At 59.1% G+C, this 55,641-nt stretch carries 57 protein-coding genes and 1 pseudogene (1 of these 58 only partly in view); 19 read left to right on the top strand and 39 right to left on the bottom strand.

The genetic code is table 11. The annotated features are described in order from the left end of the window. Positions 1–302: 302 nt before the first annotated feature. Positions 303–455: a hypothetical protein gene (locus AC3B6F_RS02440; protein WP_194257252.1), complete on the bottom strand. Its 153-nt coding sequence runs from the start codon at positions 453–455 to the stop codon at positions 303–305. Between the two features lie 264 nt (positions 456–719). Between AC3B6F_RS02440 and AC3B6F_RS02435 the strand changes: the two genes are divergently transcribed. Together AC3B6F_RS02435 and AC3B6F_RS02430 are read left to right on the top strand one after the other, a co-directional pair. After that, complete coding sequence (locus tag AC3B6F_RS02435) at positions 720–1,376, top strand: hypothetical protein (RefSeq protein ID WP_489823276.1); 657 nt, start codon at positions 720–722, stop codon at positions 1,374–1,376. Between the two features lie 92 nt (positions 1,377–1,468). Further along, the gene (locus AC3B6F_RS02430) at positions 1,469–1,690 is read left to right on the top strand and encodes a hypothetical protein (RefSeq protein ID WP_489823275.1); all 222 of its coding nucleotides are present in this window, start codon (positions 1,469–1,471) and stop codon (positions 1,688–1,690) included. Positions 1,691–1,851: 161 nt separating this feature from the next. Here the strand turns inward: AC3B6F_RS02430 and AC3B6F_RS02425 are convergent, their stop codons facing one another. The 3 genes from AC3B6F_RS02425 to AC3B6F_RS02415 all read right to left on the bottom strand — a co-directional run bounded on the left by AC3B6F_RS02425 (position 1,852) and on the right by AC3B6F_RS02415 (position 4,274). Beyond that, positions 1,852–2,499, bottom strand: coding sequence for a hypothetical protein (locus AC3B6F_RS02425; protein WP_346006568.1), 648 nt, complete (start codon positions 2,497–2,499; stop codon positions 1,852–1,854). Then, complete coding sequence (locus AC3B6F_RS02420; protein WP_346006569.1) at positions 2,496–3,278, bottom strand: hypothetical protein; 783 nt, start codon at positions 3,276–3,278, stop codon at positions 2,496–2,498. The genes AC3B6F_RS02425 and AC3B6F_RS02420 overlap by 4 nt, the downstream gene beginning before the upstream one ends. 87 nt (positions 3,279–3,365) lie before the next feature. Next, positions 3,366–4,274 (bottom strand): hypothetical protein, encoded by a 909-nt coding sequence (locus AC3B6F_RS02415; protein WP_489823274.1) that lies wholly within the window; start codon positions 4,272–4,274, stop codon positions 3,366–3,368. A gap of 313 nt (positions 4,275–4,587) precedes the next feature. Here AC3B6F_RS02415 and AC3B6F_RS02410 point away from each other — a divergent pair, with 313 nt between their 5' ends. Beyond that, positions 4,588–4,824, top strand: a complete 237-nt coding sequence (locus AC3B6F_RS02410; protein WP_489823273.1) for a hypothetical protein — start codon at positions 4,588–4,590, stop codon at positions 4,822–4,824. Beyond that, complete coding sequence (locus AC3B6F_RS02405) at positions 4,814–5,197, top strand: type II toxin-antitoxin system PemK/MazF family toxin (RefSeq protein WP_489823272.1); 384 nt, start codon at positions 4,814–4,816, stop codon at positions 5,195–5,197. The genes AC3B6F_RS02410 and AC3B6F_RS02405 overlap by 11 nt, the downstream gene beginning before the upstream one ends. A 131-nt stretch (positions 5,198–5,328) precedes the next feature. On the opposite strand, the gene AC3B6F_RS02400 is transcribed toward AC3B6F_RS02405, so the two are convergent. Continuing rightward, positions 5,329–5,838 (bottom strand): IS630 family transposase, encoded by a 510-nt coding sequence (locus AC3B6F_RS02400; RefSeq protein ID WP_489823318.1) that lies wholly within the window; start codon positions 5,836–5,838, stop codon positions 5,329–5,331. 2 nt (positions 5,839–5,840) lie between these two features. Between AC3B6F_RS02400 and AC3B6F_RS02395 the strand changes: the two genes are divergently transcribed. Then, positions 5,841–6,923, top strand: coding sequence for an IS5 family transposase (locus AC3B6F_RS02395; protein WP_489823317.1), 1,083 nt, complete (start codon positions 5,841–5,843; stop codon positions 6,921–6,923). A 90-nt stretch (positions 6,924–7,013) separates the two neighbouring features. Here AC3B6F_RS02395 and AC3B6F_RS02390 read toward each other — a convergent pair. Beyond that, positions 7,014–8,029 (bottom strand): IS630 family transposase gene (locus AC3B6F_RS02390; protein ID WP_489823271.1). Its coding sequence is split into 2 segments (ribosomal slippage): positions 7,014–7,690 and positions 7,690–8,029, totalling 1,017 coding nucleotides; the frame shifts between segments, so codons are not numbered across the junction. Between the two features lie 83 nt (positions 8,030–8,112). Between AC3B6F_RS02390 and AC3B6F_RS02385 the strand changes: the two are divergent. Continuing rightward, positions 8,113–8,304, top strand: a pseudogene (locus AC3B6F_RS02385) (IS5/IS1182 family transposase); the annotation flags it as partial. Between the two features lie 275 nt (positions 8,305–8,579). Here the strand turns inward: AC3B6F_RS02385 and AC3B6F_RS02380 are convergent. Beyond that, the gene (locus AC3B6F_RS02380) at positions 8,580–8,942 is read right to left on the bottom strand and encodes an HdeA/HdeB family chaperone (protein WP_489823270.1); all 363 of its coding nucleotides are present in this window, start codon (positions 8,940–8,942) and stop codon (positions 8,580–8,582) included. A 330-nt stretch (positions 8,943–9,272) separates the two neighbouring features. Here AC3B6F_RS02380 and AC3B6F_RS02375 point away from each other — a divergent pair, with 330 nt between their 5' ends. Together AC3B6F_RS02375 and mobF are read left to right on the top strand one after the other, a co-directional pair. Next, positions 9,273–9,551: a hypothetical protein gene (locus AC3B6F_RS02375; RefSeq protein ID WP_489823269.1), complete on the top strand. Its 279-nt coding sequence runs from the start codon at positions 9,273–9,275 to the stop codon at positions 9,549–9,551. Beyond that, entirely contained in the window at positions 9,548–12,751 is a 3,204-nt protein-coding gene (gene mobF, locus AC3B6F_RS02370) for a MobF family relaxase (protein ID WP_489823268.1), read from the top strand. The genes AC3B6F_RS02375 and mobF overlap by 4 nt, the downstream gene beginning before the upstream one ends. A gap of 41 nt (positions 12,752–12,792) precedes the next feature. Here the strand turns inward: mobF and AC3B6F_RS02365 are convergent, their stop codons facing one another. From AC3B6F_RS02365 to AC3B6F_RS02220, 30 genes are all read right to left on the bottom strand, one after another. Then, on the bottom strand, positions 12,793–15,042 hold the full coding sequence (locus AC3B6F_RS02365) for a type IV secretory system conjugative DNA transfer family protein (protein WP_489823267.1): 2,250 nt from the start codon (positions 15,040–15,042) through the stop codon (positions 12,793–12,795). Positions 15,043–15,044: 2 nt separating this feature from the next. Further along, positions 15,045–15,425, bottom strand: a complete 381-nt coding sequence (locus AC3B6F_RS02360; RefSeq protein ID WP_489823266.1) for a hypothetical protein — start codon at positions 15,423–15,425, stop codon at positions 15,045–15,047. A gap of 59 nt (positions 15,426–15,484) precedes the next feature. After that, positions 15,485–15,856: a hypothetical protein gene (locus tag AC3B6F_RS02355; RefSeq protein WP_489823265.1), complete on the bottom strand. Its 372-nt coding sequence runs from the start codon at positions 15,854–15,856 to the stop codon at positions 15,485–15,487. Continuing rightward, positions 15,853–16,101, bottom strand: coding sequence for an IcmT/TraK family protein (gene icmT / locus AC3B6F_RS02350; RefSeq protein ID WP_489823264.1), 249 nt, complete (start codon positions 16,099–16,101; stop codon positions 15,853–15,855). The genes AC3B6F_RS02355 and icmT overlap by 4 nt, the downstream gene beginning before the upstream one ends. Further along, entirely contained in the window at positions 16,101–17,210 is a 1,110-nt protein-coding gene (locus tag AC3B6F_RS02345; RefSeq protein ID WP_489823263.1) for a type IV pilus twitching motility protein PilT, read from the bottom strand. Before AC3B6F_RS02345 ends, icmT begins: the two co-directional genes overlap by 1 nt. A gap of 2 nt (positions 17,211–17,212) precedes the next feature. Continuing rightward, positions 17,213–17,575, bottom strand: a complete 363-nt coding sequence (locus tag AC3B6F_RS02340) for a hypothetical protein (RefSeq protein ID WP_458202278.1) — start codon at positions 17,573–17,575, stop codon at positions 17,213–17,215. Next, positions 17,572–18,705 (bottom strand): secretion/conjugation apparatus DotM-related subunit, encoded by a 1,134-nt coding sequence (locus tag AC3B6F_RS02335; RefSeq protein ID WP_489823262.1) that lies wholly within the window; start codon positions 18,703–18,705, stop codon positions 17,572–17,574. Before AC3B6F_RS02335 ends, AC3B6F_RS02340 begins: the two co-directional genes overlap by 4 nt. After that, the gene (locus AC3B6F_RS02330) at positions 18,705–19,640 is read right to left on the bottom strand and encodes a type IV secretion system DotC family protein (RefSeq protein ID WP_489823261.1); all 936 of its coding nucleotides are present in this window, start codon (positions 19,638–19,640) and stop codon (positions 18,705–18,707) included. Before AC3B6F_RS02330 ends, AC3B6F_RS02335 begins: the two co-directional genes overlap by 1 nt. Beyond that, entirely contained in the window at positions 19,633–20,070 is a 438-nt protein-coding gene (locus AC3B6F_RS02325; protein ID WP_064275478.1) for a DotD/TraH family lipoprotein, read from the bottom strand. Before AC3B6F_RS02325 ends, AC3B6F_RS02330 begins: the two co-directional genes overlap by 8 nt. Before the next feature lie 5 nt (positions 20,071–20,075). Beyond that, positions 20,076–20,783 carry a transglycosylase SLT domain-containing protein gene (locus AC3B6F_RS02320; RefSeq protein ID WP_489823260.1) on the bottom strand — a complete coding sequence of 236 codons (708 nt, stop codon included), beginning with the start codon at positions 20,781–20,783 and terminating at the stop codon, positions 20,076–20,078. Further along, positions 20,780–21,385, bottom strand: coding sequence for a DUF1796 family putative cysteine peptidase (locus tag AC3B6F_RS02315; protein ID WP_489823259.1), 606 nt, complete (start codon positions 21,383–21,385; stop codon positions 20,780–20,782). Before AC3B6F_RS02315 ends, AC3B6F_RS02320 begins: the two co-directional genes overlap by 4 nt. A 186-nt stretch (positions 21,386–21,571) precedes the next feature. Then, on the bottom strand, positions 21,572–23,086 hold the full coding sequence (gene pilV, locus AC3B6F_RS02310) for a shufflon system plasmid conjugative transfer pilus tip adhesin PilV (protein WP_489823258.1): 1,515 nt from the start codon (positions 23,084–23,086) through the stop codon (positions 21,572–21,574). Continuing rightward, entirely contained in the window at positions 23,083–23,559 is a 477-nt protein-coding gene (gene pilM / locus AC3B6F_RS02305; protein WP_211591033.1) for a type IV pilus biogenesis protein PilM, read from the bottom strand. The genes pilV and pilM overlap by 4 nt, the downstream gene beginning before the upstream one ends. Before the next feature lie 6 nt (positions 23,560–23,565). After that, positions 23,566–24,072, bottom strand: coding sequence for a type 4 pilus major pilin (locus AC3B6F_RS02300; RefSeq protein ID WP_211591034.1), 507 nt, complete (start codon positions 24,070–24,072; stop codon positions 23,566–23,568). Between the two features lie 76 nt (positions 24,073–24,148). Beyond that, positions 24,149–25,273, bottom strand: a complete 1,125-nt coding sequence (locus AC3B6F_RS02295; protein ID WP_211591035.1) for a type II secretion system F family protein — start codon at positions 25,271–25,273, stop codon at positions 24,149–24,151. Then, positions 25,270–26,913, bottom strand: a complete 1,644-nt coding sequence (locus tag AC3B6F_RS02290) for a GspE/PulE family protein (protein ID WP_489823257.1) — start codon at positions 26,911–26,913, stop codon at positions 25,270–25,272. Before AC3B6F_RS02290 ends, AC3B6F_RS02295 begins: the two co-directional genes overlap by 4 nt. A 70-nt stretch (positions 26,914–26,983) precedes the next feature. Continuing rightward, on the bottom strand, positions 26,984–28,180 hold the full coding sequence (gene pilO2, locus AC3B6F_RS02285; protein WP_489823256.1) for a type 4b pilus protein PilO2: 1,197 nt from the start codon (positions 28,178–28,180) through the stop codon (positions 26,984–26,986). Positions 28,181–28,187: 7 nt separating this feature from the next. After that, positions 28,188–28,802: a type IV pilus biogenesis protein PilP gene (gene pilP / locus AC3B6F_RS02280; RefSeq protein WP_489823255.1), complete on the bottom strand. Its 615-nt coding sequence runs from the start codon at positions 28,800–28,802 to the stop codon at positions 28,188–28,190. Further along, a complete protein-coding gene (locus AC3B6F_RS02275) occupies positions 28,799–30,487 on the bottom strand; it encodes a pilus assembly protein PilN (protein ID WP_489823254.1) in 1,689 nt (562 codons plus the stop codon). Before AC3B6F_RS02275 ends, pilP begins: the two co-directional genes overlap by 4 nt. Then, positions 30,484–31,398 (bottom strand): toxin co-regulated pilus biosynthesis Q family protein, encoded by a 915-nt coding sequence (locus AC3B6F_RS02270; protein ID WP_489823253.1) that lies wholly within the window; start codon positions 31,396–31,398, stop codon positions 30,484–30,486. The genes AC3B6F_RS02275 and AC3B6F_RS02270 overlap by 4 nt, the downstream gene beginning before the upstream one ends. Next, complete coding sequence (locus AC3B6F_RS02265; protein ID WP_249196162.1) at positions 31,395–32,348, bottom strand: TrbG/VirB9 family P-type conjugative transfer protein; 954 nt, start codon at positions 32,346–32,348, stop codon at positions 31,395–31,397. The genes AC3B6F_RS02270 and AC3B6F_RS02265 overlap by 4 nt, the downstream gene beginning before the upstream one ends. Positions 32,349–32,362: 14 nt before the next feature. Further along, complete coding sequence (locus AC3B6F_RS02260) at positions 32,363–35,521, bottom strand: type IV secretion protein DotO (protein WP_489823252.1); 3,159 nt, start codon at positions 35,519–35,521, stop codon at positions 32,363–32,365. Next, positions 35,521–36,063 (bottom strand): hypothetical protein, encoded by a 543-nt coding sequence (locus tag AC3B6F_RS02255; RefSeq protein ID WP_082780044.1) that lies wholly within the window; start codon positions 36,061–36,063, stop codon positions 35,521–35,523. Before AC3B6F_RS02255 ends, AC3B6F_RS02260 begins: the two co-directional genes overlap by 1 nt. A gap of 1 nt (position 36,064) precedes the next feature. Beyond that, positions 36,065–36,466 carry a hypothetical protein gene (locus tag AC3B6F_RS02250; RefSeq protein ID WP_062106757.1) on the bottom strand — a complete coding sequence of 134 codons (402 nt, stop codon included), beginning with the start codon at positions 36,464–36,466 and terminating at the stop codon, positions 36,065–36,067. 53 nt (positions 36,467–36,519) lie between these two features. Continuing rightward, positions 36,520–37,065, bottom strand: coding sequence for a hypothetical protein (locus AC3B6F_RS02245; RefSeq protein ID WP_062106755.1), 546 nt, complete (start codon positions 37,063–37,065; stop codon positions 36,520–36,522). Between the two features lies 1 nt (position 37,066). Next, positions 37,067–38,293 carry a hypothetical protein gene (locus tag AC3B6F_RS02240; RefSeq protein WP_489823251.1) on the bottom strand — a complete coding sequence of 409 codons (1,227 nt, stop codon included), beginning with the start codon at positions 38,291–38,293 and terminating at the stop codon, positions 37,067–37,069. Positions 38,294–38,350: 57 nt separating this feature from the next. Then, on the bottom strand, positions 38,351–39,598 hold the full coding sequence (locus AC3B6F_RS02235; RefSeq protein WP_338085341.1) for a DotG/IcmE/VirB10 family type IV secretion system protein: 1,248 nt from the start codon (positions 39,596–39,598) through the stop codon (positions 38,351–38,353). Further along, entirely contained in the window at positions 39,595–40,521 is a 927-nt protein-coding gene (locus AC3B6F_RS02230; protein ID WP_099287112.1) for a DotH/IcmK family type IV secretion protein, read from the bottom strand. Before AC3B6F_RS02230 ends, AC3B6F_RS02235 begins: the two co-directional genes overlap by 4 nt. After that, on the bottom strand, positions 40,522–41,169 hold the full coding sequence (locus AC3B6F_RS02225) for a DotI/IcmL family type IV secretion protein (protein WP_099287111.1): 648 nt from the start codon (positions 41,167–41,169) through the stop codon (positions 40,522–40,524). Then, positions 41,169–41,927: a hypothetical protein gene (locus AC3B6F_RS02220; protein ID WP_099287110.1), complete on the bottom strand. Its 759-nt coding sequence runs from the start codon at positions 41,925–41,927 to the stop codon at positions 41,169–41,171. The genes AC3B6F_RS02225 and AC3B6F_RS02220 overlap by 1 nt, the downstream gene beginning before the upstream one ends. Positions 41,928–42,424: 497 nt before the next feature. Between AC3B6F_RS02220 and AC3B6F_RS02215 the strand changes: the two genes are divergently transcribed. From AC3B6F_RS02215 to AC3B6F_RS02190, 6 genes are read left to right on the top strand one after another with little or no spacing between them, the layout of a single operon-like run. Further along, the gene (locus tag AC3B6F_RS02215) at positions 42,425–42,997 is read left to right on the top strand and encodes a hypothetical protein (RefSeq protein ID WP_249196165.1); all 573 of its coding nucleotides are present in this window, start codon (positions 42,425–42,427) and stop codon (positions 42,995–42,997) included. Further along, complete coding sequence (locus AC3B6F_RS02210) at positions 42,994–44,169, top strand: hypothetical protein (RefSeq protein WP_062454362.1); 1,176 nt, start codon at positions 42,994–42,996, stop codon at positions 44,167–44,169. The genes AC3B6F_RS02215 and AC3B6F_RS02210 overlap by 4 nt, the downstream gene beginning before the upstream one ends. Positions 44,170–44,190: 21 nt before the next feature. Continuing rightward, a complete protein-coding gene (locus AC3B6F_RS02205) occupies positions 44,191–45,876 on the top strand; it encodes a hypothetical protein (protein WP_489823250.1) in 1,686 nt (561 codons plus the stop codon). 59 nt (positions 45,877–45,935) lie between these two features. Then, positions 45,936–48,191 carry a DotA/TraY family protein gene (locus tag AC3B6F_RS02200; protein ID WP_489823249.1) on the top strand — a complete coding sequence of 752 codons (2,256 nt, stop codon included), beginning with the start codon at positions 45,936–45,938 and terminating at the stop codon, positions 48,189–48,191. A 12-nt stretch (positions 48,192–48,203) separates the two neighbouring features. Next, positions 48,204–48,527 carry a hypothetical protein gene (locus AC3B6F_RS02195; protein WP_489823248.1) on the top strand — a complete coding sequence of 108 codons (324 nt, stop codon included), beginning with the start codon at positions 48,204–48,206 and terminating at the stop codon, positions 48,525–48,527. 32 nt (positions 48,528–48,559) lie between these two features. Further along, the gene (locus tag AC3B6F_RS02190; RefSeq protein ID WP_489823247.1) at positions 48,560–48,832 is read left to right on the top strand and encodes a hypothetical protein; all 273 of its coding nucleotides are present in this window, start codon (positions 48,560–48,562) and stop codon (positions 48,830–48,832) included. 19 nt (positions 48,833–48,851) lie between these two features. On the opposite strand, the gene AC3B6F_RS02185 is transcribed toward AC3B6F_RS02190, so the two are convergent. Both AC3B6F_RS02185 and AC3B6F_RS02180 read right to left on the bottom strand, forming a co-directional pair. Further along, positions 48,852–49,304, bottom strand: a complete 453-nt coding sequence (locus tag AC3B6F_RS02185) for a hypothetical protein (RefSeq protein WP_249196169.1) — start codon at positions 49,302–49,304, stop codon at positions 48,852–48,854. Next, entirely contained in the window at positions 49,301–50,236 is a 936-nt protein-coding gene (locus tag AC3B6F_RS02180; RefSeq protein ID WP_489823246.1) for a thioredoxin domain-containing protein, read from the bottom strand. The genes AC3B6F_RS02185 and AC3B6F_RS02180 overlap by 4 nt, the downstream gene beginning before the upstream one ends. A 135-nt stretch (positions 50,237–50,371) precedes the next feature. On the opposite strand from AC3B6F_RS02180, the gene AC3B6F_RS02175 reads away from it, so the two are divergent. The 5 genes from AC3B6F_RS02175 to AC3B6F_RS02155 form a co-directional block, all read left to right on the top strand. Next, positions 50,372–50,845, top strand: coding sequence for a hypothetical protein (locus AC3B6F_RS02175; protein WP_489823245.1), 474 nt, complete (start codon positions 50,372–50,374; stop codon positions 50,843–50,845). Further along, the gene (locus AC3B6F_RS02170; RefSeq protein ID WP_489823244.1) at positions 50,842–51,558 is read left to right on the top strand and encodes a transglycosylase SLT domain-containing protein; all 717 of its coding nucleotides are present in this window, start codon (positions 50,842–50,844) and stop codon (positions 51,556–51,558) included. Before AC3B6F_RS02175 ends, AC3B6F_RS02170 begins: the two co-directional genes overlap by 4 nt. A 379-nt stretch (positions 51,559–51,937) precedes the next feature. After that, positions 51,938–53,302: a replication initiation protein RepC gene (gene repC / locus AC3B6F_RS02165; protein WP_489823243.1), complete on the top strand. Its 1,365-nt coding sequence runs from the start codon at positions 51,938–51,940 to the stop codon at positions 53,300–53,302. A gap of 1 nt (position 53,303) precedes the next feature. Next, positions 53,304–54,665: an O-antigen ligase family protein gene (locus tag AC3B6F_RS02160; protein ID WP_489823242.1), complete on the top strand. Its 1,362-nt coding sequence runs from the start codon at positions 53,304–53,306 to the stop codon at positions 54,663–54,665. Between the two features lie 236 nt (positions 54,666–54,901). After that, positions 54,902–55,641: the 5' portion of a hypothetical protein gene (locus tag AC3B6F_RS02155; protein WP_489823241.1), read on the top strand. 106 nt of this gene lie beyond the right edge of the window; the window shows 740 of its 846 coding nt (coding positions 1–740); the start codon lies at positions 54,902–54,904; its stop codon lies beyond the right edge, outside the window.

The following is a 55,641-nucleotide window of genomic DNA, read 5'->3' as shown; positions in this document are numbered from 1 at the left end:
CTATCTCACTAGGCTCCTGCGTCGCCAAGTTCGACCGAGCCACAGGGTCCAGCCGCCCTCAACCGGGCGTCTGGACCCTGCGTCTCGGCCCTTCCGGGTAACGGTTCACCCGCATTCTTTCCTCTGAACGTATGGTCCCGGACTGGGTGCCCGGTTCGTGAGACGGCTCCTCGTCCCTCCCGAACGGTCCTGAAGGACCGCCCGGGAGGGCCGTTCCACGACAGCGTCCTCGCATCCAGCATTCAGTCTGACAGTCGCCGTGCCAGTCCGTAAAGCCTCTCCGCGACCCTCGGCGGCAGGTGTCAGGCCCGCATCTGCTGCAGGGCCGCACGCGACCCCGCATCAGCCGCAGACCAGCCACCCTTGCTCAGGACGCTCCGGGCTTGACGGCCTGTCCCGTCGACCGTCTTGGCCGATGGCAGGATGGGCTCAGGAAAACGCCACTGTCGTTCCACTCTCGTCGCCGTCAGTGTGCTCGCCGCACGGGCAGGATGGGTCTAGGAAAACGACAGGTATTCATAAAGTAATCAAGAAATCTTTTTACTTGCCGCACAAAAATAAATAGCGCTTTATGGCGGTTTTCCGCGCTTTTTCTCTTGTCGCGAAAGGGCGAAAAGGCTATCTTTTACTTGTCGAGAGGGATTGACCCTCAAGACAAAGCGCCCCGAACGGTGTCCTACCACCGAACGGGACTTCGCTAGACTAGAAAGGTAATTTTCATGTCCGACGCATCCAACACCATGTCCCAGAACGCTTCTCAGGGCAACTATTCCCCCGCCGCTGTCCGTCGCTTCAGTGAAGCACAGCGCCGCACCAAGGCTCTTGCCTCTCCGGGTCTCGCAGACATTCTCCGTCTCGTTCCTTCTGACGATCAGATTGCAAAAATCGTGCCCGCGTTCGGTGTCGAGGCCGGTGACGCCGACGAACTGACCGGGGCAGGGTCCAACATGGTGCGCGAGCAATACGACCTGATGTTTCCCATCCTCGTGACCCGCATCCGGGGCGAGGAGAATTTCAACGGCCTGCGGATGCACCTCGACCGCGTGGTGGATGGTCTGATCCGTTCCGCCTACGGCGCCGCAAACTTCTATGAGAACCGCCGTATGATTGCCATTGACGCGGCTGACAGCTTCAAGAACGCCGACCGTGACGAAGACCGCATGGGCGTGGACGGTGGCGAAAACCGCGTGGACGGCTTGCGTCGCATCGCCGCCGAAAACGGCGCGAAGGCTTATGCGCTGGCCTGCGTCGCTTCCGGCGCATGTGCCGCCTATGAAGAACTCATGGGTCAGGCTTGGAAGCCCTACACCCGTGACAATGGCCGCAGCCTCTCCCGTGACGTCGCCGCCGTTCAGGCCGACGCTATGGGCTTCTAAGTTAAGCCCGCCGCGCCCACAGGGCGCGGCCTCTTCCTGTCCCTCTGCACATCGAAGAGCGACCGGCCCCGCCCGGTCGTGGAGCCTGTCCCATGTCTCACCCACCCGCCGAATATGTCCCGGACGTTAGCGCTAAGAGCCTTCCTCTCAGGAGGCTGAAGCACCTTGCGCGTGGCTTTGCCATCGCGGACGCCCTCATGACTTTTTTGGAAAATACCCGCTTTGATTCTAGCATCGAGAAGGCCGCAGAGGATGCGCGCGCCGCAGGTGCCACCCCCGAGGAGATCCGGGCCGCCTCGAACGGCCTCGCCTGATCGGCCTCGGCCAGGTCCACACACGCAAAAGGCGGTTCCCCTGGGAGCCGCCTTTTTTGTTGTTCGGTCAGACCGCGCCAAAATGGACACAACCGCGCAAGCGCGGTTGTGAAGTATATTGCGTCAGGGCTTCGCCCTGGCCCGGGTGTGCAAGAGTTCGCTCAGGACTTCGGCAGGATCGGCGGCGGGACAATCTGACACCATGACGCGCCCTTCGTGTCGAACGCTTGATGTTCCTCGCAATAACGGCCTACACGCGCAGCATAGCCGTCATATGTGTAACCGGATGCAAAGCCGAGCCCTATCAGCATCGCCCCAGCCAGTGTCATCCGCACATAGGCGCGCCATCGCGCTTCCTTGTAGAACTGGCGCTCATGCGTCGGAATTTCCGTCCGCAGCTGGTCGAAAACTTCCTTGCGCAGCTCCGAGGTCACGCCAGAGACGATCCGCCCGAGGGTAGCCTGCAATTCGCGGTCTCGAAACAGTTCCTGTTTCTCGACATTCCGCGCCGCGACTTCCCCCAGCTTTTCGACCTGCTGACGGCTTTCGATGAACTGGTCCCGCAGGGTAGTCTGTTCCTGCTTCGCCATCTCGATGATGTCGCGGGCTTCTCCTCTGAAATCCTGCATTTCAGCCGCACACGACAGAGCGAGCCGCGCGAAGGCGTCCATGGTGGCACGGGTGGCGGAAACCCATTTCCCGAACGGCGAATACTGGTCCATCCCTTCCAGTCGGGCCGCCTCTTCCATCAGGCGGCCCGCGTCCTGCAACGCGTGCAGGGTGGAAAGAGGTGTTTCAGCGTCACTCATGGGAGCCAGCCTTCGACTTTTTCAGCAATGATGTTGCTTTGAATCAGGTCAAACCAGCGTTTGACCTGTGCGCGACGCAACACGTCAAACGGTGTTCCGCAAGGACGTGGCGCACTTTCCATGACCTGTTGAAAAGACAGCCCACTTTCAATAATGGCGGGCAGGACGCTTAGTCTCGGAATTCTCAGAAAGCGGACTTCGCAATCTTGCATCTGCTCGAAAAGTGGCTCCTCAATTAGGCGAGCAAAAGCTCGGTCCGGGTCGTGTCCCACGGGCACAGTCCAGTCGTTAAATACCAGCAAAGCTCGCTTCGGGCGGAAGAGTTCGCTTTCCCAAAGGCGTTTGATGTAATCGACATCTCCGGGCTGGGGCCCGCACATGAACAGGCCGGTGACTTCGAGACCAATACTCTCCGCCAGAGCGATAATTCCTTCCTCTTTCGCCCAGAGTTCAAGTGTCCGATCCCCGCCACCGACATCGACAAGAAGAGACTTTTTTTGCTCGGCAGCCGTTCCAAATGCCTCTGAGAACCACTCGCGTAACACCCCAGCATCCTCGTTCTTGGGGCGCGTGAGACCATAACGCTCATAGATTGATTTGAACGCAGAGAGCCCGGGATTGCGTGCGTCCCCGTCCGCAAGAAGAGGCGGGCGCCCCTGCATGATGGCAATTTCCGCAAGCGCCGCCTCAGCCGTAGATCCTCCCAGATTACCGCGGCCTGCTTTGACTGTCGCAGAAGGGTTACGGGGTAACTTGGAAGGGATAGGCTTTTCACTCATGACAGGTCCTTACTTTCAATGCCTTCTCCTTCTCAGAGAGGAGAGACCTTCAGTGTAAGGACGCCGTTTGTGAGTGCGAACAGGGGGCTAGTACAGCGTCTTCATCTGATCACGTGCACGCATCAACAATCCTCTCAGGATCAGTGATCGATCTTCATGTGGGACTGCCTCCACCATCGGGATGCACGCCTTCGCCCACTCGCGCTCACTTTCAAAAAACGAGCGTCGAGGCAGTCCCGGCAATGCTTCATAGTCGATGCGACCATCAGGCTGACGCCCTGTCGCATCGAGGGGCATGAGGGCGTCGAGCGGCAAATACTCCGGCATTCCATCAGGCCGAGGACCAACATAAGGCGGCGGAAGCGGCTTGTCCCTGTCTGCACCATAGCGGGGGGCCTGTGTGAGCATCGTCACATGCTTGGCGATCTGGCCGATTTTAACACGCGGCTGGGTGGCGGTCTCTAAGGAGGCAGGCTGGGACTGCGCGGTCTCGACGACCTCGGCAGGTGCCGTCGGCTGAATGCTGGCCTGATCTGGGGCCACCTTGGGTCTGCGCTGTGCCTCATACCCTGCGATCCGCTCACGGCGCTCCCTGTTAAGGCGCTCTTCGTTATCGGCCTCGGCCATGAGAGCAAGGATCTCTTCATCCGAGGGGCCGGTCGGTGCCCGTTCAGTCGAAACGACTGCGGGGGATGCGGATCCATCGCGTAACCGTCGATCGGCCTCTGCCTTCGCCGCAGTGATGCGCTCTTTGACGCGATACCATTCGACTCTCAAACCATTAGGTGTAGGAGCGCGGCCTTGCTGGGTTCGCAGACCGTCGCGAGCGAGGTGCTCTGCAAGGGTCGACCACTTCAAGGATCGCCGTCCGGTGGCTTTGAGCAACGTCTCGAAATTCTCTGTCAGCCACATCACCACATCAGAGCGTGTCTGGCGTCTGGCGCAGGTCTCCAGATAGCTGCCCGCTGTCTGACCTGAAAACACTGCTGCGCTCATGGACCTCACTCCTGCCCCGTCCTCGCCTGTCTAACACCCTTGGTTTCTCGTAGCAAGGCCGATGCCTAACCGAAGCCTACCCGCAGCACTGACGTAGCATTAGTGTAGCATTAAAGAAGAGGGTTTTTCTTTTTCCATACACAAATGCAAACTTTCAGTTTGCGCTTCGCGCCACCCTGCGGGTGTTGCATCCGGTGGGGCCGGAGCGGCCCGAGGCCGAAGTCCTCTCGGCGCATTCTGCCCTGCCAAGTATGTTGTTTTGCACTACGGAATTGCGCTACGTTAATGACGTTCTGAACGTATGGAGTTCGTCATGGCATCCCCCCTTTCGATCCGTCTGGACGAGCGGCTACGCACTGACCTGGAGCAGGAAGCAATGGCACGCGGTATCCCTCTGAGCCAGCTCATTCGTGATCTGCTGGAGACAGGGGCAAAGAGTGCGCGCCGAGACCGGATCCGCAGGGACAGTGCGCGTGTTGCACGCTACGTCGCTGCGACGCCTTCCGCCCAGGCGCTTTTTGAAGAGGCCGGCGGAACCCATGGCTCCTGATCGGCCGGTCGCCATGGCAGCGATCTTTTCGCCTGGTGAAATTGTGCTGGCGGACTGGCGCGGAGATGCGCTGCCGAAGGAGCCCAATAAGCGACGGCCGGCGGTTGTTGTCGAAGACGATCTCTTTCCGCCTGAGTGGCCGAATGTGATGCTCGTGCCGCTGACTGACGATGAGGACCTCGTCATTCCGGATCTGGCGGTACGGATTGACCCAACATCCGAGAACGGTTGTTCTAAACCTTGTTGGGCGATTAGTGCTTTGTTGACCACAACGTCTAAGCATCGATTGAATGTCACAGGTAGCAAGATTCAGCCCCACCAGCTTATTGCGATCAGGCGTCAGATCGCACTACTGGTTGGAGTAAGTGGCTAACTTCACTAGCTGTCAGCTAGGCAGGGAGTTTACACGCTTTGCACAGGAAAATTTTATAGATCAGAGGCAGCCAATAACTCGGCCACCTTTGTTTTCTCAACGCGGAGTTTGGGTGCTAGAGCGTTTTCCTCTCAATCTGGTTCATATCCGGCGGCGGTAAAGAAGTTTGCGCATTCTGTAGGAGTGATCTGATCGATCAATGTGCCGATCCTGTCCCACAAGGCGTCGCGTGTGCGTTCTGCGGCTTTACGGAGATGGGCCTTGAGTTTGGAGAAGGCCTTCTCGATGGGATTGAAGTCCGGGCTGTAGGGCGGGAGATAGCGCACAGTCGCACCTGCTGCTTTGATGGCGGCCTGAACGCCGAAACCTTTGTGAGAGCCGAGATTGTCCATGATAACAATGTCGCCTGGCCGCAGATCGGGTACCAGCACGCGATCGACATAGGTCTGGAAGCTGCGGCCATTGATCGGACCATCCAGGACCATGGGCGCCACGATGCCGGTCAGTCGCAACCCAGCGATGAACGTCGTGGTTTTCCAGTGACCATGTGGCACGGCGGAACGCAACCTGGAGGGTTCGAAAAACCCTCTGGTTTTGAGGGTGCCTTTGTGATTCCATTTCCCCCGAGTTGATTGGGGAATGGATCATGAAGCAGGCTGGTTTCTTTGATGTTGAAGAGAGGCTTGCCCGGCTGAGCGGGCTGGGTGATCAGCTTGAAGCGTTTTCCCGGACTGTGGATTTTGAGGTGTTCCGCCCTGATCTGGGGCAGGCTTTAGCCTATTCAGACGGGAGTAAAGGCGGACGACCGCCATTTGATCCGGTGCTGATGTTCAAAAATCTGGTGATCCAGACGCTCAACAATCTGTCTGATGAGCGGACAGAATATCTGATCAACGACCGCCTCTCCTTTATGCGTTTCCTTGGCTTGGGGCTGTCGGACCGTGTGCCTGATGCCAAAACGGTCTGGCTGTTTCGCGAGCGTCTGACGCAGGTGGGAGCGATTGAGGGTCTGTTCAATCGCTTTGATACAACCCTGCGCAGCGCTGGTTATCTGCCGATGTCAGGCCAGATCCTGGATGCCACACTGGTGGCTGCTCCAAAGCAACGCAATACGAACGTCGAGAAAGCCGATCTCCGGGCAGGACGTATTCCTGAAGACTGGCAGGACAAACCCGCAAAGCTGTCGCACAAGGATCGTCATGCGCGCTGGACACTGAAGTTCACGAAGGCAAAACGGCGGGATGACGGAACAATCCCCGCAACGGATCTCGCTATCCCGTTCTTTGGCTATAAATCGCACATTTCTATCGATCGGAAATACCGGTTCATCCGGAAATGGAAGACGACGGACGCCGCCGCCAGTGATGGTGCGCGATTGAGAGAGGGGCTGCTGGATGAAACCAATACGGCCTCAAGCGTCTGGGCAGACACTGCTTATCGCTCCAAAGCCAACGAAGACTTCATGGAAAAGCAGGGCTTTGTCTCCAAGGTTCATCGCAAAAAGCCGCAGCTCAAGCCCATGTCCCGCCATATTCAGCGGTCCAATGCAGGGAAATCAGTGATCCGCTCGCGCGTCGAGCATGTCTTTGCTGACCAGAAATCGCAGACCGGGTTGTTCGTCCGAACCGTGGGTATTACCCGGGCCACCATGCGGATCGGTCTGGCCAATATCGTCTACAACATGCGCCGCCTCATCTTCCTGGAGCGGATCAGCGCGAGCGCGTAGCCGTCCAGCGGGGGACAGCCCCCAATCCGCTCAAAGCGCAGACCGGATGCCATCGCAAAAACCGTTAATCAAAGCGTCAAAACCCAGAAATTACCGGCCAAGCACATCAAGCAACGGTTCTTCGATCCCTCCATCTAGAGCGTTTTCCTTTCGATCTGGTTCATATCCGGCGGCGGTAAAGAAGTTTGCGCATTCTGTAGGAGTGATCTGATCGATCAATGTGCCGATCCTGTCCCACAAGGCGTCGCGTGTGCGTTCTGCGGCTTTACGGAGATGGGCCTTGAGTTTGGAGAAGGCCTTCTCGATGGGATTGAAGTCCGGGCTGTAGGGCGGGAGATAGCGCACAGTCGCACCTGCTGCTTCGATGGCGGCCTGAACGCCGGGACCTTTGTGAGAGCCGAGATTGTCCATGATAACAATGTCGCCTGGCCGCAGATCGGATACCAGCACGCGATCGACATAGGTCTGGAAGCTGCGGCCATTGATCGGACCATCCAGGACCATGGGCGCCACGATGCCGGTCAGTCGCAACCCAGCGATGAACGTCGTGGTTTTCCAGTGACCATGTGGCACGGCGGAACGCAACCTCTGGCCACGTCGACACCGCCCGTAGCATCTTGCCATATTCGTGGAAGCCCAGGTTTCATCAATGAAGACCAGCCGCGCCGGATCGAGATCGGGCTGGGCATCGAACCACTCCTGCCGTCGTGTCAGGCTGGGCATGTCCGGTCGGTCCTGTTCCGCCGCGTGAGCGGTCTTTTTTTTCATGTGATCTTATGACGCGCGAAGAAACGCCACAGCGTGCCGATTGCAAAGTGATGGCCGTTCTCAGCCAGTCGGGCGCGGATCTCGGCCAGGGTCAGATCGTCCTTCTGGGCGATCAGCGCATGAATACACTCTGCCTGCGCCTCAATCCGGTGAGACAGACGATCCCCGCCACGGGGGCTGGCAGCAGGACTGCCGGTCGTAGCGGCAAGAGCGCACCAGCGAACCGCACTTGCCGGACTGACGCCAAACCGTTCAGCCGCCTGACGCCGCGACAGACCATTCGAAACGGCCGCAACAACACGTTCGCGGAGATCCAGAGACAATGTGCGTGATGACATCCACAGCCGGCCTCCATCCCGGCTGTCATCTTGAATCAGATCACAGCCACTTTGGGAATCCCAACCGATTCATTCAGAACAGAAAACGCTCTAATGCAGGAAAGTCGGTGATCCGATCCCGCGTCGAGCACGTCTTTGCCGATCAGAAATCGCAAATGGGTCTATTCATCCGAACTGTCGGTATCACCCGGGTCACCATGAGGATCGGTCTGGCCAATATCGTCTACAACATGCGCCGCTTCCTCTTCCTGGAGCAGATAAACGCCGCCGCGTAGCCATCCAGAGGGTAACACCCACCGATCCGCTCAAAACGCAGATCAAAACCGACCCAAAGAACCGTCAATCAAAGCGCCAAAACCCAGAAATTACTCGCCAAGCACATCAATCAACGGTTCTTCGATCCCTCCACATGGTGTTTGGAGGATCTTGCTGTAAGTCTGCAACCTCTGGTGGATTTGGGGATGACTGGCAGCATATGGTCGGGTGGTATTGCCCTGCCTTCTTTTAATTTACAGTAGCATATTAAAAACCACATTCAAACGAGATTTAATCATTTAGGAAATGGTAATTTAGCTACCTTTAGCAAAGTAGATAATATTGCCACTGAGCCTGACATAATTACTTTGTCGGGGTTTTTTCGGCAAAAGCTATCGAGCATACTCTGTTGTGAACTTGAATCAAATAGACTGCTGTTCAAATTTATATAGTATCCCTGTTGTCTCGCAGTATACACGTTATACGATGACAAATATCCCTGAACCCACGAAAACGCCATAAATTTAATATCCTGATCGCTATCAAGATATCTTTGGCAGCTCATGGAGCCTAATCCAGAAACGGCCATTTCGTCACCGGATGCATAGGAATTAAATGGAACTAATATTAACACAAGTAAAAAAACTATATTTTTCATGTTTATTTATCGCCTATTATTCTTTTTTTGGTCCATATAATAAATACAATTTATATCTACCTATATAAGATATCTACCCAGTTATTTCCATGCTGTTCGAATGCTTCGGACTTTGCGCACAAAAAGACGTGTGCTCCTATCACTCGTCTTGGCAAAAGACAAAACCTTAACCGGCTATCACAAAGGCATTGGCGCAAGTTTAGTCACGACAGTCGGCTTCTGTTGCCGCCATGCGCCCGCTGTTGAGCATGTTGTCCGCAAACGTGTTTGGCTCGCGAGCACTCACAACGCCCTCCAGCAAAATGTCTCCTTTGCCTACGGAGACGATGCATGCCAGATGAAAACCTATTTGACCTCCCGCAACCGGTAGATCGCGAAGCGCCGTTTCAGCTCCTCGTTTTGCAACGGCTGGATCAGATCGGGGAGACGCTCGCCCAAATCCACCAGATGGTCAGCCCTCCAGAGAAAGCAGAAGAAGGCGAATGCCTGGTCGAGGTCGTCGCGCGCATGGCCCAGGCCATGGAACAGCAGGGTGCCGCCCTTGAGACAATCTCGGCGCAGCTTGGCCGGCTTGAAGCTTCCACCTTCTCTGCGCCGGCTGGAAGATGATCACTTACCGGAAGATTTCTGCGGCAGGTGCCGGCAAGCTGATCGTCGCTTATCTGAGAGAGAATCAGTCCGAGCCGGAGAAGGATGCCCGCTTTGAACGGGAACGGAGTGATCCGACCCGTGATACAGGTGGCAGGCTGACAACCTACTATACCGGCCGTGATGGGCGGGGAATGTGGTCGCCAGATATGGGCCCCCGGATCGCTGATGCGCTAGGCATTGACGTCATGAAGGTGCCGACAGACCAGGCGCTGGCCAATCTGTTTGAAGCGAAGCGCGCTGACACGGGTGAGAAATGGGCCAACACAGGCCGGAAGCGTGAGCACTCGGCCATCGACTTCACAGCGTCACCCGATAAATCAGTGACGCTTGCCGCTGAATTTGCGTCGACGGATGCCGAGCGGGCGCTCATCTGGAGCGCAATTCACAAGGCCAACGACAAGGCCATGGCGTTTATTGCCAAAGAGGTTGGCGTGGCGCGCAGAGGGTCAGGAAAGACAGCCACGCTGGAACGGGGGGAAGTCGCGTGGGTATCGTTCCGGCACTACACGGCACGACCGGTCATGAAGATTCAGGATGGCGCAAAAGGCCCCACGGCGGCGGTGGAGGTTCCGGTGCCGGGGGATCCACAGGCGCATATTCACAATCTGCTTTTGAATGCCGTAGCGACCGAAAGCGGCCATTTGGGTTCGCTGGACAGTGCTCGCATTACCAGTGCGACGTCTTTCATGTTCGGGGCGTATTTCCAGGCGGAACTTGCAAGCGAACTTCGCAAGCTCGGTATCGCGGTGCATGTCGACGAGAGCGGCCGCGCAATCGCGATTGATAGTGTGCCACGAGAAGCCTGTGAGCTTTTTTCAAAGCGCCATTCCCAGGCGGAGAAAATGGGAAAAGCCTATGCCAAACGGCAGGGCCTGGACTGGAACGATCTGTCGGCCGAGCGGAAGTTTTCAATCCTTCACAACGCAAATCTCGCTTACCGCTCAAAGAAGTACAATGGCAGCAACGACAGGGAGTTCTGGTTTGAGCAGGCTCACGACATCGGGTGGTATCACGATACTGTCCTGACCAATGAGAAGGTCCAGCCATTAGGGCGCGCTGAGCGCTACGAACTGGCTTATGCGATTGCGGCGAAGAAATTGGCTGAGGAGTTTCGGACAGCTGCTGTTCTCGACCGGGACACGTTCCGGACCCATGCCGCACGGGGTCTCATTGCGGCTGGCATTGAAGGCACGCAGGACGTCGAGCGGATCGCCGATCTGATCCAGGAGCGTGGTATTGAGATTGACGGCCAACAGGTCCGCTTTCTGGAGCGCGAGCAGGACGGCCGCCTCCGGGTCGCGACAAGTGCCCAGATCGCCCTCGAAAAGGACATGGCCCGTCTTGCCGGCCTGTCGGCGCGAACGCGGGACGGTGCGCTCAGTGACGAGCAGATCGCCGCAGCGGTCGCCCGGTCTGGTCTCGACTTCACGCGCGAGCCGGCCCACGGCGCCGCGCAGCTTGCGGCCATCAATGCGCTTGGTCAGGCGGGCGGTCTGGGCTTTCTGATCGGTGTCGCCGGCTCCGGCAAAACGACACTTCTGAAGCCTCTGGTCGACGCCTGGCAGGAGGATGGTCGCACCGTCATTGGCGCGGCCATTGCCTGGCGTCAGGCCGATGCGCTGAAGGATGCGGGCATTTCCCAAACCTACGCGATGACTCCCCTTCTGGACGGCCTGGCGCAGGGAAAAATCGAGCTCGATCGCCAGTCGGTTCTTGTCCTTGATGAAGTCAGTCAGGTCTCTCCACGTCAGCTGCTTGAGATCCTCCAGCTTCAGCAGGAAAAGGGGTTTGCCCTTAGAGTGGTGGGCGACCGGGAACAGGCCCAGGCGATCGAGGCCGGTGACGCGGTGGAACTGCTGTTGCGGGTTATGCCTAAAGAAGCGCGTCCGGAACTGTTGAGCACGATCCGTCAGAAGTCCGCGCGGGGTCGGCAGATCGCCAATATGTTTCGTAGTCCCGGCCGGGATCTGAGCCAGACGGAGGACGAGCAGAAGAAGGCCGACATTGCCCGGGCGCGTGAAGCCATCGACATGAAGCGCAAGGACGGCACGATCCGACTTGTGGGGGGCGACCATGACCAGGTCGTCGAGCAGATCGCTGACCTGTATCTTCGACGCCGCGACATGCTGACGCAGGCCGGATCGCAACGGGGCATCACCATGTCGGCGCCGACGAACGAAGACGTCATGGATCTCAGCCGTGCCGTCCGCGACCGGCTGCGCAAGCGTGGCGAGATCGGGCAGGCGGAGATCGTCAAGGCCGCCATCGATCAGCGTGGCGTCACCTATGAGCTGCCTCTCGCTGTTGGCGACCGGGTTCGGTTGTTTGCGAAAACCAGCGTCCGGATGGAGACCGCGCATGGGCGCCGCTGGCGTGATCTGGGTTCGAATGGCGACTTCACGACCGTCAAAGGCTGGTCCGATGAGGGGCTGGTGTTACAGAATGCGAAGGGACGGGAAGGGCTGGTGCCTTGGACCCGGCTGGCCGACCCGAAGACCGGACGCGTTCGACTGGGCTTTGGTCACGCCATGACGGTCGATGCAGCACAGGGTGTGACGTCCGACGAGCATATCAACGCCATGCCGCGTGGATCTTCGGCCATGACCGGCTTTACCTCCTATGTTGCCGAAAGCCGTCATGTTCATCGCTGCTGGACGGCCGTGTCGGAAGGGTCTCTCCGGGAGGCCGAGACGTTTTCGCGGGCTCTGGGTGACATCCGGCCGGTGACGGTCAACGATCTGTATGACCGTCTGGCGTCGGATATGGGGCGTCATCCCTACAAGTCGCTGGCCGTCGATCTGGCAAAAGCCCGTCTTGCGCACGAAGAAGCCAATACGCGCTGGATCCGGCAGAACCACGTCAATGAGCGGACCCGGCAGAAGGGGCAGTCACCGGGCGGTCAGGTTCGACGGCAGGTTGAGGAAGCCCCGATCCGGGATGTGCCGCGCGCGCAGTGGGATGATGTCAGTCGCAAGCTGCGCAAGGCCGGCTATGCCGCGCAGGATGCCCTGAATGCGGCGCGGCGGGTTGAAGATCTGCAGGAACGTCGGAGGATACAACAGGCCGAAGAGCGGCTGCAGCAAGCTCGCGCGGCCGCACAGGCAGAAGAGCGGGAGCGCGATCGCACGCGGGTTCGTGGCACAGGACGGGGGATGTAGGTTTGAAGAAGGAGGCGGCACGGGACATGCCGCCTCAGGTACTATGCGAGTTCTTTGCCACGCGCATAGAGATTCAGGGCGTGCGTGACTGCCTCGACGGCCGCCCGCTCATCCAGTCCAAGCGCCGTCTCAAACGTCACCAGCTCGGTCAGGAGTGCTCGGTCAAGATCCGGATGAAGTGATTCCGTCGTGCGGGGCAACTGAGCGGATGGAGGAACGAGGGTCTCAAACAGCTTCGCAAAAGGTTTGTCCTCTGCTGAAGTCTCGTCAGGAAAAAGCAGGTTCAGGAGTTCCTGGGCGTCCTGCAGGGGCGTGCTTTCCGTATTGAGAACGACGCCGAGCCGCTGATACAGATCTCCCAGAACTCCGGTCAACGGCCGGAGATCGCCCTTTTCGATCCGATCGCGCCCTTCCTGAAGACGCCGAGCGACGTCATCTGCTTCCGTAGTCAGTTCCTCGGAGACAGGAGCTTCAAGAGCGGGAGCCGCTGAAACTGTGGGGAACACCCTGTTCACGCCCTCTGGCTTGATGCCTGCATAGAACAGTCGCGTGTAGATGCGCTTTCCTCGGAAGAGAATGATGGCCTGGCCCTGTCGGAGGTTCTGCACATCGCTCCAGGAGATCCGCTTGACGTCGCGGATGTCTGCGCGCTGCTGGTCCGCATAGACGCCCAGAGGGTTGGAACTGTCGAAGCCGGGGAGGACGCTGACAGGCATCGTTCCACCTGACTGTTCGATCCACTCCCGGGTTGGACCGGAGTCTTCGATATTTTCAAAGATCTTCAGCTTGGGATTGCCGAGAAGCGGAACGGTCAAATCCTTACCGAGCGTGGCGTAGAGGGTGCCCACTTCCTGAAACGAGATCAGCAGGGAAATGTTCAGCTCGCGACCCAACGCCATCATGGCGTCAATCCCGCGTGTCGCGAACTGACCGACTTCGTCCAGAACCAGAGGATAGGGCACCGTTGAGGACGACGCGCGATTTACGACGCGGTCCTCATAGTCGCCCTCAATCGAGGTGCCGAGTGCCGCCGCAAGCGCGTAACGAAGCGCCGTGATGACGGCCTTGCCCAGGGCGGCGTTCGTGTCCGGGTGGTTTTCGAGCGAGGGGAGAAGAACGACCAGGATGCGCCGATTGAAGATGACGTCCCGGAAGTCCACATCACCGATATTGCACCGGAAGATATGCCCCAGCGTGGAACTCATCTGGGTAAAGGTTTTGCCGAAGCCACCCACCACATAGGAATGCTGCTCGCGAACCTTATCCTGGTCTCCCACGCTTTTGGTGTTCGAAAAGCCACCCGTCTCCGTCACGTAGTCGCGGACCGGGTTCAGCAGGGTTCGGTCAAATTCTGGCGGAAGCTCGACTGTTCGCGTCTCGGCTGCATCCGCATCATAGTAGGTGAAGATCTGATCCTGGTAGAGATCGCGCAGTTTCACGATGTCAGAGAACATCGTGCGGATCGTCTCGGACATGATCGGAATGCCAAGGTTGTCCCGGACCCAGACGAAGACATAGGACATGCCGCGAATAAGCGCTTCGGCCCTGTCGCGGAAATGCGCGGAGTTACCCCCTCCGCCTTTCTTGTCTTCAGGCAGAAAGAGCGTGAGCAGAAGCTCGGTCATGCCCTCCGCGTTGACAGAGGAAAAGGGGTTCCAGGTGTTGGTCTTTCTGTCGCCGGCTGACACCATCATATTGATGAAGCGCAGGTCCGCCTCTCGGCCCCACCGTCTCGCCATGGCTGCAACGGAGAAGGCGAGGTTGTTCGAGGCTTTGCCGTCGACAATCGTAAACCCGCCGCCCTGTGCCAGGGCATTGCACAGAAGACTATAAATGAACTGCGTTTTGCCGGACCCGGTTGAGCCGGGCAGAATGGCATGCATAGTCATATCATTGCCGGACAGCCAGACCTGTTGGGCCGTAACTTCATCCCAGCCTATCAGCCAGTCTCCAGAAGGTTTGCCGGGGATTTCGACGCCAGGTCGTTTTGGGTCCGGCTGAGGATTGCCGTAGTCCTTTCCCTTCGCGTTGGCCGGCAAGCGAAGAGGCAACGTCACCGGCCGCGTCAGAACATAGCCGGCATAGGCGACGGCCAACGGGACGATGGCGGTTGTCAGCGCGGGAACAGTCACGGCCACGCCGGCTATTGCAACGAGCCCGATGGACGAGAACCCGGATCGCAGGATTTCGGCGATCTGGTGAGGAACGCTTCGGGTGTCGCGGAATGCCAGCCCACCCTTTTGTTCGTGAAAATCCTGCGGACCGTCTATGCGGCGTCTGATCGTCGCCATGATTATTCGAGCCCGAACGCTGTGTTGGGTACCGGGGCGGCTTCAGGCGCGGCGGGGATGGAACGGCGTGCCGCGGATTCAGGGGCGCGGAGTAGCGGCATCTGCAAGGTGTCGGCTGTATGGGGACCACTGCTTTTCGCGGGCGACCACAGCCGGTGGCCAACGGCGGCACCGACAACAATCAGACAGACGCCAGCGATCATCGGGAGGGGGATGCGTCTGGCTCTTTGTGGTTGCCGTTCAGTGGCGATCTCTTCTGCCGGGAGGGGGCGCGGACTGTCAGCCCCCTCTGAAAGCGTGTCGTGGTCGAGAACGATGATGGTCCGTTCCCCTTCACGACGAATAGAAACAGACTGTGTCTCAGGTGGAACGGAAATGATCATCGCGGACCTCAGCAAGTTAGACGCCTGTGCAGTATCTGACAGGCGTTTGTGAGTGCGGATCAGCCCGTGACCGTTTGTGTGTAGGTCGTCAGAGCTTCGAGGGTGATGCGGCCTTCAGCATCGGCAATGGTTCTGAGCACAGCGTTGAGCGCCAGAAGAGCGATCGAGAGCGGGACATGGTAGAGCCCGGTCAGTGTGTAACCCGTCACACTTAGTGTGTCTGGCTCAAGCTTGAGGCCGAAGCCGGCTCCTTTTGTTTCAGATCTCCAGAACTCCTCAGCGAGCCGGAGCAATACCGGCAGAAGCACGTTTGTCTGGGCAACACGCCACGCCGGCAGAGCACCCACACCTGGGATGCCCGTCTCGAAGCGGTATCCCTGCGTCTCAATCAGGGTCGTGCAGCACCGTACCAGGTCATCAATATCGCTCATGCGTAATCACGCTTTTTCCAGGAGGGAAGACGAGGGCGAACCGGGCCACACAAAATGACCCGGAGCATGCGCACGGCCACGGGAAGCGTCAGGCCGAGCCATGCCAGCACGCTGAAGAACAGAGCCCCCATTATGGCGAGGATAAACGTCCACTCGCGCATGTGAGCGATCCACAGAGCAAATGGTGCAAGCGCACGGGCGTCGATAATGAGAAGGCGGACAGGGTCCGCGGTGAAGCGCCACATCAGTTTTCTTCCTTCATGGCAGCGGCGGCAACGGCTTCTGTGATTCTGCCCTGCTTCACAGCCGCAGCGATGGATTGAGCGAAAGTCTGTCCGTGCTCTTCGACAGCGGCCTGCGTGATGTTCGGCCAGCGATCCCGCGGGGCATCCAGCAGGCGGGTTCGAATGGCGCGGGTCACGGGCAGGAACTCCCGAATGGGTGTCCTCTTGCCGTCGGTCGACTTCAGCAGCCTCTGGTTCACCAGAAGACGGAGGTTCTCGACGAACGAAATTGTCAGGCTGTCCCGCTGATCAGCGGGGCAGAGCGCCTGAACACGGCGGACAGTGGAAGAGCAGCTGTTCGTATGAAGAGAGCTTAGGAGGCGATGGCCAGAGATCCCGGCCTGGATCGACGCTTCCATGGTCTGAGGATCACGGCACTCGCCCACGACGATGTCGGTTGGCTCGCGACGCATGGACGCGCGGACAAATTCGGAAAAACTCCTGAGGTTCCGGGGAATCTCGAGTTGCGTGACCGCTGAGTTGCGACGTTCGACGCGATCATAGAGGATCTCAAGGGGGGCTGACGCTTCGATCAGGTTGCAGTGGATATCCGGATCTTCAAGTCGGGTCCGGTTGATGCCGCCAATCAGCGTTGATTTCCCCGAGCCCGTGGCGCCGCAGATCAGGAAAATGCCCTGTTCTCCATGGAGCGCGTCCAGCAGTTGAGGCTCTACGTTCTGGTCCTCCAGCGGGCGGGGGATGTCAACCAGGGGCCGGAAGGTCAGCGAAATGCCTGCATCCGCCCCGACCTGCGAGCTGACGGCATTCAGGCGAAAGGGATATCGCCTTTTTTTGCGATCAGGCCAGATTGTATGCCCGACATCGATCGGGTCGCCGTTTTTGAGGTTGGTGACTCCCGTCGCTGACCGGAAGATATAGTTGACCGCATCCTCGACTTCCCCCGGCAGACTGCCATCACGCGTGACCTGATGGTTTTCGCCATGGAGGCGCACCATCACGGGGGTATCTGTCTGGATTTCGATCCGGGAGCACTCGGCCTCTGAACACCAGATCAGGAACTGGTCCAGCGTATTTCCCCGCAAAGGCTCCCCGTCGTGTGGCCATAGCATGCTCACCGTGCCTTGTTCCCAAGACGGTTCAGTGTTTCAAACTCATGGATCACTCTCTGGTGGGTCCGGACGAGATCCTTGGGAAAGCTCTCGCGGTCTTCTCCGGGCGACACCCCACCCAGCAGCGCGTCCATGTAACGCGAAATTGGTTCAAGAAGGGACACAGGAGCCGTGGAAACGTCGTACCCGTAAAAGGTCTTGCGAGACGCTGCATGTTCGAGCTGAACAAGCGTCAGTGTCATCGCACGATCGAGCTGAAGGGCTGGTACGGCATAATGCTCTGCCACCCAGTCCCGGAGGGTGTAAGCCGCAATGCGCGCACGGATGAAATCAGGCATGAGGCTAAAAATTACGGAATCAGTCATGGTCTGCCGAAAGTCTTGAGAAGGCTGGAGATCTGGGGGGGCGTCAGAGGGCGTCCGGCAAGGCACTCTGCTTTCCAGTGTGCCAGTGCTGCCGCCGCTTCCGGGCAGGCGGCAATTGCCATGACATACGGTGGGAGTCCGTCACGCGGATAGGACGCTGCGGAGAGAACGAGCCAGAGGTCGCGGTCCAAGAACTGGATGGCTGCGAAAAGTCCTGGGTTGACGACGCCGGCCTTGAGGCGTGCCTCCTGGAGAAGCGACAGGAGTGCTGGTCTTGTAAATGCATGTTGCTCAGTGATTTTCAGCGTGGAGCGGAAGCTCTCCTTCTTCAGCTGCTTATCAAGGGTAGCCACAAAGGATTTGGACACTTTCGCGAAGTTTGATGGCGCTCCGTCCTTCAAAGTGCCTTTTAGCTGCACAGAGAGGTTTTCCAGGACACTCTGTGCCTCATCTTTCCGGCGCTGGATGAAGAACGAGAAGGCGACGAACAAGCATTTTTCAGCGACCGACGCCTCCAGGGGCCCGCGCCAGGGACGGCCAAGTTGCGCCTCCAGCGCCTGAAGAGTTGTCTCATGGAGCTGGGCAGCTGAGTTGCCTCGCACGTATCGTGCGCGCCATTCTTCAAGATTCAGCGCAGGATCGAGAGGCGCCAATGGCGCTTCAGGAGGTGAGGGGCGCACCAGCTTCAACCCTTTGCCAAGCCACGCTGCGCCCAAGGGATGGATCTCCGCGAGTGCTTTCTGCATGCCCTCGAGACCGAACCGTTTGCGGTGACGTTCCAGCGGCGCGCGGGTCAGACAGAGGGCGGCGAGAATGACAAGCAGAACAAGAGCGGGCCATCGGAGCACTGACCCTGTCAGCGTGCAGAGTTCCCAAAGTGTCGATGCAGAGACACGCTCAGGAACGGCGTCCCCAAGATTGACAAGAACCGCATCATAACGGTGCGTGAACAGTCCAATCAGCCTCAGCTCATAGCCCTGCACGAAGAGGACGGCTTCGACGATCTGGGTATGGAACTTCAACCAGAGCAGGAACGAAAACAGAGCAATTCCGACGCAGACGCCGATCAGCAGGCTGGCAATGCGCTCGGGATCGTGGGATCGCGTGTTGGGAGCCGGGTTAACGGGCATTACTGGCCTCCTTCTGCAACGTGCCAGTGCGCGCGGTTCGCATCGAGACCAGGCTGACTGCGGATGCGAAGCTCCCGGTCATCGAGACGCATCAGATCTGCGCCGCCCTGGACGTCGCGGTGCAGCTGGGAAACCTCCGGGGCTGCCACCTTTCCCGCCCTTAACAGAACCCTGTAACGGGCCATGCCCATGACATCGCGTTCCATGCGCGACAGATCATCGAGAAAGATCTCGACTGCCTGCCGTTGTCCGGCTGCCCAGCCATAAGCCACCCCTGATCTCCACACCTCAACTTCATGCGGTGTGCGTGGCCGGACCGCGTCGGCTGGCGGGGAAGGGGAGGAGACAGTGCGTACAAGCCATGTGCGCCATTGTGGTACTGCCGTCACAAGCTGCGCGCGGCGCGTAATCTGATAAATCGTGCCTGTTTCACGGGCTGTCTGGCCACTTGGATCGAGAGCGACCGCCATTTGCGCCTCTGTGACAACGGGCGGCCGGATCAGGGTCTGACCGTTGCCGGCGGGAAGCACCAGAGTGCGGAAATCCACCCTTTGGTCCAGAACATGGGAATATCGGCGCAGGAGTTCATTGATCGCGTAGGACTCTGCGGCCCGTCCGCCCTGGGCGCCATAGGCCCATGCCGCACTACGGACGGCGCTGTCGCGTCCATTCCCGCTTTCCTGTTTGGGAGAGTAGCCGGGACGCACGGCCATCATCGCCTCGAGCGACGACGGCCTGTCCACGTCAGGAATATCCGGGGCTTCGGCTGCACCGGTGACAGGCGTATCGATTGCATCGCCCGCTTCCGGGTTGCCGTCGGGTATCTCCGGGACAGGAAGATCCTGAGGGGGCTCAGCGTGTGCAGAGGCGTTGTACGCACAGAGTGATGCCGCAAGGAGGGCTGCCCGACAGGCAGAGTGCCGAGGCTTACGCATTCCAGGTAATCCTTATGACGTGGTGAGGGATATCAACCCAGATGTCGGCATGACCGGATGATGCGGCAGCCATCTCGTCCAGCAGGCGACCGAACGTGGTCGTCTTCTGATCCACTTCTATGATTGGCGGTGCGGCGCATGGCGGGATATCGGTCTGATAGCCGACCCGCGTGGCAATCAGCCGGATGCCCTCATCGAGCGGTCCCTGCCACTGCCATCTGACAGGTCGGTTCATCTCGGCCGGAAGAACAGAGCCCGCCCGTACCAAAGGAAAACGGACGGCACCGATCTGGTCGAGCGCGGACAGAATGTGATTCATGTCCTGATCGTAGGGATGCACAGGCGCAGCCGCCTGTTTGCTGCAGGCACAGAGTCCTGACAGCAGCAGAAGGGTAAGGCCGAAGGGTCGGCAGAGAGGGATTTGCCACATGCCGCCTATGATGGCGGAGACGTTTGTGAGTGCGCAGCGATCTGGACATTTTTCCAGACCTTCCGCTGATAGGCGACATTGTACTTGGGGGTACTGGAATTGTAATTGCCGACCCGCCTCCAGAATTCTGCGGCGTTGTCTGGGGTGTGCCCCCCAAGAGCGCCGGCCAGAACCCAGGCGCCAATATGAATATTCAGGCAGCCATCGTTGATGATCTGCTCGCGCGTAATCCCCATGCGGGCGAGTTCTGGCAGGTGCATCGAATTGACCTGGGCAGGACCCATGTCATAGGTGCCGTTCGTGTTCCGGCTGATATGTCCGACCCGACCACCCTCAGTGAGCAGAATGGCCCGGTAGAGGAGTTCAGGCAGATGATATTGCCTGGCAGCATGCGTAACACAGACCCCAAGAGAGTCCGTAAAACCGGTGGCAGGGGGTGACACGGGCTTGTCCTGCTCCGAACCCCTGGGCGACGATCGGGCTGCGCCAGCCCATGCAAGGATCCATGCTCCGGCCGCAATGTTCATGCAGGCGTTGGACCGGACCTCCTCAGGATCAAATCCGGCGCGCTGGAGGATCGGCAACCACCGAGGGTCGATTTTCATCACCCCAAGGCCCGGCCCCGACGCATGATCCATGACACGCTCAATGGATGCGACCGGCACGCTATAGGCTTGGGCGGCCAGTGCAGCACAGGGCGGAAGTGCTGTCATGGAAGAGCGACCGGATGCAGGTGATACTGATAGATCAGTCGCAGGATCATGAGTTCGTCGAGGACGTCCGGGAAATAGCCAAGAGCGCTTTCGTCGGACACGGGCCTGAAGTCATACAGCCTCGATCCATTCCGTTCCTGAGAGAGTTCAAGTCCCACGCTCTCGCCGTTGTCGCGCTGCGGCAGGAGTTGAATCGCCAGAAGCTCGGCGTTGGGCGTGAGGCGGTTGATGAGGTCAACCAGCTCCCTGAAATGCCAGCCGATGGGATTGGAAGGCCGGGAGACCATGACAAAGAGCTTGCCGCTCCTGGATTTTATCAAACGTCGGTGCCGGTCGATACACCGCGTATAGTAATGGCGATCTGCAGGGGCCTGCAGATCTTTATGGGGGAACATGTCCTTCACCCCAAAGCGATCACGGAACGCAGCGTGACCGTCTTCGCCCGGTTTCGGGAGAAAATCCAGAAAATCGGTTTCGAGACAGTGGCGGATCATCCCCGGGGTCGCATGGACCCAGTCGAAGGGCAAGGCGCCCATGCGCAGATCGGCGTTCCGGAGAATGGTTGCTGGCAGACAGTGTGTTCCCAGAGGAATCACACACATGCTTGACCCGGTGCCCACCAATCGTTCTGACGCCGTAATTCGGCATCTTGGAGGAGCGCCGATGTTTATATCGACGCAGGGTGGTGCGCAAGGACATGAAGAGTTCCGGCGTAAAGTCATACGTTCCGCTCTTCACGCCTGAAACATCAGGCGTGAGCACGGTCTCGGGCAGCGTGAGGGTGTTGCTCATTGGGCGCTGCACAGGTGAAGGGTTGAGTAGCCATAACTGCCGTACCAGATGGTCTCGATCCCGAGGTCTTCTGTGCCGGCAGGGCAGCTGTAGCCGCCCGTGATGCTGTTGGTCCGGTTGTAACCTGAAAAGCCTTTGGTTGAGGTCGGCACATAGCCCGAAATCTGCGCCTGTGGTGCGCGCCACACCCCGCTTTGGCAAACAAGCAGCATCCCGGAGTTATCGTTTTTAGTTGCTAGCGCACCGTTCGGGTTGCACCCGTTCCCTGGCCATGCATTGCCATTATCGGTTCCCAATCGGACGGTTGTGGCTGAAACATTTCCGGCGGTCAGATCGGCAACACTTCCGTCAGAGTGTTGGATAAAGGTACTTCCGGGAGCGCGAATAGCTACGTTCTGGTCATCTCCGTAAAAACACGCGTTGCCGACGTTGTAGGCACATCCTAACTGCGCTACGCGAACTGAGCTTTGAACATCGAGACGGTCGCCGATGCTCACGTATCCCTGGTTGTTGATATAGGTGCGAACACTGCCCCCTGTACCAACGCCCAGGCTTCCTTCGTAGTACCCGTCCCAGCTATGAACGCCGCCGCCCCACCCGCTTGGCAGCCCCACATACGGGTCGAGGCCGGAAGTGCCAATGTTGGAGCTGAAGTGCCCTTCACCTGCCATCAGAGTAGCTGCTGAACCGTCATAGTGCTGCAGAAAGACAGCGCCTGGCGTTCGCACGGCGGCATTGGTGTCGTCGCCATAGAGATAGGCACTCGCCACTTTCACCCCGCCATAACCGCCGTTCGGATTGCCTCCAGCGAAAACGCCGCGCGTCGCGTTAACATCGTTGGCGTTGTTGATGGTGTTACCGCCCATATCCAGCGGAGCGAGCATCTTGTTCAACTCGGGGTGTCCGGCAACAGCGGTACGATACAGATAGTCATTCGTTGTCACGCTAGCGTCTGATGACCCCGCACCGGTAGAGACCAGCCCTACAAGATGCCCCGGCCCAGGGTTGGGGAGGCCTGCCATGTTGAAATGCCAGGTTCCGCTTGCACCGTAGGCCGTGTCGGCCGTCAGCCCACCAAGCATGCCGTCATAGGGAACAAAGCCACCCTGATGGCCAGTCATGGCCGCGACAGAGACTTCGTCCTTTGGAATGTAGGACGTACCGCCGCTGCTCTCGATGACAGCACTCAGTACACCGGAGGTTGGTTGCTGGATATAGACGCTCCATGCCTGTCCATCCGGATTTGTCGCCGTAAATGCAGGCGGGAGGTCGTGCTCACTGATGAGCGTTGACAGCGCAATCTGCGTGGTCCCGCCGACCGGAATAGCAGCCGTCAGTTCTCTGGTGTGCGCGTTTTCATATTGTCCGGCCGCCCGGATCAGGTCCTGAAACTGTCCGGCGGTCACCGCAAGGCTTCCCTGACGCGTGCCATTCTCGACCATGGAGTAATAGTGCGGCAGGATCATGATTCCGATGACCGTGGCGATCATCAGTGCGACGATTGTGTTCATTGATATCCCGTGCCGCTCAGGCTGATGTAGGAAACGGCGTCGCCATCTGGCACCGCGACCGGAAGGGCTCCCATGTCACCCGAGGCCGGGGTGAACCAGTGCCCGCTTCGCGCTGTTCCAAGGGAAAGATCGCCATTCGCCAGCAGGATTGCCTGCGATATATCTGTGGCTTCCATCGGCATCCACGCGACGACAGATACTGACTGGCCCGTCCCCATAATGCTGTTCTGTGCGGCTGCGACCAGGGCGGCGTTGCTGCCAAGCGTCAAGGCGCTCAGAGGCACGGAGGATCGAGTTTCCGGATGGTTTTCGACGTAGAGAAGCAGGGCTGCTTTGTAAGCAAGCCAGGCCTGTGCAGTCTCTGTCGTTGACACCAGCGGGGACGGCAGGTTCTGTCGGTGGATGACCCGGAGGGCATCCATTGAACTTGCGGCCATGATCACCAGAGCCAAGGCGAGAAAGACATAGGCCACCCGTCGTCAGTTCGAATATTCGAAAGTGACATTGACTTGTGTGGTCCCGGATGACGCATTGCAGTCATTCGCGATATTCACTGCGGCATTAGAGTCTGACATAATGACTTCAGCACCATTAATGGTGACGCCGTACGCATTCTGGCTCCGGGCGAATGTGGCGCATGCATCACTGTCCACATTCGTCCAAGCCTCGGAATGGCCCTGGTTCCACGGGCCAATCGTAACCTGAGAACCACCCCATGGACCAAGAATGGTCGTTCCATCGCCATCTTGCATCGCCTTGGGAACAAGACCCGCCTTGATCGCTACGGAATTGTCGAGCCCTGTGTAGTTGCGCGTGGTCATGCCGCCATTGATGTAGCTGGTAATGTTCGTCGCAAGCTGGCTCTGTTCTGAGGCTGCGGTACTGCCGTTGTTTTTTGCAAACACCGCGTAGCCCCCGACAAGGACGGCGATCAGTGCAAGAAGCACCGCCCCGGCCTTGATAAGGAGTGAGACAATCTGATCCATGATAATTCTCCCTGATTTGGTCTTGGGAGCATTATCGAACGGCTCATTGTGAGTGCGGACACGACCGGGCTGTCAGTTACATCGGGCCGATATCGCTCATACCGGAACCAATGTTGTTGGAGGCTACGATCAACGCGCCGGCAATCAGCATCATCATTGCGTTGGCAAAGCCTTTCGCGGCGGCCGCCTGCTCCAGGGTGGTGAACTCGATCTCATCAGCCCAGGCGCGACTGGACTGCAGAAGACGGTCATAGGCCCCTGTGCCGCCCCAGCTTGCCTCAATGTCGTCAATGACTTCCGGAGACGGGAAAGCAAACCCGGAATCTTCCATAGCCTCGGGCAGAGACATGCCCCTTGGACCCAGACGATCGAGAATGGCTTCGAGGCGTTCACGAAGCCAGGGTGTGGCAACCTGCATCTGATGGGTGAGGGCTTCCGTATCTGTCATCCCGGCCCGAACCAGCGCGATAAAGCTCGAGATCCAGATGTAACCCTGAATGTTGCGATAGATGGACCACGGCGCTGCCCGCTCAAGGAGCACCCGGAGAGGGCCTGTGAGCTTTGTAAGACTGAGCCAGAGCAGCACCAATGCCCCAACAAGGCCACTGAGGATCAGAACACCATTCAGGCCGGTCGCAAGACTACTGGCAAAAACAAGAACCTCCTGCGAAGTGCTTGCCTTCATCTTCATGCCGCCGTTCATGAGTAACGACGGGATGACCATTTTCGCGATCGTGTAGAGGAACGCGAAGATGATTCCGACATACATCAGAGGCTGGCCGATCGCACTTCTGGCCGCCCGCATGATGCGTCCCACCCGGGTTTTGATATCGCACAACAGGTCCATTGCAGAGGCGATATCGTCTCCTTTCTCGCCCGAGAGGATCATCATGTATTCGTCATGAGGGACGTAAGGCCTTAGCGCCTCGGCGAAGCTCATCCCCTGAGCGGCCATTCTATGTAGCACCTTGTTCAGGATCCGTGGCACGGAGGTCTTTTTCCTGCGCTCCTGCTGACGGATATACAGGAGCATAATGCGTTCCAGCTCCGATCCCTGCCTGAGCCTGATGGCAATCATCCGATACAGTCGCGCCCTTGTCCGCCATGTAAAGGCGACGTGAATATCCATCCACTGTGCAAGGTCCTGGGTGAGCCGCGGCTTTTCAGCCGCCGCAGACGTGTAGACAATCCGAAGGCTCATGGCAGTTTCGCCCCTGACAGCCGTTCGCTCATGACGGCGTCACGTGTTCGGATCCGATCAACGGTTGCCGTTACGGCAAATGGATCGACAAGTCCCTGAAAGACACGGCCCATTGCTGTCTCGACCATCGACGGATCGGCATCCGGGCGCGCCCTGAACCGATGCCGGGCGATGGCCACACCATGATTGACGAAGTCAGACATCAGCTGTTCGTCCGTTTCGACAACCTCGGCAACCGTGGTTCGCCCGGAAATCCCAGTACCGAAGCAATGCGGGCATCCTGGCCCTTTTCTACGGACAGCACTGAGATCGTCGCCCCACGTCGGAACGGCTTCGCATGTCCTGCGTGGCAGTCTTTCGTCAGAGACGGTCCACGGAAGCGCACAGTGTTTGCAAAGAACGGGAAGCAGACGTTGCGCGACAACGCCCCGGACGATGGAGGCATTACAGGTTGTGCGAAAACTCAGTCGATCGAAGTCCATGTTCTGAAACCGCAAAGGGTAATCGAAGGGATCGTCCACATGGAGCGTGCTCATCACAAAATGGCCCGTCTGCGCGGAATCAAACGTGGTCAGGGCGACTTCGCTATCGCGCATTTCTGCAATGGACAGGTCATCCGGATCCATACGCAGCGCAGTCCGCAGGCGTGCACGGAACTCACGACCGGCTTCTTCGGATGTCAGGGCATTCGAGATGTCGAGCTGAATACCCCAGTGCATGGGATACTCAGCGGGCTGGGCGATCTCGACCAGGCGCCTTTCTGGCTGGGTTCGGGCTTTGTGCAACGCGAGCTCGTAGAGCAGGGTTGTTTTCCCGGACCCGGTGGGGCCGGTGCAAATCAGCACGCCTGAAGGCGAGACGGCGATATTCAGGATTCGGTCGATCTGGCTTTGCGTGAACCCGTAGTCGAGTAGTTTGAGCTTGCCTTCAGGTTTGCGCGGGGTTCGGAACGCGGTCTGCCGCTGCGGCTGGCTTCGTCGATTGCCTCCGGATTTCACGTACTGAAGACGGATGACCATGAACTTTCCGCCTTCGGACACCGGAAGGCACGGCCCTTTGACAATACGGACGTTGGCGAGCCCCGTTCCCTTGAGAATATCGCCAGCAATGGCCGCGTCCTGAAACGACAGGTCGCTGTAGGCGCTGTCACGGGACGTCGCCATTGTGTACATGGCCCGCAACAGACGATCCGCGTGATCGTTCGTCAGCTCATGTGCAACCACGAGTGAGCCGTTGATTCGAAACTGGACCTCGGTGTGGCGTTCCTTCCGGTGGAGGTGGATGTCAGACACACCGCTTTCTGCCCCTTCGCGAAGAAGAGCCAGTGCTTCATCCCGGACTTCGGCGTCTTCCCCGTCGTCAGTATCCGAATGGCTCCCCGTTTCATGAGCACTCTGAATGCGGGCTGTGACGTCACTGATCGGCTCCCAGACAACCTTCAGGCAATCGAGCTGAGGGTGGCGGCGCGTATTGGCAATCCAGTCGAGAGCGTCTGTTGAACGCTGCAGTCTCTGGTTCACATAAACAGTCTGGTTCACCGGATCGAGATGGATCTGGCTTCGCAATCCTGTTGGAATTGTCAGGACATTCGACGATGTCCCGGCCTTCTTCGGCGTGGTCTTTTTGAGAAAAGCGAGCATTTGTATGGTCTCTCAGGTCTGGCGCTGCACAAGGTGCGGTCCGGGCGACAGTCGGCCGCGCTCCTGTGGCCTAGTTTGGGGTCCGCGGGGATTGCTTCGGCGTCGTAGTGAGAGGCGCAAGCGTGTGCGTGAATGAAACCTGAATCTGCCAGGGACCCGTCCGCGACGCCGACTGGGCGGGCAGGACCGTCCGTGAAAGGGATGTGACCCTGAGGTTCCCAAAAGCGTCCCATGGAATGTCGCGAGGGTCAGTCTGCAGCGTGAAGGACATTCGGGTCGTCTCTGTGGGCACCTGTCTTCCGTCCACCAGAAGATTAAGCTTTGACGAATTGAGCGCAGGTGTAACCCCGTTGCGCTGCAGGATGCCGAGAAGCGTTCGTTCATTATAATCCGCCATCGTGTCCTGACGTTTCCTGAAGCTGTAGGACAGAGGACGGTGCGTCACGATGGCGTTTCCGTTGTCCATAAGCTCGCCGTCAGGGGCGTCAGCCATATCGCCTCCGGTTCGGTACCAATGCAGATCGATGACGTCGCCTTTGCAGGACGCATGATCCAGGGTCCATCCGGCCGCAAACGGAGAGACGGGGATCATCGAGAGGCATCCGGCGATCCATTCCGACGGAGGGGGCTCACGCTTTGCGATGACTTTTGGAACGCGTTTCGCGCTCTCTATCAGGGCTTTTCGAGCAAGCTCCCGACGTTGGTCCAGAACATGCTGATGATAGAAATACCATGCGATCCCGGTGAGGAAGAAAAGGCCGACGACAACGGCCGCAGACGTATAGAGGGGGGCCAGAGAGGTTGACCGGACCTTGAGAGGTGCGTCCGGAAGATCCTCTAAAAGCGCTTCAAATTCGCGGGACGAGAGAAGATCTCTCTGGTCGAACGGATAACCGGAGAAGGTTGAGCGAACAGCTTCGATCGCCTCTTCACGATAGACGCCGTCTGACCCCGGCAAAGGGAGCCCTTCTTCGTCGGTGGCAATGACCCAGAACTGGTCAATCCCCACCTCGTATTCGCCGTAATATCGCCCCCCGAATTTCTCGCTGATGGCGAGTGCGAGGCTATGAAACGGCTCTTTGGTGTCAACGGTATCAGCAGACAGAAACCCGACATGCTGCGGGTAAGCCCTGCTTTGCACAAAGTAGTTGCTGCTGAACGCACTGGCGACCTTGTGGACCGTCATCAGGGAGGGGGAGCGCTCAAAGCTGCGCCACCTCAGATCACCGACCCAGATCCGTCTCTCGCTGCGGATGAAGAATGCCATCGGCCCCTCAGCGCGTGTAGGTCGGTGGGGGGAGCGTGTTCGACGCGCCCGGAATGGCGATGATCTGCGTGCCGCTCGGCTGGCTGCCGGTTGCGTTCAGGCGGCTTCTGATCCCGTTTGAAGAGATCTGGACGCCTGAAGACGTCACCGCGAGCACGACGCTTCCGTCCGGTAGCGTAACCCCTTTTGAGACTTCAGAGGTGCTCCCGTCTGCAAACCTGAGAATGGCAGACGCCGTGTGATTGTATGGATCAACCAGCAAAGCGTCATAGGTGGGAGGCTTCGTCACGCTTCTGGGGATGGGGTGATCCTCATTCGGTGCCTCACGTGGGGGTGGTGAAAGCGGCGGTCCCTGCATCGTATCAAGTGCCGCCCGGGGCGCCTGTCCCTGTCCCTGCTTCTCATTCTGCTTGCGCTCGTTCGCAGCAATGGCCGTTGTCAGGTCGGACGCTGCCTTTGCCTGTTGAAGATACGTCAGACAGGCGTTGTTCTGGTCAATCTGCGCCATGCTCAGAACCTCACCTGCGGCAGGTTCGTTGAGGTGCTTTGCGCAATCGAGCGCTGCAGCGTGCGCCAGGCCAGGCAGAGTAAAAACAATCGCTGCTGTGATGAGGTGTTTCATAGGGTGCGAGCCTCGACCGTGACGACAACATGTGTTTTGGAAACCTGGGCGTCGCCGCCGCCGCCTGTGACCCAGTTCAGGGCTGACCCGACACCGTTGCGTGTCCGGGACGTTGCGTCGTCGACATATCCGCTCAGGACGAGGGTTGAACCATTCTGCAGAGCCACTGTGTCATCAAGCGACGTATTCGAGCTCTTGGGCGCCTGAAGGCTGGAGCCATTGGACGTGATCGTCTGAATCGACAGGAGTGTCTGAAGGAGGAAATTTACCCTCAGGAGAATACGGTTATCGACGATCTTCGGCGTCACCGACCCCATGAAGCCTGACATGATAACCCCTGGAGACAGCGAGTTGGCAGATCCGGCATTGGTCGCGAGTGTGGTCGTCGTATTGGCGAGATACGTCGTGTTGATACCGTTCTGGAACGGGGCTGTAACGCCGTTGGTCGTCACCACGCCCCGATCATACTGTTCGGTGACGTTTCCGAGTTGCTGAAGCGCCTGGACGACAAACTTGGTCCCGGAGAACTGTCCTGTTGCTCCGGTCGCCGTGTCGAGAATGGACGCGCCGAAGCTGAAGGGGGTGTCCGCACTCTGCAGGGCCGGGATCGCAGCAGGCATCGCTGCCATTCCGAACGCCTTGCCGTAGTTCTTGAGGGCAAGCTGCGGGCTCCATCCGTAATTGCTCTCATGGGAGACTTTGACGGTATAGACGTGGACTTCGACCGCGACCTGTTTCATCAGGCCATCGTTCAGGTTCTTCATCCAGTCATCGACACGTGCAATCTGGTCAGGCGTTCCGGTGGCCGACAGTGTGCCCAGGCCTTCATCCGCGACGACGCTTGCCCCTCCTGATACGATCTGCGCAGTGTGTTCGATGGTCTTCCAGCGATTGGTCTTACTGGTGCTCGATACCGAGGCGATGCCAGAAGATTGTCCTGAAGACTGACCAGACAAGCTTCCTGAGCCGGAAGACGACCCACCGCCTCCCATGCTTCCCGATGATGACCCTGAGGATCCTGAGCCGCCACCTGTATAGGCTATGATGGACGTGCTGGCCTGTGTGTCACCCGCAAAGGCAGGGACGGTAAAGGTCTTGGTAAGCGTGCGGTAAAACTCGACATGGCCGTCGACGAACCGCTGCCAGACCCCAAAGCGCGTAGCGAGAGCCTGGAACACGCCTTCGCGTGTGCCGTCATACTTTAGCCAGTCACCGCTGCCGCTCCAGCCCTGCTTCGCACTCCTCCCCTTGTTTCCCAGGGCGGCCGACATGGCTGACATCACTGGCGGCGGGGGGAGATTTGTGCCGTTGAAACTGACGGATCGGGCTGTCTCCGTACCGATCTCGCTACCATCGTCAGCATCCTCCGCATCCGGCCTGATTCTGACAGGAACGCTTGTCAGGCGGCTGGCCAGAATGGCCGCGTCCCGAAGCGACGTGGGGCGCGCGATCGTTATGGCGGCGGGATGTTTCAGGAGGTCTGGAATGGGATCGACATCCTTAATCGCGTCACCAAGAAGCCAGGGCTTGTCGCTCTCTGAAATGACCGGGATGTTCGGGACGTGCTGACGCTCGGCCGTGTTCATGACATCGGCTTCGCGATGCTGGGCGTCCTGGAAGTCCTGGCATCCGGAGAGAAGTGTGCCGGCTGCCAGTGTTGCCAGGAATGTGGTGCGTAGTTTCATCGGCCGCCTCCTGGCGAAGTTACAACGAGGTATCTGTTAGGGGTGTGGAACTCCGCCCGAATGGACTTCCCTTCGTCCGATACTGTCTGGATGACGGACGACATGACGGTTTTGAAATCACCGTTGAAGGTCGTCATGGCCGGCACCATCCAGTTCAGGGAGGCTGGCCAGCTGATCTTCCAGCCAGCGCGGTCAGCCCAGGCCATCATCTGGTCCCGGATGGGTTGCCCTTCCACAAGCGTCCAGACTTCCGCAGGGGGCTGAAGCTTCACCAGCGCCGGATGCTCCGGATCCACGGGTGCCCGGACAGGGAGTGGCTTGGCTTCGACCTCATCCGGATGGGGTTGAATGACGGGGTTTTGTGGGGCCAGCTGGACTGGACCGGGTGGTGGCGTCTGCTGAGGTTTTTCAGGGGCAGGCGGCCCCGAAACCAGAACGTCCTGTTCAGGGATCTGGAGCGTCAGGGACGCACCGCTCCGAAGGCTGCAGCTGCCCTTGCGCCTCAAAGCTCCGGCGTTGTCATGTCCGTAAAGACAGGTGGCAACAGCATCTTCGACATCCAGTTCCACCAGAAGATCCGCCCCCAGGGGAGAGACGGCATAGCGCACGGTCTGCGCCCCCGGATATGGCATGCCCTGTGGTGAGAGAGCGAAGCCCCGCTCGCGCAGGGTGTCCGTCAGCAGGATCTGGGCGTGAGCGTCATCCGGGCCGATATAGGGTGCGAGGCGCAGGACTGTTCGCCCTGCATCCAGACTATGTGCAAGGATGTCCGCAATGAAGACGGTGAGGGCGGACGTGTCTCGAAAGCCCGCTCCGCTGATGTGGGACGTTTGTGACGGCGGAACTTCGGTGCAAGCGCTCAGGAAAGCGAGCAGCGACGCCACTGTGAGAGCATAAGGACGGCGCGTCATGCCTTTCCTCCATGAGAGATGCGAATTGTAGGAGAGCCGGGGTCGTTACCGATCAACAGGGCGTCAGTGACGGGTAGATCGACGACGTAAGAGTCACCGACCGTTCGGTACGGCTGGGTTGCGGTGGTGGAGGGTGACAGCACAACCAGACGAGGGGCGCTGTTGATCCCACCGGGCGGAAACTGAATGTAGGTATGATCGCCCTCGCGGTAGATCCGCAGAGGCTTCCATCCCGGGCTGCTGCCCGTCATGTGGAAGTCAAAATCTGGCGTATTCCGCCTGGCCAGCGCCTCTGGCGACGGCGGCGGCTCGGGCTGCGTCTGCGGATCGCCCGAAGCATAGCTGTAGGCAATGCTGCGCATTGAAGGGCCGACGGGATCAAGAATGACGATATAAGAGCGTCGACTGGTCGAGAAGCGCAGGATGGACTGCCTGGCGGCCGGGTCAGGCGTGAGTGCGACGGCCCATGCAGCGTGAATGCCGTGTGTTCCACGCACAAGATCTGTCCGCCATCCGGCTTTTGGCTCTACAGCAAGGGCCTCACTTGCGACTGTCTCACCCGGCTGAAGGCGAAGAATGCAGAGGGCACTTGGCGCGCAGCGCACCCGTGCATAGCCATCGCCGTAAGCGAACCACGTCAGGCCCGCTTTGCCAGCAAGCGGGCTGGCTTCATGCGATGCAGCCGGTGGGGATGTTACCGGCGGCGAAGATGCCTGGGCTTGTGGCGCGAGATTGATCGGGTGGGAGGGCGTGACAGCAAGCGCGGTTGTTTGTCGAACCGGTGTATCGATCCTCTGATTCAGGCTCCCCAAAAAGCCGTTGATACGATCAAGGCTTTTTTGCAGGGCCAGCTCGGGTGACGGCATCCCCGGAACATCGACTGTCACCGGGGTCTCGGTATTCTCACCCGCACACCCGCTGAGCGCTGCAAGACCGACGAGCGGAAGCATGAAAAGAGCGTTCTTCATGCTGTTAGTGTGGCGGACTCCTTTGTGAGTGCGGACAGTTCGTCTTCAGAAGGCATCCGGATGACCGTACCCAGCCCAACACCATCCCTGAGTTCTCTGGCAATGTCCTCGATCACGCCGCCGAGGGCGGTGCTTGAATCCTGACCGGCTTTCATCCGGACGTCTTCGCGACGCTCGATTTCCTGCTCGGCCGACCCCCGTGGGAAAACCCTTGCGAGGCGTCGACGTGCTTCCGTCGTTCCTAACGCGTCATAAAGGCGGCGGCGCAGCGCCGTGTCCTTTGGACTGGTGGAGAGAGCCCAGAGTTCAATCGGCCCCATGAGATTGAGAACGAACAGCTCGTAGAGCTCGTGATTTACGCGCGTCTGCCAGATGAGTGGGGCACCGCTTCCATCGGCGCGAGGGCCGTTCAGTCCATTGCGTACGATGGCCTGCGCAGCTGAACTCAGGCGGAACCGTGTGCAGATCTCATTGGCTTCGTCTTCGTCGCCTGCCCCCAGGATGAAGCGACCGGTCGAGTGAGAGATGAGATAGTCCCCAAAGTCGGCGAGCTTCTGGCTGGCAAGGCCGATTTTTACGTTGAGCTTCGCGCCGCGCCGTGCCGCCTCTTCGAACTGCTTTTGCACGAACGGGGCACCTGCGGTTCTCTGGAACTCGTCGCACTCAATCCGCTTGAAGCTTTCCCGAAACTCCTCGAAACGCTTGCGATGATACGGACGCACATGGAGAGGGACGTATTGGGCATCCTCTGGATGTAGGAAGAAGTTGCGCGAAGCGATCTGAAACCCCAGAAGATACATAAGATCTGTCTGGCGCTGTGCCTCTCCCTGACCCTCCGGCGCGACCCGGTCAATGTCGATGACCACAATCCGCGCCTCTCCAAGATCCAGACGTGTGGGCTTTGTCAGACTTGGAAATTTTGCGACGAAGTGATTGAGGTATCGTCGGAAGACGTCAATGGAGGACTCTGCGCCGCCTGTCGGGTTCGTCTTGTCGAACTCCATGCGGATGCGCTCTTCACGCACGACCTCGACGAGATCGCCGATAACCGGAACGGCAAACTGTGTTGCGCGGTGCGCCATGCGCATGTCGCCGGCGTTTGCCAGCAGGTCTGCAACTTCCCACCAGGACGTATTCCGCGTCGCCACAAGACGATGATGCGCAAGAGCCGCGTCGATGCCCGAGCGATCAACGCCCTCACGGTACATCTTTGGCCGCACAGAGGGTCCCGTGTCAGAGAAGTATTCATACGCGGCCGTTATGAGCGCGTCGATCAGCTGGTTCATGCCCTCGAAGTCTGAGCCATCCAGCGGCTTGCAGATCTGCGCGATGAAATTGGTCAGAAACGTGCGGTGATAGGGCAGCGGTGCCCGGCAGCATGTTTCGGTATCGAAAATATTGTAAGCGTGTGCGTCAATCAGCTGAAACGGAATATGGATTGCAAGGTGCCGGTCTTCCTGTCGCAAGCCGGCCTTGACCATATCGATAAACCCTGAAGACGAATCTCCAACGTCCATCTTGCCGATCAGGGGCAGTTTGGCGCCTTGAGCTGTCATTGCAGCAGGGCTCAGAACCGTGGCCAGCAGGAGGGCATTGGCCAGCATGGATTTGCCGCGACGAGAAGGCGCTACGAACAGGTCAAGTACCGCCTCGCGCCCTGAGCCAGCAGGGTCATAAGGAACCACGGTGCCGTCGTTCGCACGAAACAGCATTGCGCCGTCGGCCCAGGGCATCCCTGGCCTGGCCCATGGCATCATCGTCAGAATCTGGGACATCGGGCCAGGGGTCGGAGGTGCGGTCGAGGCAAGGGCGATCCCGGGGACGGAAGACAGCACACCCGCAAGCGGATCTCCACACACGCGGCTGGCCTGAGCACTGTCCCAGGACTGGATGGCCTGCTCCAGCCTTGAGGCGCGGGTGCGGAGTGTCTCGGTGTCACCGGCGTTCGAGCGGGTGGCGAAGGCCATGCGCAGCTTGACGATGCTGTCACTCTGGCTGTTACGCATGGCCTTCAGCTCTTCGAACCCGGAATTGATGGGGGTGTTGGAGCCGAATTTCAGGAACTGAGCGATCGTATCCTTCCACATCATGTAACCCGGTCGCACGCCTTCGATCAAAGCTGTCGCGCGCCATGGTATGCGACGACCCGACAGACGTGCCGCAAGCTCGGTAAAAGTCGGAACCGGCTTGTTGCTGACGCCCGGCACCGGCATTTCGGGTACACGCGTCAGCTCGATGGGGCTCCAGTCGAACACACCTATTCGGGCGGTCGAAAAATCAGGAGTGGCAGCATCGTCACGAAAGAGCTGTTCGCGCAACGGGGGCCATAAGGCCGCCGACGCATCAGGGGGCGCGTCAGTCTCCGGAATGGTTTCACCCGGGCTGCGAAGCGGCGTGGAGGGGGTCCACGAAGAGCCTAACGTATCGGGGTAGAGTTCGTGGCGAATGGCCTGAAGACCCTCTTCGGGGCTGAGAATATCGACCTGCACAGCCTCAGCACTCAGAGCATCGCAAGTGCCCTGAACGAAGGTCTGATGGATGGTGCCGAGTTCGAGGCTTCCCAAAAGTGGGTTCTGTGCATCACTAAGCGGCGGCAGACCCTTGAGGCGGTTGGCCCGCTCGCGCTTCGCCTGTGACACCTCCTGCGATGACAGGCATGCAGGTCTTGTCCAGAGCACAAGATACGTGCGCTCCTGACGCATGAAGGGCGGAAGCACCTTCTGTCGTTCGGTGAAGATATCTTCGAAATCGGCGTTCAGCGCACCTGCAACGGTCCGTCGTTCATCGAGGTTTCGCCGGATGCTCTCACCGACACCCTCAGGATCGGCGACATAGCAGAACTGCAACGCATGCCCGGGTCGGCTGAACTGACTACCTAGAGCCAGACGAAGTCGCGAGGATGCCGCGGCGATTTCAGCGCCGTTGGCAATGCGCCGCATTCCTCGCAGGCTGATGACGGTGGCGTAATCGCCCTGGAACGTGATCAGGCCGAGTTGATCGCAGGTTGCCAGATCGCAGAACGATGTCACGTCCCGGTGCAGATAGGTAGAGGCGGCGGCAATCCAGCGCAGGACACCATCAAGGAAGGAGGCTCTGGACCGGGGAAGACGGGGGCTTTCCTGCTCGTCTGAGTGCGCAGGTTTTTTACGTAACATCAGCGTGCCACTGCCCATTCTTGAGCCGCGTCGAGATAGCGGCGCGGATTATCTGGAAACCACGTGCCCTTCATGAGGATCCGCAGTCCTGTTTCATGGGCTTCCGGAAGAGGGTTACGAGAGAGGCTCTTCAGAGCGGATCGATACAGAGACGGGCGGTCCGTTCCGATTTTCTCCACGGCCCCGAGGCGGCAGGAGAGAAGCGCCTCGAAGGCACGCTTTGCGCTGAGCGCCTGACCAGTAAGCGACTGGTCGTGAACGGTATGGTCAGTTGCTCTTGCCGCTACATGAAGCGCTGTGACGCAACGCCCCAGAGCGCCTTGATCCAGGTGAGGAAGCCATATCAGGGTCGCAACATCGTCTATACCTGGCTCATCAAGGGCAAAGGCCGGAGCACAGGTCAGGCAGAGGGGTCTGCCTGCCACGCTGACTACCGCGAGCATGTGCTCGCAGCAGGTGCAGTGCCCGCTAGATGGTGCCTTCAGGTCCTCGACCATCAGCTTGTTTTTGCCGGTTGAGACGAGTGGACGGGACGACGGCATCTTACTTGTCGAACTTCATCTGCTGCTGCTCGCCTGTGACGCTCGGTGCGGTACCAAACATCGTGAAGGACGCAGTCTTGGCGAGGAACGGAAAAGCCAGCAGGATGCCGCCGCAGATAAAGCCAGCCATGATCATGCCCGGCTTTGATCCTGCGTTCGGATTCCGTTGATGCTGCCACCAGCCGAAAACCGCCATCGCAAGCAGAATGCCACCGCCAATAAAGCAGAAGGCGTTCAGCGCCATGCCAAAGGCGTTCATCCCCTTCTGGGTTGCATCACGCGTGATGTCGTCAATAGCCTGAGCATGTGCTGCGGAAGCGAAAGCAAGAGATGACAATGCGGCAAGCGAAGGGGCCGCGACCATCAGGGAACGCTTCAGGTGTGTGTGGGAGGTCTGTGTCATAATGACTCCGGAATAGACGCTCTCGGCGTCAACTGTAGGGTGAAGGTGTGGGGTCACTGCACAAGCTTCAGTTCTTTGAGGAGTGCAGGACCAAGGACGTCTGCGTTCATCACGAGGAATCCCGCTATTCCCATGACCATGTTCAGGCCGGTGGAACTGTTGTTCGCGCCTTTCGCCCGGCCCATCTGACGCACGATCGCGAAATAGACGATCAGCGCGCCATAGGCTGCGAAATAGACATGAAAGACATTGAGGATGGCCGTCAGGGCAGCCAGCGGGCCGCCTTGGGCCGCCGTCATCAGGGTATCTGAAGAGAAGCTCATCTTGGTCGGTGTGCCGATGCCCGCATTGCCCTCGAAACCGAGGGTTCGGTTTCCCATATTGAGGAACTCGGGAAACGACAGGAAAGTCGCACCGACAAGGATCATCATCTCCGGAACCACGCCCTTGGAGAGTAATCCGTTACTGATGGATGAGCGCTGAAAAATACCCATAACGCCGCTCAGAAGAAAGCAGCCTCCGCCGACGTAGCAGAGAAACGGGAGCAGCCAGGACAGCGCGGCACCAAGATCCTGAGCGAAGTCGAAGAGCCCCTCCATTTTAGTGGATCAGGCCTTTTGGAGTGCGCACGACCCATCGCGAGCCTGAAGACGTGATCGTGATGACGGGCCCCCAACCGGGTATAACGGAGCCGGCCTCGACGCGACTGGCATTGCCCTGTTCGTCTTGAAGAATGGCAATTCCTGGCGCTCCTGCCTGCACTGTGTACTGGGGCAGATGAACAGGGGTGGGTTTCGGCGCGCTGGGTTCGGCGGAAAGGTGAGGCAGCGCGACATTTACGACCCGAGACGCAATGGGTGCGGCGTTGCTGTGGTCATGAGCAGGATGGAGGAGCGCAGACTGGCTCGCCTGGAGTGCGCGATCTGTCTGGTCTTCGTGATGCTGAAGTTCGTCAAGACGTCCCTTGAACTCGCCAAGACCGCGGTTTAGCGCCCCCGTCAGATTGTCCTGCATGGCATCGACGTTTTTCTGCAAGGCCGCGACATGATCGTCCAACGCCTTCAGCTGTTTGGCCATCTCGAGCTCGAGAGCTGCGTCCGGAGACGAGGATGCAGGTGACGCGACAGAAGGCACGGGTGCTGCGGCCGGAGCTACTGACACGACCGGCTGTGTCTGAGGTGCAGGTGCCGCCTGGCTCGTCGGAACCGCTGGGGCGTTCGGCGTTTGGTCCGCGACAGCGGGCGTCGTGGAGATGGTAGGAGCCGCTTTGACTGCCGCAGGCTTCGGGGCGGCAGGGGGGTCGATAGGGGCTGACATGCCCTCGCCTGCGAAAGGGTCGTCGCTTTGAGCTACCAATGGCTCCTGGGCCTGTTTCTCTGACACATCGGGCGTGCCGAGCGTTGGTGGCGTCAGCGCCAAGGGTTCCTTCCGAGCAGAAGCCACGGCAGGCACGTTCGATCTGGAGGGTACCGATACGCGTGCCGTGTCATTTACGAAAGGGATCGGAACGCCGAAATGCGCACCGACGGCCACAGCACCGCCAAGAAGACCTCCTGTCCCGAGCAACGCCAGCGCCGTTCCGACCAGTAGCCGAGTTCGTGGCGCGCGCGTGACGTGATGTTCCTCGTTACTTTGCGCATTCCGAGGCTTGCGGCGGTTCTCTGCCGCTGCCTCGGGCGCATGCGCCCGGGTACCCGGCAGCTCCGTCTCCTGTGGTATCGGGGCGTCTTCGGCCTGTGTGCCGGGCTGGTCTGGGGAGCGCTTCTGGGGCCGCAGAATCTCAACAACCCCTCCTGTGTCCTCACGGCGCATTGCGTTTCCTCGCATGCTAATGGTCCCTCCTGTATCGTGATTGCAGGATGCCAGAGGCCGTTGTGAGTGCAGTCAGGGGACGTCGACGGGGTCCGTGAAAATCACTCCGATAGGATCGTCCTTGTGCAAAAGGACCGTGGGGTTCTGCGGCGTTTGTTTTTGCAGGAGCTGGCCCATCTCCTGTCCGGCCCGTCCGGCACCGACGGCAAGCTGTTGAGGCAACGTCAGATGCGTAAACGAACTTACGCCAAGCCCGCTTGTGACGCTGTTTGTGTTTGAGTTCTGCATGGCGTTGCCAAGACCTTCGACAAAAGCAGCAGCGGCCGGAAGAAAGATGCGCGTCGCGAGATGCTCCTGAACTTCCGAAGCGAGGCCCGTTTCCATGGTGTCGGGTGCCACAGCATAAGCCGAGACCGGCAAAGGATCGCTGTCCCCGATCATAAGTTTATCGAACTTGATAACCAGCCGTTCGTCTTTGCGTTCAAAGGAGCCAGACAGCCTGTCGTGGGCCAGTGGTCCTGAATCAACTTCGACGAGTACGGGCGTGCCGGGATAGTCGCTATTGATGCCGAGTACGGAATGACCATAGACGCCTCGTCCTGCGGCAAGGAGCCTGTGGGTTGCCGGTTTTACCGTCGCCGCATTTTGTTGTGCAGCACTTGCGCTTGATGGAGAGGACTGCGGCTCTTGGGTAAAAGAGGCGTTCGCCTGCTTATGGGCGCTCGCTGCGACAGATTCGGCCGGAAGTTCCATGTCCAATGAGCCCGCCCGTCCGCTCCATGCTGCCAAAAGCTCGACCTCCTGCGCTTCGGAAAGTTCTCCCGGTCGCCGCACACGGCTGGCCGGTGGTGCTGGGGCGGCCTTTGTTCCTGCTGGAGCGCGCGTGAACTGGTTCACTGCGGGCGGTGGCGACGTGTGGGCTGTACCAGGCGGGGTGACGCCAGCTTGTGTTGCCGAACCCGTACCGGGCATCCCATTCAAAAGTGGCGCCTTATCGTCCCCAAGAGGCCTGTTTGTTGTCAGCGCACTCGCAAAAGATTTTCCATGGGCCTTAGCAGCATCGGCATCGGCCTTTTCTTTTTGGAGCGTCGCGCTGTCCAGCTTGTCGGAATGATTATTGCCTCCCGCAGGTGGCGCAAGGTTCGGGGTCTGCAACGCTGCCGATTTCGGTTTCGGCGCAGATCCGTGGCTCATGATGTACCACCCGCCCGCGGCGAAAAGCAGGAGGCCCGCAGCCGCAAAGGCGGGGCGGCGGGAGGACTTGATACTGGTTGCAAAGCCGCGAGCGGCCGAGCTCGGTCCTGATGGGGCGTCGGTCACGGGCCATCCTCCGAAAGTGTAGCTGAGACAATCCGGGCACCTGAGGACAACAGCACCTTTGATGTCTGCGGGATCTCATAGATTCCGACGTCGTATTCAGATTCATGAGCGGTTGGAGCTGGAGAAATCGGCGTGTAATCCGTGCGGAGGTACATTTTGTCCCCCAGCTTCCACGCTCTGATCCGATCCGGACTCACGCCAGAAACGACTAATGGAACAGCATCAGCGGGCGGTGCGCCATCGAGCATCGCGTCCAGATTGCGATCACCTGTGGCGGGCGCGTCGGGTTCAAGGTTCGGGGCGTCTTTTGCGTTTGGTCCGCGTGCAGCAACCCGCACAGTCAGGTCCGCGTCGTAGGTTCCCGTGCCACTGATAACCATAAATGATATTGGCTTTGGGGCTCCCTTGAGGTTGACCAGGAGACCACCGTGGGCATATCGCGAAATGGGCGTGAGCTGCAGAACATTAGACCCCGCTTCCGGTACGCAGGCGTTGATACCCACACTCCGCACGGCCGAGTTTTGCCCCTGTCCCTGTGCATCGCAGCCACCGCTTTTGTTGGTGGCAATATTCCACGCAATTGGCCATGCTTGGCCTGTTTCATCAAGAAACGTGATCGCTGCGGGATAATCCTGCGCAATTCTGATAATGTTGGTTTGAGCGCCGGGAGCGAGGGACACACGAACCGAACGGGATGCCGGAGTGGCGAGCCGATGCGGGTCGTCTTGCGCATCAAGGTTTCTTTGGCCCTGATCGAACCGGTCATAGAGGTTTTGCATCGCACTCGGCGGTGGCGGCAAACCCTCATAAATGGGATCAACCCGTGGCGCTCCATTGCTGTCCCGCGTGGTCTGTGCGCAGACCACCGTGTCGGGAACCGCTAGTAGCAGAATCCCGAGAACCATTTTGATTGCGACGTGCATTCAGCCCCCGTTATCGGCGGCGCGAGGCGCATTGAGTTCGGTGATGACAAGCCCATCAGGATGCTCGGGACTGTTGGTGCGCCTGATGGTTACGTCAACCGCCAGAAGATTGGTGGTCGAGCCCGACGCATTTTCCCATTTGAGCAGCATCGGAAATGAAACATGCCACTCATAGTCGCCCGTTCTTGTTTTTCCTTCGGAACGTATCGATGGCGCACTCTTCGGTGTGGCAGTCAGGAAAACACGTTTGGACTTAATAAACTCGATATTACCCGGCCCGGAGAAGGACTGGCCCCAGGCATTCCATGCGGGAAGGTCGAAGTCTTTGGCAGAGTTGTCCAGATGCTTCGCATAATTCACGAAATCCATCGTGTAGAGATTGGTGACTTTCCTGGCGGCCCAATTGATCACCTCGGAATCCGAAAAATAAGGTTGATCCGTGACGATTAGCTCGCGGGGTTTCCCAAGTGAGTCATGGTAAATGTAGCGAACATGCGGTGTTTTCATTACCAACACCGTGAGCGCCAATCCAAGAATGACGTTCAGCACGAGACTTCCTGAAAACGCGATGAGTCCACGTTTGATGACGCGCTGAAGAAACTCGGGATCAAGAAGTCTTCGGCTGATAGCAGCAGACGCATTACGCATCAGTGAAAGCATCCGGATGCGCGTTTTTCGACGAGGCGACTGCCAAGGTAGCTGTAATGCTGCTGGCGACGGTCTTTCGGGTGCTGGAAGAAAACTGTGTTCGTGATGCCACAGGTCCGCGCGATCATCTGACTGGCGAGTGTTGCATTTTCGGCAACAGAAAATGGATTTTCGGTGGGAGATTTCCGTAACAAAGTGAAACCGGCCCGGCTTGGAAGGCCTGCTCTCTTCGCAGCCATGCAGACAGTATTATACTTCAGGCCGAAGTATTCAGAGATAAAGGCTGGTGAGTAGAGCCGCTTCCAGAGATCGGCCAGAAGATGCAGAGAATGGGTGTTCCAGATGGCTCTCCCAGACGCGGTTTTCGGGAAGACCCCTAATGTTGCAGATGCGAGACCCTGATCGAGCTTGGGAGCAATAAGCTGGTTTTTTCGCGCTTCTGCCGCACGTTGGCGCTTGAGCGTAAGCGGACGCCGGAGCCCGAGGCGCTTTGCCTTGTTCGTGACAGCCTGCGGAGTTCTTCCGATCCTTTCGGCAATGACTGTGATCGCCGTGTCGGTCGGATAGCATTTTACGAGCGCGTTCGTCTCATCCTGAGACCATAACCTTCTGGTGTTCGAGCGCTTTAACGAAGTTTCTTTGCGTTCTATTAATACTTTTGTACCTGTCAGTAGGCGAGATATTCTTTCGGTAGGCACATTAGCCCATGGAAGAACCATGCTATGATGGAACGTCACTTCGTTATTCCTTGCCTGCATGGTATTCTATACATCCGGTAGATCGTTAATTTATCGTCAACCAGCCTAACCGGATGCGTCTCAAAATGTTACCGCAAGAGCGGCGTTTTTTGGGAACTGTGTATTTCTGCAACAGTGCGTGGAACGGGCAGCGGAGTCCGGAAAATGGCCGCGTCCGCGTTCTGGGAATACCCCCATTCCCATTTTGCATAGCTCACATTTCAGTTTTTGGCCCCGATTGTGACGGAAACGGAACGTCTCGCGACTATGTTTTCCACTGCCAGACCAGTCACCTGTGGACGCCACGGTGCGGCGCGCACTCACATCTCGCATCATTAAGGTCGCTCACAATGGAAACCGCTTTGGAGGGTCAAAGTGCCTGGTGAGACGAAAGAGCCGAAAAATCCCAAAAAAGGGTGGCTGACAGCAGATACCGCAAGGCAAATTCTTGCACCGATCGTCAAGCCTGCCCCGCAGTTGAACAAGCGTCCCTTAGGAACACCTCGGATTGCGCCGCAATGAAAGCCGGTCGAGAGCGTGGACGTCTAACTTATGTACCGCTGTTCGCAGCTTTGGGCTTCGGTCTGATTGCTCCGGCATTCGGGGCGGACTCTTCCACAGGCTGCCAGACACTGGTGCAAGCAGGGGCAACCGGCCTTGCTGCAGACCTGAAAGCAGACGATGCAACAATCCATCAGCCCAAATCCGTAACGAAGTTCACCTGCCTTGGGAACTTCTTCAACGGCGTTGGGCTGGATGTTGTGACGAACAGATTGAACGTCGCATCTCTTGCTGAGGCGGCAATGGGCAAGATCTGCTCGCAGCTTTCATCAGAATGGGACAGCCTCCAGAGTTCCGCCCATTGCGGTCTTTCTGTGACGGGGCTGGATACGAACTTCAATCTTGGTCTTGGGGCCGGGAGCTTTTGCCCGAACCTGAATTTTGGCGGCGGCGGCGACAGCCTGATTAATGCCGGGACGAATACGACCGGTAACCAGAGCTGGGACGTCACCGGGCAGAGCCAGCTTCCGTCTGGATACAGTTTTGAAGCGATTGGTTCGAGCACTGGCATTTCCCAGGTGACCCAATGACGCGCCTCCTTGAAAGAGCCGGACGCTTGGGGGGTGTGAGCCTTCTTGTTTTCACGCTCGCCACCGTTGCTGCCCCGAAACCGGCTTACGCCTTTTTTGATTCAGCTGCGATCGTGGGCGCAATCAGCACGCTCCAGGGCGCGATGAACAGCGTCATAACAACGGCCCAGAAAGTCCTGAACAGCACGCTCGGCCTCATTAACGGCAGTCTCGGAGACGGCTTTACGCAGCTAAGCAACTACATGAAGGCGCAGGTTGGCGCGCAGGAACAGATAGCTGACGCCAACAACATGGTTCAGGCCGAACTTGCCCGAGACGTTCGGGCAGCTCAGCAACGCGATAACCATGAGACCAACAGACAGGATTGCCTCAATCTGGAGGGGGGGCAGGCTGCCGTTGTCGCGGCGCGAAATGGTGCGGCCGTCGCGACGGCTCTTGATAGCGGCAAGGACAAGCGGACACAGGCCGGTAAAGGAACGCCGTCCTGGGAAGGTGCAGGGCAGGGCGCACAGGCCAATAATAACCGCCATTTCACGCTTTACTGCTCGGATGCAGAAGCGGACGCGGGTGTTTGTTCGCTCGCATCCGCAGACCAGCAGAATGCAGATCAGGACGCCACCAGCCTGTTAACGCCCCCGGCTTATCAGGATCAGGCCTCGATCGACCGCGCCAATGATTATGTTACGACACTGATCCAGCCGGTTGCGCCTGCCGCGCTGCGGGGGAGCGCCCTGACCTCTGTGGATGGGCAGTCCGCCCTTCCGGGTCGCCGTGCCTATAATGCTGCCATTTCGCTCGCCCATCACGTCGGAGACGACATTATCGGGTGGCACGCGAACACCGTGACGCTGAGTGCTGCCCAAAAGGCAGAGGCAGTCCGTGAGGGCTATACTAACACTTCAGTCGGCTCTGAAAGCGAAGCCACGGAACTGGAAATCAACCGGAAATACAGTGGCACTGACTGGCAGGCCGATCTGCAGGCGATGCCCTCCGACAAGTCGGTCCTGGTCCAGATCGCTCTACTGGATGCACAGCGTAACTGGATTGCCTGGCAGCAGTTCAAACTGGACCAGACCCGGGCGCTGATGGAAGCGAACAGGCTCGCGACCTCCGCTGAGCAAAGGCTTCGGGCGGTTTCGCCTCTGCCAGTTCCCACCACAACACTCCCCTGAATGTCTCGAATAGGAATGACCATGTCGGGTACTCTTACTCAGCAAGGGCCGTTAGGCTACGTCCTGAACGCCCTTGATACTCATCAGTCCACCATCCCCGCAGCTGAGCGCGGGCTCGCGAAAGATCTGTCTGACCTGACCGTACGACTGCAGGAAAACCCTGCATTGGAAAGCGATCCAAAGTTCACGGTTCAGGTGGCCTGGCTTGTCCAGGACTGGAAGGCTCTGAGCGGAACCGGTGCAGAGCCGCAGATCCCGCCCATTCTCGCGGCTGGCTTGAAGGCCCATGGCACAGATTTGCCGGGGCTGGAGAACGAAGAAATCAAAGCGCTTTTGGCGCAGGCAGGCTCGCTTGAAGATCGAAATCTCGTTCGGGATATTCGTAAAGCGGCGCTGGACCTATCCGAGATGTCTCCTGAGGAACAGGCTTCGGTCGCTGCAGCACGTCTGGCTGCCGTCCTGGACTACCGCATCACCATGGCACTGTCCGGCACTCCTGCCCGCGCGCAACAGAGCGAACCAGAGTTGTCACCTCGACCAGATGTACAGCCGCCCGAACCAGCAGGGACATTGACGCCGGAGCCCGCGCCTGAGGGGGCAGTCTCTCCTGAAGTGCAGCCACCTTCTTCTGCTGAAATACCCCAGCCGACTGTGACGGAGCCTGAGCCTCTTGGTGCCCAAAGCGAGAGCGAGCCACAAGAGCCTCAGGAAGCGCCCCAGAGGCAGCGCGAGATCCTGGAGCCTGCCCTTCCTCCGAATGACCCGTTTGAGGACGAAGGATATCGACAGTCTCTTGAGGAAGAGGCCGGTCCTTTTCGGGAAGATGATGAATTCCAGGGCGACCGTCCACATTCTGAGCAGCCGGGTGAAGTGGGAGGCGCGGTGTCACAAGGCTCGGCAGAGGAAGATCGCACCGTACATCGTGATGATCAGAAAAATGCGGAACGCACGGAAAGTGAAGAACCTCCAGCATCTACAAGGTCAACCCCAAATGATGGTCGAAATTCCGGGGCACCTAAGCCTGATGCGAACCAGTCCGCGGCGGACAGCAAGCCAAAGCCGGAGAGCAAGTCGCCTCAGGCTGAGGCAAAGGTTACGGCGAACGCTGCAACGGCAGCCAATCGACGCGGCTTGGCTGACTTTATGAGTGATCTGGTAGGTAAGAGCGACGACCGCCAGATCCAGAACCGAACGCGAAAGGTCAAGGAAGCGGCCCGTGAAGTCGAAGAAGATCTAGGCGCTCTCAAACGCGTCGGCCGAGAGTTTTTTGAAGCCTTTGCCAAAGCCGCGTCAGAGCCTGGACAATCAGAAAGTTCTGTCATTGCGGGCATGACCGACGATGGGAGTCATAAGGCGCTTCGCGCACAGCTCACTGCGTCTCTGGAGAAGACGCCCGGCTTCGCAGAGTCCTGGGAAAAGCTTCGCAAGTCGTCCCAGAGATTGGGCAAAGAGGTCGAAGTTTTAGGCGATGAAGCCTCTAAGCGGGACGCCTCAAGCGATCCCACTGTTCAGAGCACAGAAGAAACCGCCGCCAGTGTCGCCAAGAAGCTGGAATCTCTTCCGGGCCAGGAGCCGGGCAAGGACTTTTTGAAGGAAGTTGGTGCGGCTCTTCAGCGTCTGGTGGACCGTTTCCATGATTTTTTTACCAAAGATCGAAAGCAGGGCCAGGAGCAAAGTCGCGATAACAACCCGAGCCCCGAGGTCTAAAAACAATGCACCAGTTCATGCGGCTCCTTAGAGCGTCACGGCCCTTCCGAGCGGTCACCATGACAGTCGTTGCCCTCGGGGTAACTATGGGATCCGCCTATGCCGGAACCACGGCAGACAGCGTGAGCTGGAGCAACCTGAGTGCGGGCGATGACTGGTCCGCCCGCGTGCTCGACAGTCTCTTTCCGATGTCAGGGGGTACAGAGACAGCCACAGGCACAATGCTGCAGTATATTTCGGCTTATGCGATGCTGATTGCAGCGTTCTGGATCAGCTATGCCTCCATCCTGCAGGTTCATAAGACAGCAGAGAGCGGGAAGATTTTCTCTGCAAGTTTCTCGGGGTGGGTGCCGCTGCGCGTTGTTGTAGCACTCGGCCTGATGGTGCCGATCCCTGCAAATGGAGGCTTCTCGGTCGGGCAGGCGCTCGTCGTGCAGGGTGCGAAAACGGCAATCGGGATGGCTCGCAACCTGACGGATGTTGTGGCCAAATCCATCGGCCCGGATGCTTTGCCCCTTGCCGAACCAATTATACCGGGGACCCGACCGGTCGTTATGGCGGTGATGGAAAGCGAACTGTGCCGCGCTCTGGTCAATAAGGCCTCAAACAATCCTGACCTCATGCCCGAACCCAAGATTTCCAATCCCGGGAACGGTTCGCCCGTGACCGTCGATTACAGCCTTGCGGTCGGCGAAGCGACGGCTGCGGTAACGTGCGGCAGTATTTCGGTCATGATCCCACAGCAGCTCGAACAGCAGATGCTCGGTTCAAATCTCGATTTGTCGGATGTCGCAACTAAGCAGGTCCAGGCGCTGCAGAATCTGATCAGCGCGGTGCGCACGCCCATGTCCTCTCTCGCGGATACGATATGGCAGACCCGGGACGTCACTGCCCTGCGCTCTATGGATGGCGTACTGACTGCGCAAAATACGTCCTATTCGAGTGCGCTGAGTGAAGCGGCCACTGCCATGATCAGCAAGATCCGCGCGCAGTATTCTTCAGATGGCAATGGCTCGAATGATGCCGGATACGTGGCTATGAAAAACCTCGGATGGAGCGGCCTGGGAGCTTACTACCTTGAGATCTCCCGCCTTAATGCAGAAGTGCTGTCCATGTCCTCCATTGTCCCCTCGGTCACGCAGCCAAGCTGGCAGGGATTGGGGTCCTTTCTCTCCAAAGATCTTGCGGGTCCAATCACGGCAATCGAACAGTATCAGGCTGCCGAGGAGCAGAAGCTCTCCACGTCAGATAGTCCCAGTGCGCCGAACGGGGCGACAAGGCTCTTCAGTAGTGCGGCTTTGCCCAGCTCCGGGCAATCCGCTCTGGACCATATACTTCAGGCGCTCGGCATCACGAACGGGGTGATGACGCTGATCGTCAATCATCTCCTGTCGCCTACATCCGGGAGCGACTGGACCGACCCGCTGGGGGCAATGATCGGGCTTGGCCATCTTCTGATACATACGGCGCTGGCGATAATTGGTGGTGCGGCGGTTCTCAGCAGCAAGACAGGAGCGGGGCTCGCAACAGCGGCCAGTCTTGCCACAGGGGATGTCCCGGCTGCCATCGCCTCCGCGGGCAGCTTCGCACTAAGCGGTCTGATCAAGGCAGTCCTGACGCCTGTCTTTGCGGCCGCTTTCTTCCTCCTTGCGCCCGGTATTACGCTTGCTTACGTCCTCCCGATGACCCCGTTCGCCTATTGGATGGCAGGTGTCGCGGGCTGGTACATTGTTGTGGTTGAAGCCGTGGTGGGCGTTCCACTGTGGATGCTGGCCCATCTGGTGTTTCAGGGAGAGGGCCTCCATGGCCGCGGGAACCGCGGATATGAAGTGTTATTCACGATCGTCTTTCGGCCGGTGATGATGATTGCGGGTCTCGTGCTCAGTTACACGATTTTTGCCTCAATCTCCTGGCTGGTCATGAAGGCTTTTTCAATCGCAACGGGCTTTGTTTTCGAGCGCGGCTGGCTTCTGGATAATTTTATCGGTCTGATCGTCCTGCTCTGCATGTTCGTCACAATGGAGATGAGCATCGCCGTTATGTGCTTCAGGCTGATTTCAACCCTGCCCCACCACATCCCTGCGATGGCGGGCATGACGAGTATCGGTCGTGTGGACAGCGATGACTTTAATGACAAGTCAACCGGCCGGGGGATCGCTGCTCCCACAGATAAAGTGGCAAATATTGCCCAACAGACGGTGTCGGATGTGAGTGCAATCGGAAATGCCCAGAATACCGTCGACAAGGGCGCGGCAGAGCCAGTAGACTCTACCACCAGAGCTCTCATGCAGATCTCTGGCCGCGCCGAGGATTAAGGAAAACGGATCATGGCAGACATTCTGGAGTTTGGTCAGCTCTGCCGCATCACGCAGGCTACCGAAAGAATGGCGAAGGTTGCCGGTCAGTCTGTTCCCCTGGCCGCCTATAATCAGGTTGTAGATCTTCATAACGACCTTGTGCAGCGCTATGACGCCCTCGCAGAAAAATACAGGGTCGCCAATCACGATCTGGACGTGATGGAAAAGAACCGAAATGAGTGGCAGACTTGGGGGCGCGAAACACGCGACCTGTGGCGAGGCCGAGCTGAGAAAGCTGAAGCGCGTGTTGTCGCACTCGAAGCCGAGCTAAAGGCAAAGGGTAACAGGTCTTGACGGTCATTACGTTGAGGCAATGTGTTGCGGGCATGGCTTTACTCTGTAGCCTGTCAGCCTGCGCTCACGGCAACATCCGTTCGCTTTCGTCTTACAATGTGCCACCACCCCCGATGGTGAAGCAGCCGCTTTACGATCCTTATGCACCCTATGGCTCTGCGCCCGTAACCTGGCGTCCTGCGCTGGCGACCCGCGCCGGCACCATTGTCAAACCTAATGATCCGGTCGATCAGGGTGATCGCCCTGATTATGAAAAGGCCGCCTGGTCGATTGACCGCAAAGCCGCCCAGTCCGGGACGTTCTGAGACGTCCCGGAGACTGGCCTTATCGAGGCCAGAGCAGCCGCCCGTCCGAAAGATACTCCGAGAGTTTTCCGGCGCGTCCTGTCCGGGCCTGCCAGTTTGAGAAGCCCTGAATAACAAACTGGCTTCCCAGAACGATCGCACAGGCGAGCGCTTCCACACAGGATGCGCTGAACGCAGCCCCCCCGCTCCACATGAGGATCATCACCCACCAGAGGCTCGCTAGCACACAGAGCGTGCCATACAGTCGCCCCAGGGTTCGGGTGCGCTTACGGATTGCAGCCATCTGCGGCGACATGCGAGGCTGGTCCTCGAACGTCGTCTGATCCACGGGCTGGATCACAGGAACGTCCTGAAGGATCCGAAGACCCTGCTGCGCCGTACGCAGACCCGGCCTCAGCGCAAAGATAAACGGAAAGACGAGCCATAATGCGGCTCGTCCGGCCCGCTGCTTCACGGTCGGACGACCGCTCACGCGTGAAGGCTCGCGAGAAACGCATCGAGATCGTCTGGCAGTCCTGCCTCAACATGCGGGGTGCCGGTGCGATCCTTCCACACGAAGGTTGGCGTTCCTCTCAGGCCAATCGCATGAGCGGCGGAGAGGTTGAGCATCAGACTGGCGCCCGCAGTGTCTGAGGTCGCGTGCCCTGGAACAGCGTGTCCAAGTTCATCGATCTGGCTCCAGAGTGCGGCCATGTCATGCGGTTGTGCAGAGAGCATCTGCTGCGCAGCCGGCGTACTGGCGCCGCTGTTCTCATGATCGTTGATCGAGACCGGAACGATCGCAAGTTGTAATCGACCGGAGGCAACCGCAGGTTTGAGAGCTGCATAGGCTCGGGTCGAGAACGGGCAGAGCGGATCGATAAACATATAGACGCGGGGCGCCGTGTCCTGTCCTTCAAGCCCGAAGGCAACGGCTTTCACGCGCTCAACAGGATCTGTCATCAGGGGGGCAGTTGCTGCCGATGCAGTGCCCGGCCTTGAGCCCTGACCGGAGGCAGAGGGGTTCCATTGCACGGTCGGGATCGCACCCGGGATTGATGAGACCTGATCGCGCGTGACGTTATGACCGGTCGCGTCCCACATGACCCCTCCGATTTCGGCCAGATGATCGGGCGTCAGGTAAAAGACACGGAACTGCGTGCCGCTGCGGGCGAAGATGGCCTCAAGGCCGTGCTCCGATTCCAGCCGATAGAGCTGTGCGCCCTGGCTCGCAAGGCGGGTCAAGGCAGGTGAGGCGGCAATATCAGCAGCCGGAAGCGTGGGGCCCATCTCCGGTATAACAGGCGCGGGCTGCGAAGGGGGGGCGCCACCGGGTGCATGAACTGGCGCGGCGGCAGGGCAGGTCGAGGCCCCCAGGGCAACAGCCGGGACCCCGAGTATCAGCATCGGAATGAAAGAGCGCATGGGTTTGATCCTCCTGCGGACATCATGACGGGCGCCCATGTGAGTGCGATCCAGGGGCGTCAATCAGGGTCCTGTTCGCACTCACATTCGGATCGGAGAGACTATGGAGAGGTACTTTCACAAGGATTCTGCACCATGCGTTTTCGCTTCTGGCTTACCGTCTGTGTTTCGCTGGCTGCTCCTCTGGTCTCGCAGGCCTCAGCGCAGCATCTGACGCCTGAGCAGCTGGACAGGCTGTCGCAGGAGCGTCAGTCGGAGATCGGCTCTCGCAACTGGGGTCCGCCCCCGGCAGTCACGCAGGCCCCGCAGACGCTGCACGCCACGCCGGTTCCCGTGACCTGCCGTAGTCCCGCCCATGACTTCGAGCCGCTTTTTGCCGAGCCGCGTCGTGGTGCTGCCCGTGTCGGAAGCGCTGCTCCGCAGATCGCCGTGACGGACACTGTCTTTCAGGGCTGGCGGCAGGTTCTGCGCTCGGGGACGACATTTGCGTGGATTCCGGAGGCCGACGTTGTGGCCTATCGCCCGCTCGTGGACGGCGCGTCCCGGGCGTGTGTTGTCTCTGGTGAGAACGCGGCCGGGATGGTCCTGTTTACGCATCCTGCAAAGTGAGAGCCTTCCCGGTTCTGACGCTGCTGACCCTCGGCATGATCAGTCCTGCCACGGCTGCGTTCGGGGCAGTGCCTGCGCAGATCGTGCCGACCAACCCGGAGCTCGGATCGCCCGTCTTTACGCGGCCATCGACCGCGACGACGACTGGCGGGACCACCGCCACATCTTCGTATCAGGGCGCCTGGGGCACGGCGGATGCCTACGGGACAATGATGGCGCAGACCTATGGGGCTGACGCTGTGGCTGCGGCGCAGGCGGCCGGGATCAATCCGGACACGCTGGCAGCGTTCGGGCAGATTGAAAGCCATTTCCAGAATGTCGGGAATACGTCTTCAAGTGCTCAGGGGGTCTGGCAGGTCACGGACGGCACCTGGAACCAGTATGCCTCAGAACTCGGTCTGAGTGCCGCGGACCGCTCCGATCCCGTTGCTCAGGTCAAGGTGGCGAGCGCCATCATCAGCGATTACGCGTCCGCCGTGAGTCGCTCGACCGGCGCACCGGCCACCGGGACGCAGGTTTATGGGGCGTACATGTTCGGCACCAAGGCCGGCGCGGCCATTGCAACCGAGTCAAATGCCAGTACGCCGCTCAGCCAGTATGTCTCTGCCAAAACGCTCGCGGCCAACAATATGAGCGGCTGGACGGTGGGTCAGTACCAGCAAACGGTGGCCAGCCGCATGGGCAGCGGGGCTTCGGAGGCCGTCACAAGTTGAAAAGAGCGCGCCAAAATGGACACACTAAACGCCCGTTTTTACACAGTTTTTTCACTGTCAGCGCGCTTTCGAGGTTGTTACAGCGCCCGAACGGAGGCACGATGGCCGGATGTCTGGAGACGTCCCTTTGGGCGGTGCCAGCGAGTCGACCCAGAGGACCCCCGATGACGTAGCGCCCACATACCAAAAACCCCGCCTCCTCCGATTTGGCGATCGGAAGAGCCAGGGCTCCGGCAAAACAGTTGCTAGGTGATGAATTGGTAAATTCATCTAGCGTCAGCTCTTTTCGAAACGCAAGCACTAAATTGCGAACGGGAGTGTTTTGTCTGGTGTCCGGCCGTGAGGTGGTCCTTTCACTTTAAACAGACCGGACCGACCAATGAAGCATTCTGCACAGACGCAGAGGGCGCAGGCCCCGTGCACGCGGCGCGGCCGACGCCGGATCAATGAGGCCATGCTGGCCGCACGCGACGAACTGACCACCCCCGTCCCGGCCGAGCCCGGCAAGCGGGATATGCTGAACATGCTGAAATCCCTGCGGGGCGCGCTGCCCGTCAGCCGGGGAGCGGCCTCGACGCTGATCATCATGGTGGAGAAGACCTCTCCGGACGCCTGGACGGCGCTTGAGACGCCCTTCATCTACGCGCACAACACCACGCTCATGTCCTGGACAGGTCTGTCGCGCAGTACGCTGCAGCGGCACATCCGGGAGTTGGCTGAAGCGCGGCTTCTGGTGCCGCAGGACGGACGCAACGGCCAGCGCGGCCGACGGTGGCAGGCGGAGGAGGGGCAGACACAGGTTGGCTTCAATCTGGCGTCCCTGCGCTACCGCTGGCCGGATCTATTGGCCCTGAGCGCGGAACAGCGGCGACTGCGTCAGCGCGTCTCCTTTCTGCGCGACAGCATTGCCAGCCTGAACGACACGGTCCGGGCACAGGCAGAGGACCTCGGGCTTCAGCAGGTCATGGAGCAGGCAGTGGGGATCATGCGCAGCCGTCTGAGGACGGCCCAGCCCGGCACTCTGGAGGGGTTGTACCGGGAGATGCTGGCTCTTTCTGCCGCTCTAGCCGGACAGTGCGCCGAGCCTGAAACCGACCGGGATGATGCGCCTGTGGAAAACGCTGCTTTTTCAATGTCGTATCCAGCAGAATTGAGGCCCATGGGTACTCAAAATGGGGCCCACTATACAGATACTAAAAACATTCAATCTTCTAAAAAAGTAGATCGCGTAGCCGCCGATGGCGGCATTCGCATTAAAGGAATGCGGTGTGAAGGGCAAAGCTCCAGGTCCGACCGTTCGTGCGTGTATGACCGGACGGCGCTGCGCGGATTCAAGGGGACAGCGACGTTCTATCTCGAGATCTGCAGCAGTCTGCGGGATCTCTGTTCTTCGGGTCGGCCGAGTGCCGAGCAGCTGATCGATGCGGCCGAGTATCTGTCGGGGCAGGTGGGTGTGTCCTGTCATGCCTGGTCGCAGGCCTGCGTCGTCCTTGGGAGATTGCAGGCGGCTGTCGCCGTGATCGTCATGGCGTCCCGACTGGAGCGGGGCGCGGTCATCCGGTTCCGGGACGCCTATTTCCGGTCCCTAATCGAACGCGGGGCACGAAACACCCTGTTCCTTGATCGCAGCCTGTATGCATTGCGGGATCATCGCACCCGGGAAGTGGGGATGCTCGCCGAGGCCGGTGGCGCGCTCGCGACCGTAGGTGTGCAAAGCACCAAAACCCGGGCGGCGTGGATCTGACATGGGGTTTGTTGCAAAGCCCACTCTTCTGCGCGTTCTGGATCGTCTCGGGGCACTGGCCACTCTGCTTCTGCCGCTGTTTCTGGTGCATTGGCGCGGTATCGCCGAGGGCTGTCTGGATGGGCTGGCCGTCGGATTTCTGCTTCGGAGCGCCCTGACCCGCGATTGGCGCTGGTATCGTCAGGGTTTCGTCTGGCCGGCCCTTGTCTGGTGGGGTTGGCTGGTCCTGTGTTCCCTGCCACGTCAGGCGCCTGTTCCGGCCGAGGCAACCGCCGGCCTCACCCAGGCACTGCTGGCCATCCGCTTTCCGGTCGCGGCGTTTGCTCTGGCCTTCTGGACGTTGCAGGATCCCCGGACCCGGACGTGGTGTCGCCGTCTGGTGATCGCCTGTGTGCTGTATCTGGGCGGGCAGATGCTGCTTCAGGCGGTCACGGGCCATAACCTGTTTGGCAATCCGCGGTTTGGTGATGGGACACTCACCGGACCTTACGACAAGCCGCGCGTGTCTGCGCCTTTCGCTCTTCTGGGTCTTCCGGCTGCCCTGTTTGTGGGGGCGCTGTTGGGACAGCGGGCGACACGCTCCTGGCAAAAAACGCTTCTGACGGGCGCGGTTCTTCTGCAGGTTCTCGGATTGCTGGTACTGGCTGGCCAGCGGATGTCCCTGGCGACATTTCTTCTCGGGACAGGGGTCTGTGCCGTGGTGCTCCCGACCCTGCGGCGTTCTGCGCTCGTGCTTCTGGTCGCCTGTCCGGCTCTGATTGGACTTCTGGCTTCCGTGTCCCCGGACGCTTTCGGGCATCTGGTGACAAAGACGCACAGCCAGCTCGCCCACTTCGCCAGCTCTCCGTATGGGCAGATCTACAACCGTGCGGCCGTGATGATCGAAGCGCATCCGGTCATGGGGTTAGGGGACGATGCGTTCCGGCACTACTGCCGTTCTGAGGTGTTTCTGAAACCCGGTCCGAGCCATCTGCGACCGGATGGAGGCGGGGTGGCTGTCTGTGTTCAGCACACCCATAATCATGTGCTCGAAGCCGCCACCAACAGTGGATTTCCGGGAGCCATTCTGTTCATCGTGATGATCGGAAGCTGGTGGCGTGTTCTGGGACGAACTGCCAGGAGGCAGGTCGGTCTTTCTGCAGCGGAGATTGCCTGGCGTGTCGGTCTCTTCGGGGCCGCGGTTCTGCATGAGTGGCCTCTGTCGTCGCAAAGCGCGTTCCTGAACATGCCGCTTGGCGGGATTGCCTTTCTGCTTCTGGGGGCAGGGCTGGCAGAAGCCGTCAGAGATCTGAAGGCGGATCGCCCTGACGTCGAAGAGACTGCTCGCGGCGCTTTAACTCTTTCTCAATGGCCTCGCGAATAAACTGAGCCATCCCCCTGTCGCCCACAAGCGCGATAATACGATCGCGCTCCTCAGGACTCAGGCGAACGGATGTCAATTTGAAGTTGAGCGGCGGTCTTCCCATAAGCCTCCGCTACACGGCTCGCACTGCGCCTGTCAAACATAAATAAAAGATATCGTCTATTGACGAATAAACGATGGCGTTTAATATGATTTGTAACGCAACGTATTGTGTCCCCTCCCGTCAGGCGGGGACCGTGATCGACAGGTCCGACATGACACTGAAAGCCATTTCAAAAACACTTTTCTCCAGTTCTGCCCTTCTGCTCCTGGCCGCTTGCAGCAGCGGGATGCCCGCACCTGAGCCGGTGCTTCTCAGTCAGTTCAACCAGAACACGGACCGTTTTGGCGTTGTCAGCACGGTCGGTAAGGCTGAGGGCACGATCCAGAAGAACGGTCGGTCCTGCGATATCTACAAGATTTACACGACCGGCCTGACGGCTGGCGGCCGTGCAGCCATGAAGGCGGGTGAAGTTGTCACCAGTGTTGCAACCCTTGGGTTGGCGCAGGTCATCTGGGCACCGGTCAAGGCTGGAACCCGTCCGCAGCTGCATACGGTTCTGTTCTGCTTTGGCAGTAACGACAAGCTTGTCGACATCTATGACAAGGATCCGACGGATTCCACCGGACCCGATCATCTGATCATTAACCGCACGACTTACAGCACGCCGGTTATCGCGGTACCGACCACCCCGTCTCTGCAGGCGGAGGTGACAGCACAGCCTGGTCAGCCTGTGAGCGTCACACCGGTGGCTGTAACGTCCGCGCCTGTTGAAGCCACGGCGCCCGCTCCGGGTGCACCGACCACAACTGTCGATGGTGCACCAATCATCTATGAAAAGGCCGTTGCGCCGAAGGCGGCGGAAGCAGCCGGTGCGATCAGCCTGGATAACATGGCACAGGAGGCGACGACCGGGCTCGAGCAGGTTCAGACGGG

The sequence above is a fragment of the Gluconobacter sp. ESL1110 genome (genome assembly GCF_058107395.1).
The sequence above is the reverse complement of the archived record's forward strand: the minus strand, read 5'-3'. Positions and strand labels throughout refer to the sequence as shown.

Bases quoted from the DNA above. Each gene is read 5' to 3' on its own strand.
- AC3B6F_RS02435 (WP_489823276.1), top strand. From the start codon at position 720: ATGTCCGACGCATCCAACACCATGTCCCAGAACGCTTCTCAGGGCAAC.
- AC3B6F_RS02430 (WP_489823275.1), top strand. From the start codon at position 1,469: ATGTCTCACCCACCCGCCGAATATGTCCCGGACGTTAGCGCTAAGAGC.
- AC3B6F_RS02425 (WP_346006568.1), bottom strand. From the start codon at position 2,499: ATGAGTGACGCTGAAACACCTCTTTCCACCCTGCACGCGTTGCAGGAC.
- AC3B6F_RS02420 (WP_346006569.1), bottom strand. From the start codon at position 3,278: ATGAGTGAAAAGCCTATCCCTTCCAAGTTACCCCGTAACCCTTCTGCG.
- AC3B6F_RS02415 (WP_489823274.1), bottom strand. From the start codon at position 4,274: ATGAGCGCAGCAGTGTTTTCAGGTCAGACAGCGGGCAGCTATCTGGAG.
- AC3B6F_RS02410 (WP_489823273.1), top strand. From the start codon at position 4,588: ATGGCATCCCCCCTTTCGATCCGTCTGGACGAGCGGCTACGCACTGAC.
- AC3B6F_RS02405 (WP_489823272.1), top strand. From the start codon at position 4,814: ATGGCTCCTGATCGGCCGGTCGCCATGGCAGCGATCTTTTCGCCTGGT.
- AC3B6F_RS02380 (WP_489823270.1), bottom strand. From the start codon at position 8,942: ATGAAAAATATAGTTTTTTTACTTGTGTTAATATTAGTTCCATTTAAT.
- AC3B6F_RS02375 (WP_489823269.1), top strand. From the start codon at position 9,273: ATGCCAGATGAAAACCTATTTGACCTCCCGCAACCGGTAGATCGCGAA.
- mobF (WP_489823268.1), top strand. From the start codon at position 9,548: ATGATCACTTACCGGAAGATTTCTGCGGCAGGTGCCGGCAAGCTGATC.
- AC3B6F_RS02365 (WP_489823267.1), bottom strand. From the start codon at position 15,042: ATGGCGACGATCAGACGCCGCATAGACGGTCCGCAGGATTTTCACGAA.
- AC3B6F_RS02360 (WP_489823266.1), bottom strand. From the start codon at position 15,425: ATGATCATTTCCGTTCCACCTGAGACACAGTCTGTTTCTATTCGTCGT.
- AC3B6F_RS02355 (WP_489823265.1), bottom strand. From the start codon at position 15,856: ATGAGCGATATTGATGACCTGGTACGGTGCTGCACGACCCTGATTGAG.
- icmT (WP_489823264.1), bottom strand. From the start codon at position 16,101: ATGTGGCGCTTCACCGCGGACCCTGTCCGCCTTCTCATTATCGACGCC.
- AC3B6F_RS02345 (WP_489823263.1), bottom strand. From the start codon at position 17,210: ATGCTATGGCCACACGACGGGGAGCCTTTGCGGGGAAATACGCTGGAC.
- AC3B6F_RS02340 (WP_458202278.1), bottom strand. From the start codon at position 17,575: ATGACTGATTCCGTAATTTTTAGCCTCATGCCTGATTTCATCCGTGCG.
- AC3B6F_RS02335 (WP_489823262.1), bottom strand. From the start codon at position 18,705: ATGCCCGTTAACCCGGCTCCCAACACGCGATCCCACGATCCCGAGCGC.
- AC3B6F_RS02330 (WP_489823261.1), bottom strand. From the start codon at position 19,640: ATGCGTAAGCCTCGGCACTCTGCCTGTCGGGCAGCCCTCCTTGCGGCA.
- AC3B6F_RS02325 (WP_064275478.1), bottom strand. From the start codon at position 20,070: ATGTGGCAAATCCCTCTCTGCCGACCCTTCGGCCTTACCCTTCTGCTG.
- AC3B6F_RS02320 (WP_489823260.1), bottom strand. From the start codon at position 20,783: ATGACAGCACTTCCGCCCTGTGCTGCACTGGCCGCCCAAGCCTATAGC.
- AC3B6F_RS02315 (WP_489823259.1), bottom strand. From the start codon at position 21,385: ATGTGTGTGATTCCTCTGGGAACACACTGTCTGCCAGCAACCATTCTC.
- pilV (WP_489823258.1), bottom strand. From the start codon at position 23,086: ATGAACACAATCGTCGCACTGATGATCGCCACGGTCATCGGAATCATG.
- AC3B6F_RS02300 (WP_211591034.1), bottom strand. From the start codon at position 24,072: ATGGATCAGATTGTCTCACTCCTTATCAAGGCCGGGGCGGTGCTTCTT.
- AC3B6F_RS02295 (WP_211591035.1), bottom strand. From the start codon at position 25,273: ATGAGCCTTCGGATTGTCTACACGTCTGCGGCGGCTGAAAAGCCGCGG.
- AC3B6F_RS02290 (WP_489823257.1), bottom strand. From the start codon at position 26,913: ATGCTCGCTTTTCTCAAAAAGACCACGCCGAAGAAGGCCGGGACATCG.
- pilO2 (WP_489823256.1), bottom strand. From the start codon at position 28,180: ATGGCATTCTTCATCCGCAGCGAGAGACGGATCTGGGTCGGTGATCTG.
- pilP (WP_489823255.1), bottom strand. From the start codon at position 28,802: ATGAAACACCTCATCACAGCAGCGATTGTTTTTACTCTGCCTGGCCTG.
- AC3B6F_RS02275 (WP_489823254.1), bottom strand. From the start codon at position 30,487: ATGAAACTACGCACCACATTCCTGGCAACACTGGCAGCCGGCACACTT.
- AC3B6F_RS02270 (WP_489823253.1), bottom strand. From the start codon at position 31,398: ATGACGCGCCGTCCTTATGCTCTCACAGTGGCGTCGCTGCTCGCTTTC.
- AC3B6F_RS02265 (WP_249196162.1), bottom strand. From the start codon at position 32,348: ATGCTTCCGCTCGTCGGTCTTGCAGCGCTCAGCGGGTGTGCGGGTGAG.
- AC3B6F_RS02260 (WP_489823252.1), bottom strand. From the start codon at position 35,521: ATGTTACGTAAAAAACCTGCGCACTCAGACGAGCAGGAAAGCCCCCGT.
- AC3B6F_RS02255 (WP_082780044.1), bottom strand. From the start codon at position 36,063: ATGCCGTCGTCCCGTCCACTCGTCTCAACCGGCAAAAACAAGCTGATG.
- AC3B6F_RS02250 (WP_062106757.1), bottom strand. From the start codon at position 36,466: ATGACACAGACCTCCCACACACACCTGAAGCGTTCCCTGATGGTCGCG.
- AC3B6F_RS02245 (WP_062106755.1), bottom strand. From the start codon at position 37,065: ATGGAGGGGCTCTTCGACTTCGCTCAGGATCTTGGTGCCGCGCTGTCC.
- AC3B6F_RS02240 (WP_489823251.1), bottom strand. From the start codon at position 38,293: ATGCGAGGAAACGCAATGCGCCGTGAGGACACAGGAGGGGTTGTTGAG.
- AC3B6F_RS02230 (WP_099287112.1), bottom strand. From the start codon at position 40,521: ATGCACGTCGCAATCAAAATGGTTCTCGGGATTCTGCTACTAGCGGTT.
- AC3B6F_RS02225 (WP_099287111.1), bottom strand. From the start codon at position 41,169: ATGCGTAATGCGTCTGCTGCTATCAGCCGAAGACTTCTTGATCCCGAG.
- AC3B6F_RS02220 (WP_099287110.1), bottom strand. From the start codon at position 41,927: ATGCAGGCAAGGAATAACGAAGTGACGTTCCATCATAGCATGGTTCTT.
- AC3B6F_RS02215 (WP_249196165.1), top strand. From the start codon at position 42,425: ATGAAAGCCGGTCGAGAGCGTGGACGTCTAACTTATGTACCGCTGTTC.
- AC3B6F_RS02210 (WP_062454362.1), top strand. From the start codon at position 42,994: ATGACGCGCCTCCTTGAAAGAGCCGGACGCTTGGGGGGTGTGAGCCTT.
- AC3B6F_RS02205 (WP_489823250.1), top strand. From the start codon at position 44,191: ATGTCGGGTACTCTTACTCAGCAAGGGCCGTTAGGCTACGTCCTGAAC.
- AC3B6F_RS02200 (WP_489823249.1), top strand. From the start codon at position 45,936: ATGACAGTCGTTGCCCTCGGGGTAACTATGGGATCCGCCTATGCCGGA.
- AC3B6F_RS02195 (WP_489823248.1), top strand. From the start codon at position 48,204: ATGGCAGACATTCTGGAGTTTGGTCAGCTCTGCCGCATCACGCAGGCT.
- AC3B6F_RS02190 (WP_489823247.1), top strand. From the start codon at position 48,560: ATGGCTTTACTCTGTAGCCTGTCAGCCTGCGCTCACGGCAACATCCGT.
- AC3B6F_RS02180 (WP_489823246.1), bottom strand. From the start codon at position 50,236: ATGCGCTCTTTCATTCCGATGCTGATACTCGGGGTCCCGGCTGTTGCC.
- AC3B6F_RS02175 (WP_489823245.1), top strand. From the start codon at position 50,372: ATGCGTTTTCGCTTCTGGCTTACCGTCTGTGTTTCGCTGGCTGCTCCT.
- repC (WP_489823243.1), top strand. From the start codon at position 51,938: ATGAAGCATTCTGCACAGACGCAGAGGGCGCAGGCCCCGTGCACGCGG.
- AC3B6F_RS02160 (WP_489823242.1), top strand. From the start codon at position 53,304: ATGGGGTTTGTTGCAAAGCCCACTCTTCTGCGCGTTCTGGATCGTCTC.